At 38.6% G+C, this 46294-nt stretch carries 51 protein-coding genes and 1 pseudogene; 39 read left to right on the forward strand and 13 right to left on the reverse strand.

Annotation, left to right across the window (positions count from 1 at the left end; translation table 11 throughout):
* The 26 genes from ACFXN8_RS14880 to ACFXN8_RS15005 form a co-directional block, all read left to right on the forward strand.
* The coding region (locus ACFXN8_RS14880; protein ID WP_386846127.1) for a hypothetical protein at positions 1-280 on the forward strand (280 nt) is incomplete at its 5' end.
* Between the two features lie 139 nt (positions 281-419).
* Entirely contained in the window at positions 420-989 is a 570-nt protein-coding gene (gene folE / locus ACFXN8_RS14885; RefSeq protein ID WP_376076370.1) for a GTP cyclohydrolase I FolE, read from the forward strand.
* A gap of 63 nt (positions 990-1052) precedes the next feature.
* Positions 1053-1271, forward strand: a complete 219-nt coding sequence (mtrB, locus tag ACFXN8_RS14890; protein ID WP_049666799.1) for a trp RNA-binding attenuation protein MtrB — start codon at positions 1053-1055, stop codon at positions 1269-1271.
* Between the two features lie 424 nt (positions 1272-1695).
* Entirely contained in the window at positions 1696-2463 is a 768-nt protein-coding gene (locus ACFXN8_RS14895; protein WP_386846130.1) for a heptaprenyl diphosphate synthase component 1, read from the forward strand.
* Between the two features lie 15 nt (positions 2464-2478).
* Positions 2479-3183: a demethylmenaquinone methyltransferase gene (locus ACFXN8_RS14900; protein ID WP_386846132.1), complete on the forward strand. Its 705-nt coding sequence runs from the start codon at positions 2479-2481 to the stop codon at positions 3181-3183.
* Positions 3184-3202: 19 nt separating this feature from the next.
* Positions 3203-4177 carry a heptaprenyl diphosphate synthase component II gene (gene hepT / locus ACFXN8_RS14905; RefSeq protein WP_376076377.1) on the forward strand — a complete coding sequence of 325 codons (975 nt, stop codon included), beginning with the start codon at positions 3203-3205 and terminating at the stop codon, positions 4175-4177.
* Between the two features lie 86 nt (positions 4178-4263).
* A complete protein-coding gene (gene ndk, locus ACFXN8_RS14910; protein WP_376076379.1) occupies positions 4264-4680 on the forward strand; it encodes a nucleoside-diphosphate kinase in 417 nt (138 codons plus the stop codon).
* Between the two features lie 654 nt (positions 4681-5334).
* A complete protein-coding gene (locus ACFXN8_RS14915) occupies positions 5335-6483 on the forward strand; it encodes a thiolase family protein (RefSeq protein ID WP_376076382.1) in 1149 nt (382 codons plus the stop codon).
* A gap of 15 nt (positions 6484-6498) precedes the next feature.
* Entirely contained in the window at positions 6499-7260 is a 762-nt protein-coding gene (locus ACFXN8_RS14920; RefSeq protein ID WP_386846135.1) for a 3-hydroxyacyl-CoA dehydrogenase, read from the forward strand.
* Between the two features lie 219 nt (positions 7261-7479).
* Positions 7480-9105, forward strand: a complete 1626-nt coding sequence (locus ACFXN8_RS14925) for a long-chain fatty acid--CoA ligase (RefSeq protein WP_386846137.1) — start codon at positions 7480-7482, stop codon at positions 9103-9105.
* A gap of 194 nt (positions 9106-9299) precedes the next feature.
* Positions 9300-9530 (forward strand): hypothetical protein, encoded by a 231-nt coding sequence (locus ACFXN8_RS14930; RefSeq protein ID WP_376076389.1) that lies wholly within the window; start codon positions 9300-9302, stop codon positions 9528-9530.
* Between the two features lie 84 nt (positions 9531-9614).
* Positions 9615-10385: a CheR family methyltransferase gene (locus ACFXN8_RS14935; protein ID WP_386846139.1), complete on the forward strand. Its 771-nt coding sequence runs from the start codon at positions 9615-9617 to the stop codon at positions 10383-10385.
* Positions 10386-10861: 476 nt separating this feature from the next.
* Positions 10862-12043, forward strand: a complete 1182-nt coding sequence (gene aroC, locus ACFXN8_RS14940; RefSeq protein ID WP_386846141.1) for a chorismate synthase — start codon at positions 10862-10864, stop codon at positions 12041-12043.
* A 1-nt stretch (position 12044) separates the two neighbouring features.
* Positions 12045-13136, forward strand: coding sequence for a 3-dehydroquinate synthase (gene aroB, locus ACFXN8_RS14945; protein ID WP_376076398.1), 1092 nt, complete (start codon positions 12045-12047; stop codon positions 13134-13136).
* Positions 13133-13501: a chorismate mutase gene (aroH, locus tag ACFXN8_RS14950; RefSeq protein ID WP_386846143.1), complete on the forward strand. Its 369-nt coding sequence runs from the start codon at positions 13133-13135 to the stop codon at positions 13499-13501. Before aroB ends, aroH begins: the two co-directional genes overlap by 4 nt.
* An 18-nt stretch (positions 13502-13519) precedes the next feature.
* On the forward strand, positions 13520-14620 hold the full coding sequence (gene hisC / locus ACFXN8_RS14955) for a histidinol-phosphate transaminase (RefSeq protein WP_386846145.1): 1101 nt from the start codon (positions 13520-13522) through the stop codon (positions 14618-14620).
* Entirely contained in the window at positions 14617-15717 is a 1101-nt protein-coding gene (locus tag ACFXN8_RS14960) for a prephenate dehydrogenase (protein WP_376076403.1), read from the forward strand. Before hisC ends, ACFXN8_RS14960 begins: the two co-directional genes overlap by 4 nt.
* Before the next feature lie 84 nt (positions 15718-15801).
* Complete coding sequence (aroA, locus tag ACFXN8_RS14965) at positions 15802-17088, forward strand: 3-phosphoshikimate 1-carboxyvinyltransferase (protein WP_386846148.1); 1287 nt, start codon at positions 15802-15804, stop codon at positions 17086-17088.
* 96 nt (positions 17089-17184) lie between these two features.
* Positions 17185-18453, forward strand: coding sequence for a tetratricopeptide repeat protein (locus ACFXN8_RS14970; protein WP_386846150.1), 1269 nt, complete (start codon positions 17185-17187; stop codon positions 18451-18453).
* Positions 18454-18467: 14 nt separating this feature from the next.
* Entirely contained in the window at positions 18468-19025 is a 558-nt protein-coding gene (locus ACFXN8_RS14975) for a ReoY family proteolytic degradation factor (RefSeq protein ID WP_053593562.1), read from the forward strand.
* Positions 19026-19312: 287 nt separating this feature from the next.
* Positions 19313-19762 (forward strand): DUF2487 family protein, encoded by a 450-nt coding sequence (locus ACFXN8_RS14980; RefSeq protein ID WP_386846152.1) that lies wholly within the window; start codon positions 19313-19315, stop codon positions 19760-19762.
* A gap of 154 nt (positions 19763-19916) precedes the next feature.
* The gene (locus ACFXN8_RS14985; RefSeq protein WP_376076412.1) at positions 19917-20423 is read left to right on the forward strand and encodes a Rieske (2Fe-2S) protein; all 507 of its coding nucleotides are present in this window, start codon (positions 19917-19919) and stop codon (positions 20421-20423) included.
* A gap of 14 nt (positions 20424-20437) precedes the next feature.
* The gene (gene qcrB, locus ACFXN8_RS14990; protein ID WP_049666761.1) at positions 20438-21112 is read left to right on the forward strand and encodes a menaquinol-cytochrome c reductase cytochrome b subunit; all 675 of its coding nucleotides are present in this window, start codon (positions 20438-20440) and stop codon (positions 21110-21112) included.
* 42 nt (positions 21113-21154) lie between these two features.
* A complete protein-coding gene (locus ACFXN8_RS14995; RefSeq protein ID WP_376076414.1) occupies positions 21155-21949 on the forward strand; it encodes a menaquinol-cytochrome c reductase cytochrome b/c subunit in 795 nt (264 codons plus the stop codon).
* A gap of 449 nt (positions 21950-22398) precedes the next feature.
* Complete coding sequence (lhaT, locus tag ACFXN8_RS15000; protein WP_376076420.1) at positions 22399-22995, forward strand: lipoprotein heptaprenylglyceryl N-acetyltransferase LhaT; 597 nt, start codon at positions 22399-22401, stop codon at positions 22993-22995.
* A gap of 60 nt (positions 22996-23055) precedes the next feature.
* Entirely contained in the window at positions 23056-23730 is a 675-nt protein-coding gene (locus ACFXN8_RS15005) for a zinc metallopeptidase (protein WP_053593597.1), read from the forward strand.
* 122 nt (positions 23731-23852) lie between these two features.
* Here ACFXN8_RS15005 and ACFXN8_RS15010 read toward each other — a convergent pair whose 3' ends face one another.
* Positions 23853-24722, reverse strand: coding sequence for a YitT family protein (locus ACFXN8_RS15010; protein WP_386846156.1), 870 nt, complete (start codon positions 24720-24722; stop codon positions 23853-23855).
* Between the two features lie 115 nt (positions 24723-24837).
* On the opposite strand from ACFXN8_RS15010, the gene ACFXN8_RS15015 reads away from it, so the two are divergent.
* From ACFXN8_RS15015 to ACFXN8_RS15040, 6 genes are all read left to right on the forward strand, one after another.
* Complete coding sequence (locus ACFXN8_RS15015; RefSeq protein WP_376076427.1) at positions 24838-25173, forward strand: nucleotide pyrophosphohydrolase; 336 nt, start codon at positions 24838-24840, stop codon at positions 25171-25173.
* Positions 25173-25970 carry a 4-hydroxy-tetrahydrodipicolinate reductase gene (gene dapB, locus ACFXN8_RS15020; RefSeq protein WP_386846158.1) on the forward strand — a complete coding sequence of 266 codons (798 nt, stop codon included), beginning with the start codon at positions 25173-25175 and terminating at the stop codon, positions 25968-25970. Before ACFXN8_RS15015 ends, dapB begins: the two co-directional genes overlap by 1 nt.
* A gap of 19 nt (positions 25971-25989) precedes the next feature.
* Entirely contained in the window at positions 25990-26394 is a 405-nt protein-coding gene (mgsA, locus tag ACFXN8_RS15025; protein WP_079559933.1) for a methylglyoxal synthase, read from the forward strand.
* A 33-nt stretch (positions 26395-26427) separates the two neighbouring features.
* Positions 26428-27573, forward strand: coding sequence for an N-acetyl-alpha-D-glucosaminyl L-malate synthase BshA (gene bshA, locus ACFXN8_RS15030; RefSeq protein ID WP_376076432.1), 1146 nt, complete (start codon positions 26428-26430; stop codon positions 27571-27573).
* Positions 27560-28741, forward strand: coding sequence for a CCA tRNA nucleotidyltransferase (locus ACFXN8_RS15035; protein ID WP_386846161.1), 1182 nt, complete (start codon positions 27560-27562; stop codon positions 28739-28741). Before bshA ends, ACFXN8_RS15035 begins: the two co-directional genes overlap by 14 nt.
* Before the next feature lie 416 nt (positions 28742-29157).
* Complete coding sequence (locus ACFXN8_RS15040) at positions 29158-30141, forward strand: biotin--[acetyl-CoA-carboxylase] ligase (RefSeq protein WP_386846163.1); 984 nt, start codon at positions 29158-29160, stop codon at positions 30139-30141.
* A gap of 136 nt (positions 30142-30277) precedes the next feature.
* Here ACFXN8_RS15040 and ACFXN8_RS15045 read toward each other — a convergent pair whose 3' ends face one another.
* From ACFXN8_RS15045 to ACFXN8_RS15060, 4 genes are all read right to left on the reverse strand, one after another.
* Positions 30278-30802 carry a GNAT family N-acetyltransferase gene (locus ACFXN8_RS15045; protein WP_386846165.1) on the reverse strand — a complete coding sequence of 175 codons (525 nt, stop codon included), beginning with the start codon at positions 30800-30802 and terminating at the stop codon, positions 30278-30280.
* 276 nt (positions 30803-31078) lie between these two features.
* The gene (locus ACFXN8_RS15050) at positions 31079-31912 is read right to left on the reverse strand and encodes a DUF4097 family beta strand repeat-containing protein (protein ID WP_386846167.1); all 834 of its coding nucleotides are present in this window, start codon (positions 31910-31912) and stop codon (positions 31079-31081) included.
* Positions 31912-32517 carry a DUF1700 domain-containing protein gene (locus tag ACFXN8_RS15055; RefSeq protein ID WP_386846169.1) on the reverse strand — a complete coding sequence of 202 codons (606 nt, stop codon included), beginning with the start codon at positions 32515-32517 and terminating at the stop codon, positions 31912-31914. Before ACFXN8_RS15055 ends, ACFXN8_RS15050 begins: the two co-directional genes overlap by 1 nt.
* On the reverse strand, positions 32510-32830 hold the full coding sequence (locus tag ACFXN8_RS15060) for a PadR family transcriptional regulator (RefSeq protein WP_386846171.1): 321 nt from the start codon (positions 32828-32830) through the stop codon (positions 32510-32512). Before ACFXN8_RS15060 ends, ACFXN8_RS15055 begins: the two co-directional genes overlap by 8 nt.
* Positions 32831-33251: 421 nt before the next feature.
* Here ACFXN8_RS15060 and ACFXN8_RS15065 point away from each other — a divergent pair, with 421 nt between their 5' ends.
* The 5 genes and pseudogenes from ACFXN8_RS15065 (at position 33252) to ACFXN8_RS15085 (ending at position 37118) form a co-directional block, all read left to right on the forward strand.
* Positions 33252-33923, forward strand: a complete 672-nt coding sequence (locus ACFXN8_RS15065; protein ID WP_386846173.1) for a TetR/AcrR family transcriptional regulator — start codon at positions 33252-33254, stop codon at positions 33921-33923.
* Positions 33924-34575: 652 nt separating this feature from the next.
* Positions 34576-34707, forward strand: a pseudogene (locus ACFXN8_RS15070) (MerR family DNA-binding transcriptional regulator); the annotation flags it as partial.
* Between the two features lie 268 nt (positions 34708-34975).
* Entirely contained in the window at positions 34976-35590 is a 615-nt protein-coding gene (locus tag ACFXN8_RS15075) for an EAL domain-containing protein (protein ID WP_386846175.1), read from the forward strand.
* A gap of 105 nt (positions 35591-35695) precedes the next feature.
* Positions 35696-36253, forward strand: coding sequence for a hypothetical protein (locus ACFXN8_RS15080; RefSeq protein ID WP_376074549.1), 558 nt, complete (start codon positions 35696-35698; stop codon positions 36251-36253).
* A 211-nt stretch (positions 36254-36464) separates the two neighbouring features.
* Complete coding sequence (locus ACFXN8_RS15085; protein ID WP_386846177.1) at positions 36465-37118, forward strand: alpha/beta hydrolase; 654 nt, start codon at positions 36465-36467, stop codon at positions 37116-37118.
* 283 nt (positions 37119-37401) lie between these two features.
* Here the strand turns inward: ACFXN8_RS15085 and proC are convergent, their stop codons facing one another.
* The gene (proC, locus tag ACFXN8_RS15090) at positions 37402-38202 is read right to left on the reverse strand and encodes a pyrroline-5-carboxylate reductase (RefSeq protein ID WP_386846179.1); all 801 of its coding nucleotides are present in this window, start codon (positions 38200-38202) and stop codon (positions 37402-37404) included.
* Between the two features lie 642 nt (positions 38203-38844).
* Here proC and cyoE point away from each other — a divergent pair.
* Positions 38845-39795 carry a heme o synthase gene (gene cyoE, locus ACFXN8_RS15095; RefSeq protein WP_376074544.1) on the forward strand — a complete coding sequence of 317 codons (951 nt, stop codon included), beginning with the start codon at positions 38845-38847 and terminating at the stop codon, positions 39793-39795.
* Positions 39796-39830: 35 nt separating this feature from the next.
* Here the strand turns inward: cyoE and ACFXN8_RS15100 are convergent, their stop codons facing one another.
* The 7 genes from ACFXN8_RS15100 to ACFXN8_RS15130 all read right to left on the reverse strand — a co-directional run bounded on the left by ACFXN8_RS15100 (position 39831) and on the right by ACFXN8_RS15130 (position 45427).
* Positions 39831-40565: a metallophosphoesterase gene (locus tag ACFXN8_RS15100; RefSeq protein WP_386846182.1), complete on the reverse strand. Its 735-nt coding sequence runs from the start codon at positions 40563-40565 to the stop codon at positions 39831-39833.
* Positions 40566-41045: 480 nt separating this feature from the next.
* Positions 41046-41495, reverse strand: a complete 450-nt coding sequence (locus ACFXN8_RS15105) for a helix-turn-helix transcriptional regulator (RefSeq protein WP_376074542.1) — start codon at positions 41493-41495, stop codon at positions 41046-41048.
* Between the two features lie 249 nt (positions 41496-41744).
* The gene (locus ACFXN8_RS15110; protein ID WP_386846184.1) at positions 41745-42041 is read right to left on the reverse strand and encodes a hypothetical protein; all 297 of its coding nucleotides are present in this window, start codon (positions 42039-42041) and stop codon (positions 41745-41747) included.
* Between the two features lie 205 nt (positions 42042-42246).
* Positions 42247-42651 (reverse strand): hypothetical protein, encoded by a 405-nt coding sequence (locus tag ACFXN8_RS15115; protein ID WP_386846186.1) that lies wholly within the window; start codon positions 42649-42651, stop codon positions 42247-42249.
* Positions 42652-42805: 154 nt separating this feature from the next.
* Entirely contained in the window at positions 42806-44134 is a 1329-nt protein-coding gene (locus ACFXN8_RS15120) for a hemolysin family protein (protein WP_386846188.1), read from the reverse strand.
* A 32-nt stretch (positions 44135-44166) separates the two neighbouring features.
* A complete protein-coding gene (locus ACFXN8_RS15125) occupies positions 44167-44571 on the reverse strand; it encodes a MerR family transcriptional regulator (RefSeq protein WP_386846207.1) in 405 nt (134 codons plus the stop codon).
* A 370-nt stretch (positions 44572-44941) separates the two neighbouring features.
* Positions 44942-45427: a hypothetical protein gene (locus tag ACFXN8_RS15130; protein ID WP_376074590.1), complete on the reverse strand. Its 486-nt coding sequence runs from the start codon at positions 45425-45427 to the stop codon at positions 44942-44944.
* 545 nt (positions 45428-45972) lie between these two features.
* Here ACFXN8_RS15130 and ACFXN8_RS15135 point away from each other — a divergent pair.
* A complete protein-coding gene (locus ACFXN8_RS15135; RefSeq protein WP_386846210.1) occupies positions 45973-46104 on the forward strand; it encodes a hypothetical protein in 132 nt (43 codons plus the stop codon).
* The last annotated feature ends 190 nt before the right edge of the window (positions 46105-46294 follow it).

Consider the following 46294-nt stretch of genomic DNA (forward strand, 5'->3'; position numbering starts at 1 on the left):
CTACGCTTTCGCACAGAATGAAACCCTTTTGCTGCCGCTTCGCTTTCGCGCAAAAAAAATCTGTTGGCCCGAGACCCTGGAGCGCAGCGGATGTTTTCTGTGCGAAAGCGTAGCGACCGCAACAATTGTTTTATCTGTGAGAAAGCGAAGCATCAGCAACAAATGTTTTATCTGTGCGAAAGCGAAGCGTCAGCAACAACAACAAAGCGCCCAGTCGGAACGGAAATCAACCACACGTTATGGTGGTGAGTCAAAATTTATAAAATATACTCCAAATTAGAAAGCATTAAGTGGCAATTTTTCTCATATAGCGTTGAATTTCTTTTGAATCAAGTAAGTCGTTTTGCGCTTACCTTTTGGATATGCTACGATGCATAAGGAAATGTGTAATGTATTGATACGCAGGAGGGTTTTTACGGATGTCGAATGTTGATTTATTGAAAATAGAAGAAGCAGTAAAAATGATATTAGAAGCGGTAGGCGAAGATGTAAATCGTGAAGGTTTACTCGATACACCAAAACGTGTAGCAAAAATGTACGCAGAAATGTTTAGTGGCTTACATGAAGACGCAAAAGATTATTTTAAAACAGTGTTTCATGAAGACCATGAGGAATTAGTGCTTGTAAAGGACATTCCGTTTTATTCGATGTGTGAGCATCATCTAGTGCCTTTTTACGGAAAAGCTCATGTCGCATACATACCAAACGATGGCATTGTTGCTGGACTAAGTAAATTAGGACGTGCAGTAGAAGCAATTGCTCGTCGTCCGCAATTACAAGAACGTATTACTTCTTCAGTGGCAGAGACAATTATGGAAATGCTCTCTCCGAAAGGTGTTTATGTAGTGATTGAGGCGGAGCATATGTGTATGACTATGCGAGGGCTTAAGAAGCCAGGATCTAAAACTGTGACATCGGTTGCACGTGGTATTTACGAAGAAGATGAAGTAAAACGTAGAGAAGTTTTATCATTTATTCAAATGTCTTAAATTGCATGTCTAATTATGTTATGATGGACTAAGAATTTGTCGGATTTAAGGAGTGTACAGACAATGGCACAAGATTATATTGTTATTCAAGCAGAGGAAGATGGAGTGCATGTAATTGGTTTAACACGAGGTACAGATACAAAGTTCCATCATTCTGAAAAATTAGATGCAGGCGAAGTGATGATTGCTCAATTTACCGAACATACATCTGCCATGAAAATTCGTGGGAAAGCACAGATTCATACAGCTCATGGTGTTATAAATAGCGAAGCGAAAAAGTAATAAAGAGCAATTACATTCAGAGGTGCTTTAAGAATAGTTTAGTGATGACACATATAAATCGATTAAATGTGTAAAACTGTTTTTTAACTACTTTCAACGGATGTCCCCGCTGAAATAGAGGAACTCAGTCTAAGAACGCCACGTCCTGTGGCAATTTAACTGTGCGAAAGCGAAGCGACAGCAACTACAACTACAACTACAACTACAACAATACACGACTGAGCGACCAACATCACGTTGGCCCAAAGCCTCCGGACGCAATTATGCCGAGACATAATTGATTGGGGAAGCTCTACTGCATATCATGTTGAATAAAGCAAAAATTTTTTATTCCGAATCGTCGCGTGTGCTATAATGACTCAGTAAGCAAGCGTTAGATCCATGAAGTGGCTAACGTATTTGAAAGTGAAATGGAGTAAGGTCTATGAATGCAACATACATTCAAAATTCAATTGCACAATTAAAAACAGAGATTTTCATGGATGTTCGTCATAGAACTTTGCAAAAATACACAGGGGTGCCTGTGCTCGATGAAAATCAATTATTTTACTTGTTAGTTCCCTTTTTGAATGGTGAGGAGTGGCAGCGAGAGGAAAGAGAAGCTGCAATCACTGTTGGAATTGTGTACGCAGCTTTAGCGGCGCACGATCATATAAAAGAATTAGATGCCACATCAAAAGAACAGCAGCTAACCGTTTTAGCTGGAGACTTTTATAGTGGCCGTTATTATGAGATTTTAGCGATGTCGGGAAATGTCGCATTGATTAGAAGTTTGTCGCAAGGGATTGTGGAACGTTGTGAACACCAAATTAAAGTTTATGAGGCTGAAAAACGATCAGTCGAACAATGGTATGCCTCAATAAGTAACATTGAATCGGGATTAATCTCAAAATTTTTTGAGCTCTATTCGTTTGGTAACTATATTTCAATTGTGGAGAAGAGCTTATTAATCTTGCGTTTAGAAAGAGAATGGGCGACATATCAACGTGGTCAAGTAACTTTAATGAGTAAGGTTCTTGAAGAAAGTGCGAGATCTGCTGGAGCGACATATGGCAACGTCATACAGGACAAAATTGTGCAATTAAAAACAGAGCTGTTACAGGTGATAGAAGATGCATCGTTTTTACAAGGTGATGTGAAACAAGCTCTACAAGCACGTGTAGAGGCATCCATTGCTTCTACTAATGGATAAGAGAGGTTTTTCAAAATGGCTAAAACGAAAGAAGAACACGTGCACGAAGTATTTGAAAGTATTTCGGAAAACTATGACAAAATGAATGGTGTTATTAGTTTCCAAATGCATGTTGGCTGGCGCAATGATACGATGAAGCACATGGCAGTAAAACCTGGAGCGAAGGCACTAGATGTTTGCTGTGGTACGGCAGATTGGACAATTGCATTAGCCGAGGCAGTTGGTGAAGGCGGAGAAGTAAAAGGGCTAGACTTCAGTAAAAACATGCTGAAGGTTGGCGAGGAAAAGGTAAAGCCATACCCACAAATTGAACTAATACATGGAAATGCTATGGAGTTACCTTTCCCAGACAATACTTTTGATTATGCAACAATTGGTTTTGGGCTTCGCAATGTACCAGATTATTTACAAGTTTTAAAGGAAATGAATCGTGTTGTAAAACCTGGGGGAGTGGTTGTTTGTTTAGAAACATCTCAATCTGAAATTCCCGGGTATCGACAACTATTCCGTTTCTATTTTAAATATATAATGCCGGTATTTGGTAAAATATTTGCGAAAAGCTTTAAAGAATATTCTTGGTTACAGGAATCAGCAAATGATTTCCCAGGTATGAAAAAGTTAGCGGCAATGTTTGAACAGGCAGGTTTAGAAAAAGTAACGTACAAAGCATACAGTGGCGGTGCTGCGGCAATGCATATGGGCTTTAAAAAGGTACGTTAACGGGGGAAGGTTTTCACAAGTGGAAAAGATGAAGTTAAAACTACTCTATTCCGATTTGAAATCAGATATCGATATCATTGAAAAAGAATTAGAAAAAGCAGTGTACTCTTCTTCAGGTTTGATCAATGATGCTTCTCTCCATTTATTGCAAGCTGGTGGCAAACGGATACGACCAATTTTTGTGTTGCTTGGCGCGAAATTTGGCGACTATGATATCGAAAAGATGAAGGATGTAGCCGTGCCAGTAGAGCTTATTCATATGGCATCACTTGTGCATGATGATGTAATTGATGATTCCAATATGCGAAGAGGACGCCCGACTGTCAAATCACAATGGAATAATAGAGTTGCAATGTACACGGGCGATTTTATTTTTGCACGTGCACTTGAATATATTACAAAGCTTGAAGACCCATTAGTTCATCAAATTTTAGCACGTACAATGGTGGAAATTTGTAACGGTGAAGTCATTCAAATCGAAGATAAATTTAGACTAGATCAAGGATTAAAGGATTATTTTAGACGAATCAAACGAAAGACGGCATTACTGATTTCTTCTAGTTGTGAACTTGGTGCAGTAGCAGCAGGTGTTGATCCCAAAACAGTGAGACATTTGAAACGCTTCGGCTATTTTGTAGGCATGAGCTTCCAAATTATCGATGATGTTTTAGACATAATGGCAACAGATAAAGAATTAGGAAAGCCAGCAGGTAGTGATTTATTGCAGGGCAATATTACATTACCGATTCTTCTGTTAAAAGATGATCCTGAGATGCAACCTTACTTGGCAAAAGTATTTGCAGGTACGTTGACAGAAGTAGAACGTCAAAATATGCTGCAGTATGTGCGTAAATCTGACGCGATTGAGCAAGCTAATAAAATGAGTGATAAATATTTGAAAAAGGCATTACAGGAAATAGATGCATTACCAAAACATCCTGTCAAGAAAAAACTACGTGATGTCGCTTTGTTTATGGGTAAGCGTAAATTCTAGCTTTTTGTTGTACAAAGGCTCATTTTTTGTTAATATTTATCGGTAGGTGTAAAACCTGTTATACGAATTTAAGGAGTGTTTTAAACATGGCAATCGAACAAACTTTTTTAATGGTTAAGCCTGACGGCGTTGAACGTCAAGTAGTAGGAGATATCGTAGATCGTTTTGAACGTCGCGGTTTTGTATTGAAAGGTGCTAAATTAATGGTAATTCCTACAGAATTAGCAGAAAAGCACTATGCAGAGCATGCAGAGCGTCCATTCTTTGGTGAATTAGTTGATTTCATCACTTCTGGTCCTGTATTCGCTATGGTATGGGAAGGCGAAAACGTAATTAAGCTTGCTCGTACAATGATGGGAGCAACTAAACCTGAAGAATCTAACCCAGGTACAATCCGTGGTGACTATGCAACAACTGTTTCTCACAACATCATTCACGGTTCTGACTCTCTTGCTTCTGCTGAGCGTGAAATCGGCTTATTCTTCGGTGAAGATTTAGCTTAATTATTTGTGAATAGATTAAGCAATCTCAATTCAATTTGAGATTGCTTTTTTTATGCTCTGAAAAAGGCTTTATTAAAGCGACAGATAGAAGCCAAAACTAAAAAATGGAACCTATTAAAACAGTTGAATAGAATTTTCTAGATACATATAGAATTGTTAAATACTTCTTAGTCATGTAAAATTAAAGATACAATATTCTGATAATTAAGGTTTTTAACTTCTTTCAGCAGAAATCTCCTACCTATATAGGCGGTTAGATGAATGCGGTTTTAAGCCGCTTTTCAGGGGGTGTCCAAACATCTGTACCTGTCGCTACGCTTTCGGTACAAAAAACATCCGCTGTAAGAAGTTAAAGCCTCCGGCGGATGTCACGGAATCGGAAGGGAGTTCACATAGGATGTTAGCCTAAGATCATCGCATCCATGCGATAACGGCTAACTGACCTGCATCGGTAAAAACGCCACGTCCTGTGGCATTACCGAAATGACCGACATCGTGTCGGCCCTCGTGCAGGCCTAAGCACAAAGCCGATTCCGGACGCAATTATGCCAAGGCATAATTGATATAGCTTAATAATCAAGAATATATTTCATAGCATCTAAATACATTGGATGATAGGAAATGAGAGAATCGACAGTGCAAAGGGGTTTTTTTATGAGAGAAGTGGTAATTGTATCAGCTGTTCGTACAGCAGTTGGCAGAAGTAAAGGGGCATTAAGCAACGTTCGAGCAGATGACTTAGCGGCAGATGTACTGCAAGAAGTGGTACAACGAGCAGGTATCCATAAGGATCAAGTGGAGGATGTTATTTTTGGCTGTGTGACGCAAACTGCTGAACAGGGAGCAAATATAGCCCGTACAGCCCTATTAATGGCAGGTTTTCCGGAGAGTGTCCCAGGTGTGACAATTGATCGTCAATGTGGATCAAGTCAGCAGGCTGTTCATTTCGCGGCACAGGCTATTTTAGCAGGCGATATGGACATTGTTATTGCTGGTGGAGTTGAAAGTATGACGAGGGTGTCAATGGGTTCTAACATGAAGGGAGCCCACGCGGGTAAACGATTACAAGACAACTATACAATTATACATCAAGGGTTATCAGCCGAGAAAATAGCGGAAAAATGGAACTTGTCAAAGGAACAGCTCAATAACTATGCTTACAATAGTCATAGACGAGCATTAGCGGCAATTGAGGCGGGCCGTTTTAAAAAGGAAATATTGCCTGTCCAATTTACGCAAGAAGACGGCACAGTGACAACGTTTTTTGTTGATGAAGGGCCACGTGCAGAAACGACAGTTGATAAATTAAATGGACTAAAAACCGTTTTCCAGGAAGATGGTGCGATAACAGCCGGTAATGCAAGTCAAATGAGTGATGGTGCCTCAGCTGTAGTTATTATGTCTTTAGAAAAGGCGCAGGAACTTGGCATCCGACCACTTGCTAAAATTGTTACACGAGTTGTCGTTGGTTCAGATCCGACGTTAATGCTAACTGGTCCAATTGAGGCAACTAGACAAGCGCTGGAACGTTCAGGTCTTACGATTGAGGAAATTGATACGTATGAAGTGAATGAAGCTTTTGCGCCAGTACCACTTGTTTGGTTGCGCGAAATTGGAGCAGATCCCGATAAATTGAATCCGGATGGAGGAGCAATTGCATTAGGACATCCATTAGGAGCGACGGGTACAAAACTGTTAACAACGATGCTGTATAGAATGGAACGAGAAAATTTAAGATATGGTTTACTTGCAATTTGTGAAGGTATGGGAATGGCGAATGCTACTATCATTGAAAAAATGTAAAAGGGGTTGTGTTTGATGAAGGAAGTAATAGCAGTTGTAACAGGGGGAGCATCTGGTTTAGGAGAGGCTACTGTTCGCAAAGTTGTTGCAGAAGGTGGCAAAGCAGTCATTTTTGATCTTAATGACGAGCGAGGACACACACTAGTAGAGGAGTTAGGGGAGAATGTCCAATATGCACGTGTTGATGTTACCAAAGAAGCTGATGTAGCGGCAGGGCTTGAACAAGCAGTAGCGACATTTGGGTCCATTAACGTCACAGTGAATTGTGCTGGAATTGCTGATGCAAGTAAAGTACTTTCTAAGCGTGGTGTACATGCTCTTGGTTTATTTGAAAAGGTGATTTCTGTCAATTTAATTGGGACTTTCAATGTGATTCGCCTAGCAGCCGAGAAGATGCAACATAATGAGCCGAACGAGGATGGTCAGCGTGGCGTTATTATTAATACTGCATCTGTGGCAGCATTTGATGGGCAAATAGGACAAGCGGCATATAGTGCGTCAAAAGGTGGTGTGGCGGCGATGACGTTGCCGATTGCAAGAGAGCTTGCTGAAATTGGTGTACGTGTTATGACGATTGCTCCAGGATTAGTAGAAACACCAATGTTTGCATCGCTACCAGAGCCAGCAAGAACAGCGCTTGCCCAAATGACTCCATTCCCTAAACGACTTGGGAAACCATCAGAATATGCGCTATTGGTCGAAAGTATTATCAAAAATGGTTTATTAAATGGTGAAGTAATTCGCTTGGACGGCGCGATTCGTATGCAGCCGAAGTAGGGATAACTTGAAGGTGCTCGACTCCTGCAAAAAAAGCTGACAGAATGACCGAAGGCTAAAACCACCTTCCCGTGATTACGCTTTCGTGAAGCTCTGAAGTGAAAAGTGCTTGTCTGCGGATAGCGAGCCGAAAAAGTTAGCTTGTTTCGTATGTAATTATTGGTAGTAGCAGTCAGCCTTGGACGATTCAAAAATTTATGAACAAAGGGGAGCGTTTTTATGCATATGATGGATACACCTTTATTATTAACAAGTTTTTTGGATCGAGCAGAACGATTTTTCCATGCGAAAAAAATATATTCGCGGACAAGCCCTACAACAATTCACGAGTTTACTTATAAAGAATATGTAAAACGAACTCGTAAACTAGCAGATGCCCTTACAAAGCTAGGGATGGAGAGAGGTATGAAAGTAGGTACCTTTGCTTGGAATCACCATCGCCATTTAGAAGCATATTTTGCAGTCCCATGCGCAGGTGCTGTCTTGCATATGATTAATATTCGATTAGCGCCTGAGCATATTGCTTATGTTATTAATCATGCAGAAGATGAAATATTACTAATTGATGATAACTTAGTTCCGCTTATTGCACCGATTGTCTCACAGCTTAAATCGGTTAAGCATTTTATCGTAATGGGAGATGCTGTCGAGCTAGAAAACATCCCATTACCGAATGTTCTTTCTTATGAGGCATTACTCGAAGAGGCGAATGATAATTTTAGATTCCCAGATGATTTAGATGAAAACACACCTGCTGGCATGTGTTACACAAGTGCAACTACAGGAATGCCAAAGGGTGTAGTATATACTCATCGTAGTATTGTCCTCCATACTATGGCAGCAGGAATCTCCGATAGTATTGCAATAGGCGAGGCAGATGTTTTACTACCTGTAGTACCAATGTTTCATGCGAATGCGTGGGGATTTCCGTTTGCTGGTGTATTATTTGGTGCTACACAGGTGCTCCCTGGGCCAATGTTTACACCGCAGCTACTACTTGATTTATTTGAAACATACAAGGTAACGTTGACTGCAGGAGTACCTACAATTTGGCTTGGGGTATTACAGGAGCAACGCAAAAATCCTCGTGATTTGTCTTCGATACGATTGATTGTATGTGGTGGTTCAGCATCACCGCTCGGTCTAACTCGTGGCTTTGAGGAGGAGCTTAAAATTCCTTACATGACGGGCTACGGTATGACCGAGACATCGCCACTTGTTAGCATATCGACGTATTTAACACATATGCAAGATTATACGATGGATGAAAAAATGGATGTTCGTATTACGCAGGGAATAACAGTGCCGCTCATTGAAACGCGTGTAGTCAATGAAAACGGTGAAGTACCTTGGGATGGCAAAACAATGGGCGAATTGACAATTAGAGGCCCGTGGATTGCTGCCGAGTATTATAACGATGAACGAACAGCAGAAGCCTTTAAAGATGGCTGGCTCTACACTGGTGATATTGCTGTAGTGACAGTAGATGGTTATATCAAAATTACAGATCGGACAAAAGATTTAATTAAAAGCGGTGGAGAATGGATTTCTTCAGTAGAGCTTGAAAATGCTTTAATGTCACATCCTAAAGTGTTTGAGGCTGCTGTTATAGCCATTCCCCACGAAAAATGGATTGAACGACCTCTAGCGTGTGTTGTACCAAATCCTGAATTTAAGGATGCCATTACGAAATCAGAGCTACTAGAAGATTTACGATCGCAATTCCATAAAACATGGATTCCTGATGATGTTGTATTTTTAAATGAAATACCGAAAACCTCTGTAGGAAAATTCATGAAGGTAAAATTGCGAGAAGAATTAAAGGATTATAGAGTAGAGGTTTAGGAGACAAAAAAATTTGAAGGTGGTGACTAACTACCTTCATTTTTTACGTAAAAATTTAGGGGATATAGGCTCATCACGTTTAATACATATCAATGAGAATATTTTAGCTAATTTAATGAAAGAATGAAAAGAAAAGTGAAACTATTTTTTCCATTTTACCGTATAATCATTATTAACGAGAGGATGTGGAAGTATTGTCAATTGCAATAGTTGCTATTATTGGTGGAGTAGTTATTAGTTTAGCAGGGATTTTTACTGATGCCCATACAAGAAAGCAAAAAATTAAATTAAAGGCTATTGAGAAAGAAACGGAGTTAGAAAAGCTCAGGTTAGAAACGTATACGATGGAAACAGAAAAATTACGTCTAGAATTAGAGCAATCCAAAGTGTTATTATTAGAGGAAAAACAAAACTCAACTAAGTAACTTGGATTACATGTGAAAGACTATTTCAGGAATGGCACTTTTCCGCTATAATGGAAATACGACGCTAGAGGGGAAGAAGACCGCATGTCTGATTATGAACAGTTTATAGCAGGTATAAAGCGCAAAACAGGAATTGATTTAGCGCTATATAAAGAAGCGCAAATGAAAAGAAGATTAACATCTCTGTATGAGAAAAAGGGATATCGTAATTTTGTGGACTTTCTAAAGGCACTTGAACAAGATCGTGACTTAATGAATGAGTTTTTAGATCGCATGACCATTAATGTTTCCGAATTTTATCGCAATGGGAAGCGTTGGGAAGTGTTGCAGAAAAAAATATTTCCGAAATTACTGCAATCTAATAAGCGTTTAAAAATTTGGAGTGCTGCTTGTTCAACGGGTGAAGAACCTTATTCTTTAGTCATGGTATTATCTCAATTAGTGCCATTATCTCAAATTCAGATCATTGCTACTGATCTAGATGAAAATGTCATTCAAAAGGCGAAATTAGGTGTGTATCCAGAGCGCTCATTAGCAGAAGTGCCGAGTGATATTAAAGCTAAGTATTTTGAGCAAGAAGGTTCCTTTTATAGGGTCAAGGATGAGATTAAACGTTGTGTGACGTTTAAGAAACAGAATTTACTTAAAGACCATTACGATTCTAATTATGATTTAATTGTTTGCCGCAATGTGATGATTTATTTTACTGAAGAAGCGAAAGATCAGATTTATACGAATTTTAGTAAAGCATTGCGTAAGGATGGCGTTTTATTTGTTGGATCTACAGAGCAAATTTTTAATCCATCTCGTTATGAGTTTGAAGTTGAGGATACATTCTTCTATAGACGAAAATAGTTAATAATATGAGAAAAGCATTCGTACACTAGACAAATATGAATGTCATGTACATAATTTAAGGCTTGAGACATAGATGAATCGTGCGCTTTTCGCTTGGTATAAGCAAAAAGCGTATTTTTTATTAGTTATCTCGCATCAATGGGCGGTAAGACACCAACATCAAAATTTAGCGAATGAAAATAAGTAGGAGATTAACTACCGGTAAAAGCATGATTGGTGAAAGCTAATGATTAGTGAAAATGAAGAAAATATCTTTTTTTAAGTAAATCGTTCAGAATATTCGAATTTAACGAGGTGCTCTAAATTACCTTTAAAGGTACTTTTAAAAATAATTGAAGTCGCGAGAGCAATTCGGAATTTACAAATAATTAAAACAAGTCTTTGAAAGACATTTGCAAAAGGACTGTTTTTTTAGAGAATATATGTTATAGTGAAAAATACATACTTTAGCGAGTTGAAGGGAGAAAGTGTTTATGCGTTACTTAACAGCGGGAGAGTCACATGGCCCCCAATTAACAACAATTATTGAGGGCTTACCGTCGCTCTTACCCATTACAGCAGAAAAAATTAACCACGATTTAAAACGTCGTCAAGGAGGGCATGGGCGAGGCCGCCGTATGCAAATCGAAACGGATACAGTGGACATCGTCGCTGGTGTTCGTCATGGACAAACACTTGGTTCTCCCGTAGCGCTCGTAGTCACAAATGATGACTGGAAGCACTGGACAAAAATTATGGGAGCAGAACCATTAGCAGAAGATGTGAATCCTGAAGATATCAAACGCCAAATTTCACGTCCTCGTCCAGGACATGCAGATTTAGTAGGAGGCATGAAGTACGGACACCGTGATTTACGTAATGTATTAGAGCGTTCTTCAGCGCGCGAGACAACTGTCCGTGTAGCTGTAGGTTCTGTTGCAAAAGCGCTTTTAAATGAATTAGGCATTTCCATCGTCGCACATGTAACAGAAATCGTTGGTATTAAGGCAGACACTTCCTTAGTAGAAGGAAAATCTGCGGATGAAATTCGTGCCATTGTTGAAGCAGACCCTTGCTATTGCGTTGACCCAGAGGCTTCTGCAAAAATGGTGGAAGCAATTGATGAAGCGAAAAAAGCGGGCGACTCCATTGGTGGTGTTGTTGAAGTCATTGTAGAAGGAATGCCAGCCGGTGTCGGATCGTATGTTCATTATGACCGTAAGCTAGATTCGAAATTAGCAGCTGCCATGTTATCTATCAATGCATTTAAAGGTGTTGAATTTGGAATCGGATTTGAAATGGCACGCCGTAAAGGTTCTGAAGTACATGATGAAATTATTTGGTCAGAGGAAGAAGGCTATACACGTGCAACAAATCGACTTGGTGGTTTAGAAGGTGGAATGTCTACTGGAATGCCAATTGTCGTACGCGGTGTAATGAAACCAATTCCTACATTATATAAACCGTTGCAAAGTGTTGATATTGAAACGAAAGAGCCATTTAAAGCTAGTGTAGAGCGCTCGGATAGCTGTGCAGTACCAGCAGCATCAGTTGTTGCTGAGCACGTTATTGCCTGGGAAATAGCGAATGCAATATTGGAACAATTCCATAGCGATCAATTACCTCAACTAAAAGCTCAAATCGACGAACACCGTCATTATACAAAGGGGTTCTAATATGCGAGTACCAGTAGCAACGAAATCGCACCAATATGAGGTTGTCCTTGGTCATAAATTTTTAGCAGAGGCAGTAAAAGCATTTGATGATAAGCTTCAAAAAGCGGATAAGCTCATTGTTTTTACGGATGCTAATGTATGGGCAGCGCAAGGAGATTATTTCAAGGCTAATTTCCCTTATCATTTTGAGGTCTTTGTCTTACCAGGTGGTGAGGCATGTAAAACTTTCGAACAATACTATGCAGCCCAAACATTTTTACTTGAACAAAAATGCTCACGTAAATCATTTATTTTTGCATTTGGTGGGGGAGCTGTAGGTGATTTAACAGGCTTTGTGGCAGCTACTTATATGCGTGGGGTGCCGTTTATTCAAATCCCAACGACAATTTTAGCACATGACTCAGCAGTAGGCGGTAAAACAGCTATTAACCATCCACTAGGTAAGAATATGATTGGTGCGTTTTATCAACCTGAGGGAGTTATTTACGATACTGTATTTATCGAAAGTTTACCTGAGCGCGAGGTACGTTCAGGAACAGCAGAAGTGATCAAGCATGCGATGATTTCTAATGCAGCGTGGTTAGAGGAATTAATGGCAGCAGAGACAGTTATTCATTTCAACACAGAAGAATTAGCGAAGCAGCTTAGAAAAGGAATTGAAGTAAAAGCGCAAATAGTAGCAGAGGACGAAACCGAGCAATCCGTGCGGAAATTTTTAAACTTAGGTCATACTTATGGTCATGCCATTGAAGCGGCCGCTGGTTATGGAAAAGTAGCGCATGGCGAGGCTGTAATGATTGGACTCGTGTATTGTTTATTATTAAGTGAACGATACGGTGAATTAGACCGTAACTTCACTACAGCATTTTTACAATTTGCAGTGAAAAATGGCTATCCATTTGAATCTGTGAAAATGTATTCTTTTAATCAGTTAACAGAGTATTTAATGAAAGATAAAAAAGCGGAGTATGGTGTTTTACAATTTGTGTTACTGGGTAAAATTGGTAAACCTTTCGTTCAACCAATTGATTTAGCAGAGTGCAGAGAAGTAGACACGGAATTCCGACAGCTATTAGCGGAGGTGCTTGTATGATTCGTGGACTTAGAGGAGCGATTACAATTGAATCTGACAAGCCGGAGCTTGTATGGGATGAAACAGCAAGATTAGTGCGTGAAGTAGTAACAGCAAATAATGTGGAAGTAGATGATATTGCTTCCATACTTATATCCACAACGCCTGATATTACATCAGCATTTCCAGCACGTGCTGTACGGTTAATGGACGGGTGGCAATATGTACCTGTCATGTGTATGCATGAAATGGACGTGCCGAACGCATTGCCACTTTGTATTCGTATATTAATACATGCGAATGTGGATATGGCACAAAAGGATGTAAAACACTTGTATCTCAATGATGCAGTGAAATTAAGACCAGATTTAGCCCAAGCTAAATAATTAGAGGAGATGTTTGAGATGAAATGGAAACAACAATTGGACGGTATGCAAGCATATAAGCCTGGTAAACCAATTGAAGAAGTACAACGTGAATATGGCTTACAAGAAGTCGTAAAATTAGCATCTAATGAAAACCCATTTGGGTGCTCACCTAAGGTAACTGCTTATTTACAAAATAATTCAGTAAATCATGCTATCTATCCAGACGGCTATGCGCAAAATTTACGTACAGCTGTTGCGCATCATCTAGATGTCAAAGAATCACAGCTTCTGTTTGGTAACGGCTCCGACGATATCATTGCCATTATTACTCGTGCATTGTTGTATCCAGGTGTAAACACAGTCATGGCAGACCCTTCCTTCTCTCAATACTGGCACAATGCAGCAATAGAAGGAGCAGAGGTACGCAAAGTTCCTTGCATAGAAGGTGCACATAATCTAGATGCAATGGTAGCGGCAATAGATACTAACACATCAATCGTTTGGGTTTGTAGTCCAAATAATCCAACGGGCGTGGTGATACCTGATGTTGAATTGCGTGCATTTTTAACTAAGGTACCTAGTGATGTGCTAGTAGTATTAGATGAGGCCTATATCGAATACGTAATGCATCCTGGTCACAAAGATACTCTTCCTTTAATTAATGAGTTTCCAAATGTACTATTAATGCGTACTTTCTCAAAAGCATATGGTCTAGCTTCTTTCCGAGTGGGCTATGCAATTGGGCAACCAGACGTAATTGCTAAGCTTGATCCAGTAAGAGCGCCATTTAATAACACCATTTTAAGTCAAGCGGTCGCGGCAATCGCTTTAAGTGATCAAGAATATATAAATGCTTGCCGTGAAGCAAATGAAAAAGGTAAAAAACAATATATTGAATTTTGTGAAAAACATAATTTGCAATACTTCCCTTCTGATACGAACTTTATTTTCTTTAATACGAACGCTGATAGTGATGTTGTTTTCGATGAGCTAATGAAACGAGGCTTTATAATCCGTAGTGGCAATGCGTTAGGATTACCCGGGTTTATCCGTGTGACAATCGGAACAGAGGCTCAAAATGAAGCGTTGTTAGGTCACCTTGAAAACGTCCTAAAAGAGCAAGGAGTTTTTGCATGACGACACGCAAAGTGCTCGTTATTGGGCTTGGCCTAATTGGAGGCTCGATTGCCTTGGCATTACAAAAGGCACCAGAAACAAAGATTATTGGCTATGATATGGATGCGAAAACACGCGAACATGCGAAAACATTAAATATTGTTCATGATATTGTGGCGGATCCAAAAGAAGTTGCGGAAGACGTGGATGTAATCATTTTTGGAACACCCGTCAACGCAACGCTTGAATGGATGGAACAATTAAAAACATGGCCGTTAAAAAATAAAGTAATCGTAACAGATACAGGCAGTACAAAAAAGATGATTATGCAAAAGGCTGGGGAGCTACGTGAGTTAGGCATTACCTTTATTGGAGGACATCCAATGGCAGGCTCACATAAAAGCGGTGTTTTAGCTGCAAAGGCTCACCTTTTTGAAAATGCGTATTATATGCTAACGCCGCTTGCCGGTGAAGAAATTGTCCATATGGCACAGCTTGAAAGTCTATTAAAATTTACACATGCAAAGGTTGTTAGTGTATCTGCTCGTGAGCATGATCATATGACAGCTGTAGTTAGTCACTTCCCACATGTCGTTGCAGCATCTCTTGTGCATCAGTTGGGCGGAGAAAATGGGGAGTATCCGATGACACGCTCACTTGCTGCAGGGGGCTTTCGCGATGTAACGCGTATTGCGTCATCCAATCCGATTTTATGGCGAGATATTACATTACAAAATCGAGATGAGCTTATTGCACAGCTAGAAGGCTGGGAAAAGGAAATGAGTCGTGTTAAGGAACTGCTTTTAAATGGTGGCTCGGAGGACATTGAACAATACTTTGCGATTGCCAAAGAGCTAAGGGATGAATTACCGATTAGTGCAGGAGCTATGTTCACATCATTTGACTTATATGTTGATGTTCCTGACTATCCGGGGGTTATTTCTGAGGTGACAGGCTTACTTGCAGACGAAGCGATTAGTATTACGAATTTACGTATCGTAGAGTCACGTGAGGACGTTTTCGGGATTCTTGTTATTAGCTTACAAAGCGAAAGTGACCGTGAACGTGCAGCAGCGTGTATACAAAAACGTGCTAATTATGAAACATATATTTCATAGGCAAACTAGAAAAACTTAATTGGAAATGCCTGAAAGCGTCGGAATTACGGCGCTTTCTATCTTCATATGGGGGGGAAGAAAACGATGAGTGAAAAAGTATTACAATATGATAAACCTTCCTTACAAGGGACGTTAACGATTCCAGGTGATAAATCTGTTTCTCACCGTTCCGTTATGTTTGGAGCTATCGCAACGGGTAAAACGACAGTGGACGGTTTTTTATTAGGTGAGGATTGTTTGAGTACAATAGACTGCTTCCGCAAGCTCGGTGTGAAAATTGACGTGGAAGGAACAAATGTATCCATCGACAGTCCAGGTATAGATGGGTGGCAAGAGCCTACAGAGGTACTATACACAGGAAACTCTGGTACGACGACACGCTTAATGCTAGGGATTCTAGCTGGATCTAATGTACATTCAGTGATGACAGGGGATGCGTCCATTGGAAAGCGACCGATGCGCCGTGTTATTGATCCGTTACGTCAAATGGGTGCACACTTTACTGGGAGGGCAGATGGACAATATACGCCATTAGCCATTCAAGGTACAGCATTACAAGCTATTGATTATCATATGCCTGTTGCGAGTGCACAGGTGAAGTCAGCTATTTTACTTGCGGGTTTACGTGCTGAAGGTACTACAATTGTGCGAGAAACTGAAGTATCTCGAGATCATACTGAGAGAATGCTACGTCAATTTGGTGCGCAGGTTGACGAGGTGGATGGTGTTATTTCATTACAAGGAGGGCAAACGCTAACAGGGACGCATGTTTCTGTGCCAGGTGATATTTCATCAGCAGCCTTTTTCTTAGTAGCAGGAGCTATTTGTGAAGGTAGTAAAATAACGCTAGAAAATGTCGGAGTTAATCCAACACGAGATGGTATCATCGAAGTGCTTCAACATATGGGCGCATCTATAACACTTATGCCGAATGAAGATAGCCAATCAGAGCCGACTGCAACAATTACAATTGAAACGTCAGCTTTAAAAGGAACTACAATTGAGGGAGATATTATTCCTCGTCTTATCGATGAAATCCCGATTCTTGCTTTATTAGCAACGCAGGCAAATGGCAGAACTATTATTAAGGATGCCGAGGAGTTAAAAGTGAAGGAAACAGACCGGATAACGGCTGTAGTGGATGAATTGAAAAAACTAGGCGCTACTATTGAAGCGACTGAGGATGGAATGATTATTGAAGGACCAACTCCATTACGTGGTGCTCGCCTTAACACTTATGGTGATCATCGTATAGGAATGATGGGCGCTGTTGCAGCACTAATAACAGATGAGGCTGTAACTTTAGATGATGCAGAATGTATTGCGGTTTCTTATCCATCGTTTTTCGAGCATATAGAGGAAGTAAGGTAACGTCAATGTTTGACTCTCCAAGGAATTTGGGGAGTTTTTTCTTGTTTCGAAGGAAAATGTTTTGTAGCATAAAGGTATTAATGAAAGAATAGGTGAATGACTGTGAACAATGCGATGACTGAAATGATGCAAGCACTTGAACAAGGAGACTTAGCATTAATTGAACAGCTACTTGAATCATTTTTAACGAAAGAGCTACCAGAGGAAATTTATACGCTAGCTGAAGTGTTTATGCAGTATGGGTATATGAAGGAAGCAGACCGTGTACTGGAGCATTTACAATTTTTATTCCCAGAAGAGGCACAGTTAAAAATTGATCGTGCAAACGTCTTGATGGAACTTGGTGCTGAAGATGAAGCGCTAGATTTTTTATTAGAAGTAGAGGAGACATCTCCGGAATACCCGCAAGCATTATTAGTATTAGCAGATTATTATCAAATGCAAGGATTATTTGAAGTAGCAGAAATGCGCATCAATGAGGCACTATCTATATTACCAGAGGAGCCATTATTACAATTTGCTAAAGCGGAGCTGTTATTTGAAACGGGTCGTTTTTTAGAGGCTGCAAGACTATATGAAGAATTATATGAACAGCAAGTTGAATTTGCTGGGGTAAGTCTTGTTGAACGACTTGCTGAGGTGTATCGTGCAGGAGCTGCCTATGAAACGGCCTTAGATTACTATTTAAAAGCACTTGATGATGAAGTAAAGCCAGATGTTTTATTTGGTGCAGCGTATTCAGCCTTTCAATCACAAAAATATGAAATGGCCATTAAACAATTAGAGGAATTAAAAGAATTAGACCCTGATTATTTTTCTGCCTATTTATTGCTTGCTGAAAGCTATGCTATGACGGAGGATAATACAAAAGCTTACGCTGCCATTCAGGAAGGATTAAAGCGTGACGAATATGATAAGACCTTATTTTTATTCGCAGGTAAAATGGCTTTAAAAACTGGTTTGCCAGCTGAGGGTGAGCAGCATTTACGTGAAGCTATTGCCCTAGATCCTGAATACATGGAAGCAGTATTAGTATTAATCTCTGTGTTGGCACAGCAAGAGCGACATGAGGATGTCATAGAATTATTTGAAACGTTGCAAAAAAATGATTTTGAATGGAGCACCTTATACCCATTTGCTGCGGTTGCATATGAAAATTTAGAATTGTACGACCGTGCATACGAATTTTACCATTTGGCATATAATGATTTTAAGGAAGACGCAGCATTTTTAGAAAAATATGTTTATTTCTTATTAGAAGAAGGAAAGCGTTCAGAAGCTAAAGAAGTACTCGGTCAATTAATAACTGTTCAGCCTGGTGAACTAGAATGGCAAGAGAAGTTAGAAACCTTAGAATTTGAGTAAAGGAGGGAGTGGGTATGACTGCTTCTGTATCAGTTGTCGATAAAAAAGCATTTGTTAGATGGTTTTTAAAAAATTATCAATTGAAACGTCGTGAATGTGTATGGATTTTGAATTACTTATTAAGCAATGATGAGTTATTAAAACGAATTCGATTTGTTGAAGAAGCTCACTATTGCCCTAGAGCAATGGTAATGTCAACGGTTGACTCAACAGGTGTGCCATTTCGTTTTTACAAAGGCAATGTAATGACAGCAGATGCCGAGAAATCTTTCCATGATCTACGCTTACATGAACATGAAGATATGTATATACAATTGAATTTTCCTAATGTACCACCAAGTGCACAATACTTAGCAGTTCTTGAAGAAAACCCTTATATGCCGGAAGCACTGATTGTCAGTGAAAAAGATCGTTTACTGGCAGAAGAGCTGCTTTCCAACAGCTTACTCGTATTCCAAGAAGAAAAATTACTCGCGCAAATAGATGAAGCTCTCGATCAGGGAGATGAAGAGCGGTTTTATGAATTGTCTAATTTGTTACAAGCTCTAAAGGAAACAGCTAATTTACGTTAGTTATAGGCAAAAATTGAATGTCCTTTATCTACCTCAATATGATAACATAACAAGTGAATGATTGTTTTCACTTTTTATTGGCTATCCTATTGAAGAGTGGAGAAGGGCATTTTTTTATCTTCTTTCAGTGGGTGTATCAAGCATCTACTGAAAAAGAGGGAACTTGCTACGTTCGGTGGTTTACCAAAATGACCGACATCGTGTCGGCCCTCGGGCACGCCTGGGCACAATTTACGCAATTACGCCAAGGCAAAAATTGATTTATGCAACATAAGGAGGTTTGTGAGATGTATTTTAATGCAAGTGATGTGACATCGTTCATGGCACAGAAGGAATTTATCGATACAGCAATTGTTCCACTCGTAACCGTCGATTTATCTCCTGAAAAAATGAAACAGAGTGGTACAGAGGCGGATTTTTTGTTATCGCTTACATCTTTTATCGAACAACAGTTTAAAGGTCGTCTTTTACTGATGCCACCATTTTCGTATAGTGAAACATTAAAAAACGAAGATATGCCGAAGCAATTAGAGGCACAATTACATAATGCTGGTTTTAAGCATGTGTTCTTCATTACTTGTGACCATTTTTGGACAAATATTGGAGAGGGAATAAATGTTGTATGGCTACCAGCGATTCCGTTAGAAAGTATGGATAAAGGTGTGAAAAGCTCTATTCTCGAAGATCAATTGCGACAAGTGATTCCGATGCTTTCGACCAAATGGGCACAGATTTAACAATTTGTTTCAATAAATGTTCACATTCTCCAGCTTTCCTCAGAATGCTATATTGACCAAGCTATGGAGTTGATATATCATAGATATGTCCTAGTATTACTATTTGTAAATGAATGTCCGTTGGACTTACCTTTAAGTTAGAGGGGGGAAAAAAATGAGTAATAATCGAGTTTCACGTCGTCAATTCCTAAGCTATACACTAACTGGTGTAGGTGGCTTTATGGCGGCAGGTATGCTGATGCCGATGGTTCGCTTTGCAATTGACCCATTATTACAAAACCATGATGGTGGGAATTTTATAAAGACAGAGCATAAAATCGCTGATATTACTGACAAACCAGTTAAAGTTGACTTAAAATTTGAACAAGTTGACGCATGGTACAAATCAGAAGTAACAAACGTTGCTTGGGTTTACAAAGATGGCGATCAAATCGTTGCATTATCTCCTGTTTGTAAGCATTTAGGATGTATGGTTGGCTGGGAAGAAGATTCAAAACATCCAAATCAATTCTTCTGTCCTTGTCACGCTGGACGTTACGAGAAAAATGGTAAAAACGTACCAGGTACACCGCCTACAGGTCCGTTGGATGAATACGAAGTTAAAGAAGAAGATGGTTACTTATCGCTTGGTCCAACTAAAGCAAATACTCTAGTTAAGTAAGGGGGTACAAAACAGTGCTAAATAAAATTTATGATTGGGTCGACGAACGCTTAGATATTACACCTATTTGGCGTGATATTGCCGACCACGAAGTGCCAGAGCACGTGAACCCTGCACATCATTTTTCAGCATTCGTTTACTGTTTCGGAGGATTAACTTTCTTCATCACAGTTATTCAAATACTATCAGGTATGTTCTTAACAATGTACTATGTACCAGACGTAGTGAATGCTTGGAAATCAGTTTATTATTTACAAAACGAAGTAGCATTTGGTGAAATCGTACGCGGTATGCACCACTGGGGGGCTTCATTAGTAATCGTAATGATGTTCTTACATACTCTTCGTGTATTCTTCACAGGTTCTTATAAGAAACCTCGTGAATTAAACTGGATGGTTGGTGTAGGTATTTTTGGTGTAATGATGGGTCTTGGTTTTACAGGATACTTATTACCATGGGATATGAAAGCATTATTCGCTACAAAAGTAGGTATCGAAATTGCTGCATCTGTACCGTTTATCGGTGAATGGATTAAAATCTTATTAGCGGGTGACTCAACTATTCTTGGTGCTCAAACGTTAACACGATTCTTTGCGATTCATGTATTCTTCTTACCTGCAGTATTGTTTGGGTTACTTGCAGCACACTTTATCATGATTCGTCGTCAAGGAATTTCAGGGCCGTTGTAATAGTTCTTGACGGTTCGATGATTTTTTAAAGGAGGGGACATAATGCATCGCGGAAAAGGAATGAAATTTGTTGGTGATTCTCGTATTAAAGCGAATCACAAAATGCCGAACGTTCCAAAGGATTATTCCGAATATCCAGGTAAGACGGAAGCTTTCTGGCCGAACTTCTTACTAAAAGAATGGATGGTTGGTGCTGTATTTTTAATAGCTTATTTAATATTAACAGTTGCACATCCATCACCTCTTGAAGGACCAGCTGATCCAACAAGAGCATACGTGCCATTACCAGACTGGTACTTCTTATTCATGTATCAATTATTAAAATACTCATATGCTTCAGGTCCATATAATGTTATTGGAGCAATTGTAATTCCAGGTCTTGCATTTGGAGCGCTATTATTAATGCCATTTTTAGATAAAAGTCCAGAGCGTCGTCCATCTAAACGCCCATTACCAACAGCGTTTATGTTATTAACTTTGGCTGCTATGTTCTACTTAACATGGGAGTCAGTTGTTAACCATGACTGGGAAGCTCAAAAAGCAATGGGTGCAATTGTAGAAGAAGTTGATGTTGATATTGATGAATCACTACCAGGTTTTGCAATTTGGAATGGTGACTCAGGTGATCAAGCTAAAACTTGTATCGGTTGTCATGCTGCTGATTTAAACGGTGGCCCAGCTGCTCCAAAATTACTTGGTAATACACTAACGGCTGAGGAAATTGAAGATATTATTCATAATGGTCGTGGTGGAATGCCAGCTGGTCAATTCCACGGTACAGATGAAGAAGCGAAGCAATTAGCAGAATTTATTGCGAGCTTAAAGGCTAAGGAATAAGATTTGTATTAAAAGAGTCAGGAAACTGGCTCTTTTTTTCTGCTAGTCTACTAATGTGACTGTTACAACTTTAAAAAAGTTCCCGCAAAATATATTTTAGTTCTATAATATTTATGAGGATATACATACTATTTAAGATAGAGACAAATGTCCAGTCACTCCTGCGAAAAACTGGCCAGTCAAGACTGTTTGTGTGAACAAACCGAGGAGGCTAGGCGGTAAGTTGTCGAAAATGCCGGGGAAGTCACCAGAATTTATGTAGTGCTTCACAGTGTGCAACACCCCAACATTTGATGTAGCCTTTTAAGGGAATGTTAGAAAAAAAGCTCATCTACAAAAGTAAGGGATGACATTGGTCAATAGAATGTGGCAAATTAAAGACTAACATATACATAATAACAGTTAAAAAAGGCATCTTAGTAAAGACAGAAGATAAAGGAGTTTTAATTATGCAAATTACACGTGCAAATGTCTGGTATCTCCTTACGCATAAGTCATTTTTAATACTTTTACTTATTATCAATCTATTAGGAACTATTTACGGGTATTATTGGTACGGATGGCAGCTTGCCATCACGAAGCCTATTTTTTATATTTTTGTGCCGGATAGCCCGACAGCCAGCTTATTCTTTTGCTTTGTATTGTTAGCTTGGATTATGGGTAAAAAATGGCCGCTAATGGAAGTGCTAGCCCTTATTACATTAGTGAAATATGGAATCTGGGCTGATGTGATGAATATTTGGACGTTGGTTGAAACGGGATCTATTGGTTGGCAAGGATGGATGCTTGTAGGCTCGCATTTTATGATGGCCTTTCAAGCAATTCTGTATCTTGGTAAATATGTTTTTTCATATTGGCATATTGCCGTGGCAGCCGTATGGACATTGCATAATGATGTAATTGATTATGTATTTGGCCAAATGCCGATGTACCGAGATTTAGCAGATTATACAAGTTATATTGGTTATTTTACTTTTTGGTTATCCATTACATGCATTTTTCTAGCCATCTTCTCAATTAGGTGGCGCAAATATTTGCCGAATTAGGTAATTGATTATAGAATTATAGTATTGAGATAGAAAGGGGTTAAAAAATTGTCAACAAGTATGTATATTGTTTATTTTGCAATCATAATGCTACTGCCGCTTTACGCACAGATGAAAGTAAAGGGCACGTATAATAAGTTTGCAAAAGAACGTACAATGAAGGGACAAACAGGTGCAGAGGTAGCGCGTGCGATTTTAGATGCAAACGGCTTATATGATGTACGAGTTGTTCCAACACAAGGTGTGTTGTCTGATCACTATAATCCGGCGACAAAAACAGTTGCTTTATCGGAAAGTAACTTTTATGAGGCGAGTATTGCTGGAGCTGCAGTTGCTGCCCATGAGGTTGGCCATGCCATCCAGCATAAAGAAGCTTATTCAATGCTGACATTACGTAGTAAGCTAGTGCCAGTTGCAAATATTTCATCAAATATGTCTTGGATATTTGTCATGATTGGTATTTTTGCAACTAATCCAAAATTTTTACTTTTAGGTATCGTATTGTTAGCAGCAGGTGTGGTTTTCCAATTAGTAACGTTACCAGTAGAGTTTGATGCATCAAAGCGTGCGTTAGTGCAAATGAATTCTCTAGGTATTATTACAAATGAAGAAGAGCGCCCAGCACGCAAAGTGTTAAGTGCTGCAGCATTAACATATGTTGCCGCGGCAGCAGTAGCTGTATTAGAATTATTACGTTTAGTATTAATCTTTACAAATATGCGAAGTGACGACTAATTAAAAAACTTGTTGTAGTGATATTTCACTATAGCAAGTTTTTTAATCCGTTAAACTATATTATGTAGAAAAAGCCTACCTCAACGAATGTTTTATTCGAAAGAGCAGGCAAAGTGTTCGTTTTAATGGAGTGGTTGTTTTTGGTCGTCTAGCGTGAAGCCTTCTCCTACAACATCTCGTACTTCTATTATCGATACGAAAGCGTGAGGATCAACGTCATAAACAATAGATTTTAAACGTACAACTTCATTGCGACCAATGACACAATAAATAACTTCTTTTTGTTGCTTCGTAAAATGGCCATGACCTTCAAGTATCGTAATGCCGCGTTCCATTCGCAATGCAATCATCTCAGCAATGGCGCTAGATTTTTCAGATATAATAAGTGCGCCACGAGCTGCATATGCTCCTTCTTGAACAAAATCAATGACGCGCGCGCCAACAAATACCGCGACGAGGGTATACATCATAGAGCGTGCATCTAAAAACGTTAGCCATGACAGTGTAATGACAATTGCGTCAAAGATGAACATTGTTTTACCCATACTCCAGCCAAAATATTTATGCCCAAGGCGAGCTAAAATATCTACACCGCCAGTTGTACCACCGAAGCGAAAGACGATACCGAGCCCTAGTCCAACAAAAACCCCTGCAAAAAGAGCAACAAGTAGCAAATCATCCTCTAAATGAATAGTAAATTGATACTTTTGGAAAACTTTAAGGAAAACTGAAACAGATAAAGTTCCAACGAGCGTATAAATAAATGATTTTTTCCCAAGTAAACGATAACCAATAATAAACATAGGAATGTTTAATAATAAATTCATGAAGGCAGGGTCCCAGCCTAGTGTAAAATAAAGTATGAGTGTAATCCCACTTAGGCCACCTTCACCAAGTTGATTTTGCATATTGAAGTGGACGAATCCGAAGCTGAAAATTGCAGCTCCGAGCATTATTGCGATGATATTGCTAACTTTGATCTGTTTTAGCATATGACCTCCTGTAGTCTCAAACAAATGAAGTAGTGCTATCTATTATCTGACATTTTATTGTTTTTGACAACAATGGTGTAAATTTTATACGATGGTAAGTAGGAGTGTGATTTAAATGACTGAACAAGTGACAATGCAAGCTTTACAACAGCGTGTGGATGATTATATAGGACAATTTAAGGAAGGTTATTTCCCACCATTTGAGTTATTGGCTCGTCTAACTGAGGAGCTTGGTGAATTGTCTCGCGAGGTGCAGGACGTTTACGGGCAAAAAAAGAAAAAGAGTACAGAGGAAGCAAACAGTATTGAAGAAGAATTAGGTGACTTTTTCTTTGTTTTAGTGTGCTTTGCAAATGCACAAGGCATTAAATTAGATGAAGCACTTTTACGCGTTATACATAAATTTGAAACAAGGGATAAAGATCGCTGGACTAGAAAGGATGAAGAATAATGTCAATTCGTGTAGCAATAGCAGGACCTAGGGGAAAGATGGGGGCTGAGGCTGTACATACAGTAATGAAGCATGACAAAATGGAATTAGTAGCTGTACTAGATTATAAGGAAGTAGGAAAAACATTAGCTGATTTGGAGATGTTTCCGGCAAGTTATACGGCTCCAATCTTTACAGATATGTCAGACCTTGTGGAGGCAACTGCACCAGACGTATTAGTTGATTTAACAAACCCGCATGCAGTATATAAACATACTAAAGAAGCCTTGAATTTAAATGTACGACCTGTAATTGGTACAACGGGCTTTACAGATGCACAACTAGAGGAATTATCAGCAATGGCTAAAGAAAAAGAGCTAGGCTGCATTATTGCTCCAAACTTTGCGATAGGGGCAATCCTTATGATGAAGTTTGCTAAGGAAGCGGCAAAATATTTACCTGATGTTGAAATTATTGAAATGCACCACGATCAAAAGCTAGATGCACCATCTGGAACAGCTGTTAAAACAGCACAATTGATTCAAGAGGTGCGTGCACAAAAAATGCAAGGACATCCAGAGGAGAAAGAAACACTTGAGGGTGCAAGAGGGGCAGAATTGGATGGCATGCGTCTTCATTCTGTTCGTTTACCAGGTTTAGTGGCACACCAGCAAGTGTTATTTGGTGGAGACGGACAGCTTTTAACAATTCGTCATGATTCGTTAAACCGTAATTCTTTTATGTCTGGTGTAGCATTTTGCATAGAAGAAGTCATGAAAATGGATCAACTTGTATATGGTTTAGAAAACATCATCTAAAGATTGGGATGGAAGCTTTATGAAAATCGCATTAATTGCACATGATCGCAAAAAAGATAATTTAGTACAGTTTGCTATTGCTTACCGAAATATTTTAAATGAGCATACGTTGTTTGCTACAGGTACAACAGGACAGCGTGTTATTGAAGCTACTGGCTTAGAGGTAACACGTTTCCGTTCTGGACCACTCGGTGGCGATCAACAAATTGGCGCAATGATTGCCAATAATGATATGGACATGGTCATTTTTTTCCGTGATCCTTTAACAGCACAACCACATGAGCCAGATGTTTCTGCACTTATTCGTCTTTGTGATGTTTACCAAGTGCCACTGGCCACAAATATGGGAACTGCAGAAATATTACTAAAAGGCCTACAAGAAGGCTTTGTGGATTGGAGACTGATTCAAGAAAGACGAAATTAAAAAAAGACGTGATTTAGAAAGGATGATAATCGAATGAAAAAGCTAAAAATTGGCATTACCTGTTATCCAACTGTTGGAGGCTCTGGTGTTATTGCAACAGAATTAGGAAAAATGCTTGCAGAGAGAGGACACGAGATTCATTTCATCACCTCAAGCGTACCATTTCGATTGAATAAAATTTATCCAACCGTCTTTTTCCATGAAGTAGAAGTTAATAATTATTCAGTATTTCAATATTCGCCATATGATATAGCATTAGCGAGTAAAATGGCGGACGTGATTAAGGATGAAGAACTAGATGTGCTTCATGTGCATTATGCAATACCACATGCGGTCTGTGCTGTCTTAGCACGTGAAATGAGTGGTCGTGACATAGGGATTGTCACAACGCTACATGGTACAGATATTTCAGTGCTTGGGCAGGATTCCACCCTTTCACAGGCAATTAAGTATGGCATAAACAAATCTGATATTGTTACGACAGTGTCAGAGGCCTTAAAGCAACAAACCTATGAGCTTATTGATACAGTAAAGCCGATTAACACGATTTACAACTTTGTTGATGAACGTGAATACTTCCCGCGCAATTCAGGAACACTGAAGGAACAATTTGGAATTCAAGAGGATGAAAAAGTGATTATTCACGTATCTAACTTCCGTAAAATAAAGAATCTTCCTCATATTATAGACGCTTTTATGAAGATTCGTGCCAACATGAAGGCAAAGCTGTTGCTAGTAGGAGATGGCCCAGAAAAGCACCGTGTAATGGATCAAGTAAAGGAAAGTTCTTATATGGAGGACGTTCTATTTTTAGGCAAACAAGAAAATTTGGCTGAATTATATGCGATCAGTGACCTTAAATTATTACTATCACAGCAGGAATCATTCGGGTTAGTCTTACTTGAAGCAATGGCTTGTGGTGTACCTTGTATTGGATCAGCTGTAGGCGGTATTCCAGAAGTCATTGAGCATGGTGTAGATGGCTATATAGTAGAATTAGGTGATACGGACGCAGTAGCAGAATATGCCGTGAACCTATTTAATGATGAAGAGAAATTACAACGTTTCCGCGAAGCAGCTATCCGTGCTGTTGATGAAAAATTCCATTCATCTAAAATTGTAGAACAATATGAAAAATTGTATGAAAAGGTTGCTGAAAGAAATCATGCAAAACAATAAAGAATGGCAAGCAGCCTATTCAGTTATTGAACAACTAGAACACGCAGGCTTTGAAGCAGTGATCGTTGGTGGTGCGGTACGAGATGCAATACTTGGTCGTCCTGCCCACGATGTAGATGTTGCAACAAATGCCATGCCAGACGAAGTAAAGTCTGTCTTTAATCACACGGTTGATATAGGGATTCAGCATGGGACGGTACTTGTTATCGTGCCAGCTGGATCGGTGGAGGTAACAACATATCGCACAGATGGTGAATATACGGATCACCGTAGACCAGAGGAAGTGCAATTTGTACGTTCGCTAAAAGAAGATCTACAGCGCCGAGACTTTACGATGAATGCCATTGCGATGCGTCGTGATGGCTCTTATGTTGATTTTTACGGAGGACGCCAAGATATTGAAGCTGGTGTCATTCGAGCTGTTGGTGACGCGCAGAAACGCTTTTCGGAAGATGCATTACGAATGCTGCGAGCCGTGCGTTTTTCGGCTCAGCTTGGTTTTCTAATCGAATCAGAAACCTTGAAAGCAATGAAGCACAAGGCTGATAATATTTCTTGGATTGCGAGGGAGCGCATAAAGGCAGAGCTCGATAAGCTATGGGTAGGGAAAGATGTTTTTAACGGTATAAGAAAGCTTGAGGAAAGTAGCTTAGTGAATTATTTGAATGGTACTTTTCAAGCTGATGACTGGTATGAATTTAACACGCAGGACAAGCTATTAGGCTGGGCATATTTTGCGGTTTTACAGGGTGATCATTGGCGAGAAGTGCTAGGTGACTATCGTTTATCGAATAAGGAGATGGCATTTGTAAAAGCTGTGTTAGAAGCTTTGAAAGCTTTAAAAAATGGCTGGACGAAAATGGATTACTTTTTATATACACAACAGGAACTAGAGACAGCTTGTTATTTTGCGAAGCTGAGACAGCTTGACGTTCAAATGCCACAGCAAAGTATTCATGAAATACAGACGAAGCTTCCTATTAGACACAAGCGAGAGCTCGTTGTAAGCGGTACAGATTTAATAAAATGGTCTGGAAAAAAAGGTGGACCATGGGTAAAAGAAGTGTTGCAGGCGATGCTTGAAGCGGTTGTCAATGGCGAGCTTCAAAATGACCGACAGCAGATAAAGCTTTGGATAGAACACGATTATTTCAACAAAGAATATTAAACATAGATTTAAAAACAGGGAGCCGGTCTCAAAAAATGAATGAGACGGCTCTTTATGTGCTCTATTTTTTTGATGATCACCACAAGTTGGAGGTTACATTTGTTAAAAAGCATACCATGTGTATAAGTTGATTGGAGTGAAGGTTAGGCGACTCCTAGATGAGACTCTGGAGCGAGCTGCACGAGTGGAGCGGCTATTCGGATGCCGCCAGGAAAGCGCCCAGCCGGAACGGAAATCAACCATTCGTTATGACGGTGATCCAACGATAGTTAAAAATAACGAATAACTAGTGTGTAAAAGATATTTGATGATAGAATGTGGTCAATTGTCATAATTTACAGTATGATTAATACAATTGAATCAATATTATGTAAGCAAATAAAAATATAGCAGAGTTTAATAAAGGATTGATTAGCATGAGTATTTCTATGAAGGATGAAATTTTAAAAAGAATATTAGCTGCTAATGGTGAAGCGGTTTCGGGTCAGGAGCTTGCAGATTCCCTTGGAGTATCCCGTACAGCTGTATGGAAACATATGCAGTCGCTTCAGGAGGAAGGCTATACATTTGAAACGGTAAAGAAAAAGGGCTATGTACTGACTGGCGTGCCAAATAGCTTAAGTCCAACACAAATTGAACTATTTTTAAATACGGAACGTTTTGGACGTGAAATTCATTATTTTGATGTTGTAGATTCAACACAAACAATCGCACATAAGCTTGCACAGGAAGGCGCTCCGCATGGCACGATTATAATCGGGGAGGAGCAAACTGCTGGTCGTGGTCGTATGGCGCGTCCATGGGAATCTGCAAATGGTACAGGTATTTGGATGACCGTTATTGTGAGACCGGATGTTACTCCTCAGCAAGCTTCATCATATACGCTTGTCGTAGCAGTTGCGGTTACGATGGCTATCAAAACATTATATAAACATATTGAACCAGCCATTAAATGGCCAAATGATTTACTCATTAACGGTAAAAAGTGTACAGGTATATTAACAGAAATGCAGGCTGAGGCAGACCGTGTACAAGCACTACTGGTAGGTATAGGTATTAATGCAAACCAAGTCGAATCAGATTTCTCACCAGAAATTGCTGATATTGCTACATCTTTACGTTTAGAAGCGGGTGAGGAAATTAATCGTGCAGCCCTTGTTGCATCAATTTTACAATACTTAGAACAATTCACGGAATTATACGTGAAAGAGGGCTTTGCTAGCATTAAAAAGCTATGGGAACAAATGTCATGTACCATTGGACAACGTATTGAAGTAACGACTTTACGTGGGCGCTTTGAAGGCATTGCCAGTGGGATTACCGATGAAGGTGTACTACAGCTAACAGAGGATGATGGCACTGTCCGAACAATTTATGCCGGAGATATAAAGATTTTATAGATTATACTACAAGCATACTCTGTAAATAGTAGTTGAGTACTTGCTTAACTGTTTTAACTAAACAAGAACGTATATTATCGATCTGAGAATATACGTTCTTTTATATTTTTCAAGAAAAAAATATTTAAATAGCTCTCTATTTTATTTTTTCTGTAACTTTATTAACATCATTCCATACGTAAATAAGCTCTTCTACTATTTTCCCACCAATTTTTATTTCTATGTTATTGACATATTGTGCACCATAATATTCATAGAAATCACGTGTTTTATTTTCTGCTAATACTTCAACAAATACTTTTTTGTATCCTTTTTGTTTAAAATAGGCGAATATTTCTTTGAGTAGTTGCTTCCCGATTCCCAGTCCTTGATATTCTTCTAAAAGATAGATAGAAGTTAAATCAGTTGCATTCGGTACTGAATTCGTTTTTCGTGTGCCACCAGTTGCAAAGCCGATTATTTCATCTTGTTCATTTTCAGCCACCAGTACATAATTCGAAGCATCTGAAATATTCTTCTTCCAAAGCTCTGTTCGCTGCTCGTAAGATAACTTATTCAAAAAATCATCTGGAAGAATGCCTTTATAAGTTGTTCGCCAACTATCAACATGTACTTTTCCGATACCTTGAGCATCTTGAATATTTGCTTTTCTAATTTTCATATTGATCACCTCATAAATCGTATTTTATCTCTAAGATGACGCCGTAACTGACTTGATTCACCTCAGATTCTGCCTTAACTTACAAGAACCGATTGCTCTGATGAAAATCCCTTACTAATACATTCATATGGGTATGGAAATATTATATAATAAATAGAAAATTATTACTATCGCTCAAAGGAAGGAACTTAATATATGAAAATCTTACTAAAAAGACAGAATCACAAAAATGTGATTCTGCCTTATCAGTGAAGAAAATTGAATCAGTTACTCACTTTATTTAAACCTTAACTGTAAGTCACCGTGTGAAACTGTTACTTTTAGCTGGTTATCACCCTTATATAATTGTGATACTTTGTCGTTTTGATCTTTCTTATCAATTGTAAGATCCCCGAAGTCAGTTTGTAATTCAAAACCAAGTTCACTTTTTTTATTTTGTAAGTGGAGTGTAGCATCTCCAAAGCTAGACGTAATAGTGGATTGACCATTTAATGTTCCATCAATGTTAATATCACCATGTTCACTTTCGGCAACGAAGCTATTACTTGAAAATTGTTGTAGCTTCATATCACCAAATGATTGTGTGATCTCTGTTTTATCACCAGTAGTGTCTTTCAATAGTATGTCTCCAAAATCTTCAATTAGATTTAACTCCTGATATTTCAAACCACTAATGGTTGTATCTCCAAAATTACTATCAAGGACAACGGTTTTCAATTTTACATCTGAAGGAACATAGATTTTGATAGAAGGAGTTCTGAAGTTGAAAAATCCGAATTCTAAACCATTCTTCTTCTTACTCTTTGTTTCAACAGTTAATGTCTTATCTTTAATACTGTACGTCACATCATCATCATTAATAACATTTGTTTCTAATGCATAACGATCACTAGTAACAATTTCAACATCTCCATAGTGATTGATAATATTGAGATTAGTGAAATCATCTAGTTTATAGGAATTGTTTACTAGTTTATTGTTCTCTGGCAATTGGATTCCTTCATCAGTTAACACAAAATTCGATTTCCCACCAGAGAAATAACCAACTAGAGCTAACAGTATGCCGAATGCAATCATAGTAATGGCGATATGGGTATGTCGGGACGTCATTAGTATCCCTCCTTCCGCTTCTTCATTATTTTATGGAATAGTTTACCTAACGCTTCAACACAAACAACAACGATTGTTTTGATCAAACGAGCAACGATTGGGAAAAGCAGGATGCCAAGACCCGTTACAATAAAGCCAACGCCCATAAAGAGTAATGCTGTCTGCCAGTGCTGAGTTAAAATGAAGAAGCCTGAAATAAGTGCAACAATTCCACCGAAAAAGATACCAAGCATAGTTGCGGTAATCGCAATTATAACGCTGAATATTACTGCTCCAAATGAAAAAATAAGTGCTATAGCAACAACAAGTAACGGTAATGAAAGTGGAGCAGTTATGATTGCTAGAATGATAAGCCAAATCGCAGACATATTCTTCTTAGTCGAAGTTGAATTTGAAGTTGATTCTAAATCCTTTAATGCATAGTCCGCCATTATTTGTGATGCAACATGAGAAGGAGAACCTAGCTGTTGAATGACTCGCTGTTCGTTTTCCTCTCCTGCTTCATCGAAATATTCCTCATAATAGGCAAGCGCAGCATCAATCTCATGCGCTGGAAGACGTTGTAATTTCCCCCGTAGCTTTTTCAAATAGCTTGCTCTATTCATCCTTTTTCCCTCCTATAAGTACACAATCGACCATTTCTTTATACTTTTGCCATTCTTTTAATAGCTCAAGTAAACGTATTCGACCTTGATCAGTAATTTGGTAATAGCGTCTATTTCTGCCTTGGTAAGGCTGATCGTAGGTTGTTAAGCAATTTGCTTTTTGTAAACGACGTAATACTGGGTACAGCGTAGATTCTGATATATCCATCACGGATTGTATTTGCTGTGTTAATGAGTAACCATAAGCATCCTCTTTATCGACGATGGCAAGTACACAAGCGTCAAGTAAAGCTGAGCCAAGTTGAAATGTCATCTTCTCTCACCTCACAATGTAATACCTATACAAGGTTTTATATTATATGTCGTATAGTATGGTGGAAGTATATTACATATCACATTGAATTGTCAAATTTTAATCAATTATGCCTCGGCATAATTGCGTCCGAAATCGGCTTTGTGCTTAGGCCTGCGTGATGCAAGTCAGTTAGCCGTTATCGCATGGATGCGATGGTTTTAGGCTAACATCCCCAAAGAACTCCTTTCCGATTTCCGTGACATCCGCCGGAGGCTTTAACTTCTTTCAGCGGATGTTTGTACACTTGCTGAAAGAAGTTAAAAAGTTCAAACGGAAATTAAAAATGATAGTAGTGTCATTTTTAAATTGACAATAAAAGGTATATGAATTACGATAAAAATGACAATGGTGTCATTTTAAATGTTTGGAGGTAGAAATAATGCCAAAGGTAAGCCATGAATATGTACAGGAAAAGAAAAACAGCATTTTAGAAGCAGCTATAACAGTATGTAAAGTTAAGCCACTTTATGACATTTCGATGAGAGATATTATTAAAGCATCAGGAGTAAGTCAGGGTGGGATTTATCGTTATTATTCAGATTTGGATGAAATACTTATTGAGGTAATTAATCAAGTAAATGTTAATGCAGGCTATAAACATATTATCGATGGAATTACGGATACGAGTAATTCTCCTACAAAAACAATCATTAAATTATTTAATTTTCTTGGAGAGTACATGAAGGAAAACGTATCAACAGTTGGTAAAATCCAATTTGAACTTACGATATTATGTGCTAACAATCCAGAAAGAGAAAAGAAAATTTTATCGAACATTATGGAGAATGAAAGTGGGCAATATTTGATGCAACAAATTTTTCATTCAATCCATAAGGGTATTTCTTCAGGATGCTTTAAGCCTGAGATTTCGATAGAGGATTTATCTACCTTTATGATGACATCCATTGATGGCATTGTGAGAGACGTTGTCTTGCAAAAATGTTACGGAATGTTCTCAAATGATCAAGTGCAGTTTGATGAGATTCGATTGATGAATACACTTTGCAAATCCGTATTATTACTATTGGGTACGAAAGAAGGAGAGGATTAAAGTTGGGAATAGAGGTAAGAAGATTTCTATTTTATACCTTTGCAACGTCTTGGATAATATGGGTAACTAAACTGTTACAACAAACCTATACAAACCTATACAAACCTATACAAACCTGTAGAGAAGCATAGATTTTTAACAGAATACCCTTCGTATCAAGCGATTGGTGCGAACTCCACGTTAATTGCTTTTAACTCCTAAAGCCTTGTGACCAAAGCGGAGCTGGAAACGGCAGACGTAACGGTGCGAAAGCAGAAAAAACAACAAGGATGGCATAAGCTGAAAAAAATTACTCAGTGTCCGTAAAGGATCGTCGTGACAACGGAAAACGGTAGCGCTAAGTGCTTTGGCAATGGATGTTTAGCAGCGAACTCCTAAATCTCTCATGAGACAAGGAAGACGTTCAACGACTATCTCCTTGAGGGAGAGTAAAACCGCAAGCGAATGGCGGAAGAAAAATGTGGCTCTTATCAGAAGATAAGATGAAGATATAGTCTGCGCTTATGTGAAAGCATAAGAGGTCTACTCGTGAGAGAAAGACTGCATGAAGGGTTGCGCCTTCGTGTGAACAAGAAAAATAGATACAAATTTTAAAAATGTTAACAACCTCTCTAAATATCATAGTGAAAGAGAGGTGGTACGCATGGAATGAATGTCCATTGGGAAATTTGCTAAACGTGTTGGTGTAAATGTTGTAACGCTGAGAAGAATGGAAACAAAGGGCGAGTTTATGCCTACCCATGTATCTTCTGGCGGTACGAGATATGACTCTGTTGAACAATTAAATATCTGCTCTTGCGGATTAAAGTTGGATAGAGATTTGAATGCAAGCATTAACTTAGCAAATTGCCCAATCTAAGGAATTTAACTAGACACTAAGCCTTAGATGTGTACGCAACGATACTGCGGAATTTAAGCCTTTGGAGAGTCATACTAAATGGCAGTAGCTTTTTGCGAAACCAGACTCAGAGAAGAAGGAAGACACAAATACGAAAGTCGGAAGATATAAGTTGTGTCACAGTAGAGATGTCTACATTTTTTAAGAAATGTATATGTTTTTCGTATCGGTACTAGAAACAGCCTGTAAACAAGTAAAGAGTTGGGAAGCAGCTGGATTGCCACCAATTAAAGTAGCGGTCAATCTGTCATTAGGCCAACTTTTTCAGCAAAATTTAGTTGAAATAATACACAATGTTCTTGAGAAAACACAATTAGAGCCAAAATATTTGCAGCTAGAAATAACGGAAAGTATGACAATCAATATCGATCATATGACGACGATCTTACACAAATTGAAGGCACTTGGGGTTACAATCGCGGTAGATGATTTTGGGACGGGCTATTCATCATTATCTTATTTAAAGGATTTCCCGATAGATTGCTTAAAAATTGATCGGTCTTTCGTTCAGAAAATACAATCGAACTCTACAGATAAGGCATTAGTTGACATGATTCTCTCAATGGCAAAGCATCTACAATTAAAGGTAGTCGCAGAAGGAATAGAAGAGATAGAACAGCTATCATATCTAGTAGCAAGCCAATGTGATACTATACAGGGTTTCTTATTTAGTAAACCAATATCTCCAAGAACATTACAGGAAAACTACCAAACGCTTCACAATGATGCAAAGTATATTTTAGATTCAATTACTGTGTCTAAAGTATAAGGTGAGCCTACATTGCAGACCTAAACGCTCCCCGTTTCTTTCTATTCTACAATCATGGTATGATAGTGAGGAAATGATTTGTAGATATAAAGGACGGGTTTTTTCATGGCACAAGAAGCGGCAAATAAATTTATTGAAAATGTATGTAATCATTTAGTGCGCAATATGAATATTACGAAAGTTGAAGGGCACTTTAAAGAGGCGATAGAGATGCAGCGTAAATCAGCACAATCTCAAATTGATTTTTGGGATATGTTAATGATGAATATGCTGTATTTTACTGAAAATGAGCAAGTTTGGGAAAAAGAATTTTTGAAGATGCTCGAAAAGAAAGAGTGGTTAAAGACCACTGTACTTGAGGAAGAGCTATTGATGCATCAAATGCGTATTCGTCAGCAAGTCGCGGAACAAATGGATGCCGCTAAAGAATTGTTTCATAAGCAGTATGTGACAGACAATGTGACGGAGGAAGATATTGTTTACGATTATGCGTATAGCTCTGCTGGACATTCCATGCGCGTAGATTTATTAACAGTACTTGTCTCAACACCAGAGCAATCAAAAGTGCTATTTAACGCAGATCCTCAAGAAACGATTCGCATAATTAACGGCTATATTGCTTATCACACTGATGGTCTTATTAATAAGACAAAATTAATATAGATTGGCTCATTAATAAAAATTGAGGTGACATTATGTCATGGATATAAGTTGATTGTAGTGGAGACTGGGCGACTCCTTGGGGATTAGCGGCTCATCGGACGCCCCGAGGAAAGCGACCAGTCGGAACGGAAATCAACCCATAATATGGCGAAGGGCCTATAGTTTATTAATAATGATAGCTATACTAAGTTGACCTGAAAGGAATTTTACAATGAATACACCATTTACATTTAAACATACACAACCAACGAATATGGACCCAAATAAAAAATACCCAGCGATTTTTTTATTACATGGAATGGGTAGCAATGAAGACGATTTACCACAATTAGTGCAGGACTTTAAAGAGCAATGCCATGTTTTTAGCTTACGTGGTCCTATTACGCAAAAGCCCGGCTATTCTTTTTTCACAATCCAGGAGGTTGGTAAACCAGACCGCGAAATTTTTGATAAAGTATTAGTTGCTCTACAACGATTTGTTTTAGAGGCTATTGATGAATATCAAATTGATCCACATAAAGTGTACGTACTTGGATTCAGTCAAGGGGCAGTTTTGGCACAGTCACTTGCTTTTGCAATGGGGAATTTAATTACAGGAATTGTAGCATTAAGCGGCTACACGCCAAAATTCGTAACAGAGGAATTTGCTATTCGTCCAGTCAATCATTTACATGCATTTATTTCACATGGTGATTATGATTATGTCATCCCGTCACAATGGGGCGTTGAAAGTAAAGAAAAATTTGAGCAATTTGGTGCTACTGTGACATTTAAACAATATCCAGATGGTCATGGTGTGACACCAGAAAATTTACGTGATCTAACTGCATTTTTAGCACAGGAATTACAAGATAATATTCAATGAAAAACAGGATGGTCAAGGAAATCCTTTAAAATGAGTTGATTCGTTCAAGGCTATTCTCCTATGGGGATATGTTGAGTCGTTCCTACGCTTATGTTATTGCTGACGCTACGCTTTCGCACAGAACTACAAAGCGCACAGTCGGAACGGAAATCATTCCCTCACTTTGCCGAAGAGCTATACTTTACCCTTAATTCCATTGATATAATTAGTTTTTCAACAAAATGAAAACCGAGACATTTAGGATGTCTCGGTTTCGTTTTATTTTTAGTGTATCAATCAAGAGTTATTTTGATAAACTTCGATCCTTGTCAGTCACGGCAGTTACTGCATCGTGAATCGTTGTTTCAAAATGATTGCTTTGTAATGAGGATACACCTTGGATAGTTGTCCCACCTGGAGAGCATACTTGATCTACAAGTGCCCAAGGATGTTCTTGTGATTGTAAAATCATTTTTGCACTGCCGAGTACTGCATTTGCCGCAATATCAAGCGCCATGTTTTTTGGCATGCCTTCACGTACAGCAGCACGTGCTAAAGCGTCAATATACATATAGGTGAATGCTGGTGAAGCACCACCAATCGTTGTAAATATAGAAAATAAGTGTTCAGGCACCTCGACAATCGTGCCAACTGTTTCAAATAGTGAATTGACAAGCTGAAGCTGAACATCTGATACTTGTTCACTCGCTGTAAAGCAGCTTGTAGAGGCACCGATAAGCGCATTAATATTTGGCATTACACGAATAATAGGGGTAACTTCAGATAGGTAACCTTGTAAATATGTTATATTTTTACCTGCCGCGATCGAAACAATAACATGGTTATCTTGTAAATGATTTTTCACCTCTGGTAAAACATCTGGTAACATTTGGGGTTTGACGCCGAGGATAATGACGTCACATTTTGACATAATATCTTCAATAGAGCTTGCGGCTTGAATACCGTAAGAGGCTGTTAATTTTGTTGTTTTTGCTTTGGTACGATTATAGCCATAAATCAAAGTAGGATCAAAATTTCCGCTTTTACACATTCCTTTAATAATAGCTGTTGTCATATTTCCAAGGCCGATAAATCCGTATTTCACGTGTTAGACACTCCTTCATATAGTTAAAACATACACCTTAGTATAGAGTAGATTGTTTTACTTGAATAGTAATATGCAAAGAATCAAGCCAATAAGGTTCAAATTCATGTCAGTCGGTGGTATCATAGAAGATGTTGTGAATGAACGTGTATCTCTATTTTAACTTCTTTTAGCGGGTGTCCAAACACCCGCTGAAATAGAGGAACTCAGTCTAAGAACGCCACGTCCTGTGTCAACGACTGAGTGACCAACATCACGTTGGCCCAAAGCCTCCGGCGGATGTCACGGAATCGGAATGGAGTTCTTAGGGGATGTTAGCCTAAAACCATCGCATCCATGCGATAACGGCTAACTGACCTGCATCGGTAAAAACGCCACGTCCTGTGGCATTACCGAAATGACCGACATCGTGTCGGCCCTCGTGCAGGCCTAAGCACAAAGCTGATTCCGGACGCAATTATGCCGAGGCATAATTGATTTAGGTAGAATATAAAGAGTAAAGAAATCATGTACTTTATGTGAACATTGAGACAGACTCTATCTAAAAGAGGTAGAATAATAATTTGATATGTCTATTGCAAAATTTGTCACTTTTTAATGATAAAGCGTGTAGAAATTAAGAGAGAAAAGGAATTAAGATGAATGGAACAAAATCTAAAAACGGAGCAGAAACTACAATCTTCCGAGCAGTCATTGGAGAAGTCCTCACGCTCTTCTATTTTAGCCCAGACAGTAAAAACAGGAATCATTAAATCCAATTTAATTCCTATGTGGGCTGGTTTAACGTTAGGTATGTACAAAAATAAAATGACTTTTGTAGAGAATATACCTGAAATTGTTTTCGCAACGATTGGCTCTGCACTTGTTATTGGTGCTGCTGGAGCATTTAATAATGTGTATGATCGCGACATTGATGCTGTAATGCCTCGTACGCAAAGTCGACCAACTGTAACAGGTGAAATGTCAGCTAAATCAGCGTTAATTTTAGCTTTTGCCATGCTTATTATCGGGGCATCTGTGTTGGCACTTGCTTCACCACTAGCTGCAGCATTTGGTCTCTTAGGGGTGTTTTTATATGTAGTACCCTATACTATGTGGACAAAACGACATACGATTTATAACACGGAAGTTGGGAGTATAGGAGGGGCGATTCCAGCGTACATTGGCTGGGGGGCTGTTTCTTCTGATATTACACATCCTGCGATACTTGGCCTATTTTTAGTTATGGTCATTTGGCAGATGCCGCATTTCTATGCCATTGCTATTCGTAAGCACGCTGATTACGAAGCGGCCAACGTTCCAATGCTTCCAGTTGTAAAAGGGATGCGACGTACTTATTATCAAACGAACTTTTATTTAATCTTATTAATATTATCAAGCTTTTTATTTGGCACTTTAAGTGTTGGTATTATGCTTGTTGCTCTATTGCTAAGCATTGCATGGCTTGTGATGAGTATTTACGGTTATCATAGTAATAAAGATCAAATAAAGTGGGCAACCAAAATGTTTGTTTTCTCACTTATCCATATGACAATTTTATTTACAACGGTTATTGTGTACTCTTTAGTAGGTGTTATTTTTAAATTGTATTAAAGTTTTTATCTTCATCAGCACGAAAAGCCAACAGGTTATTCTACACTTGTTGGCTTTTCCTTTTCCACCGAGATTATTTGACGACTTGGCCATTCTAATGCGTGTAACTGGCCTCCAAAAACAGCTCCACCATCAATACCAATAATATTATTTTCACCAAAATAGACACTGTAATCTGTTGGATTTTGGTGAAGTCTGTAGGTAGGTGTATGACCAAAGATTACAGTTTTCTCGTCTTGATAGCCTACATGAAATTCTTCACGAATCCATAAAAATTGTATGGGATCTGTCTCTGCTAAAGCTACTCCAGGAACAACACCGCCATGTACAAAAATGGCATCCTCTAATTCGATGTAAATATCAAAGGTTTCGATAAGTTGTAAATGTTCTTCGAGCTTTGGTAAGGTTTGAATAAAGCAAGGTAATGTCTCGTTTTCAATGGCATCCTTAAAATCGTCTAATTGATAACCGTAGCTTGCGAGTGTTGTATCGCCACCGCAAAGTCCCACCCAATGATTCCACGGCTTAGGATGGCCAGAACGACAGGCTTTTAGCATAATGGCTTCATGATTTCCTAATAGAACACGTGCACCTTTTGCCTGTAATTCCGCCACTAAGTTTAAAACGCCACAAGATGCAGGTCCTCGGTCAATATAGTCGCCAAGTAAAAATAACCGATCGTGCATAGTATCATAATTAGCTTTCAATAATAATTCTTCAAACAGTTCTAATTCCCCATGTATATCACTAATTGCTAGTATTCGATCCATAAAAAAGCATCCTTTCCAGTATTAGAGAAGTTATTATTAAGTATAGAGAATAGTTTTACAAATTTCGACTAATGTAACTTTTAACCAAAAGGTTGATTGTAAAGATATTACTTAATACGCTCGTTTTCTAGTTTCCTTTTATCATATGACGAAGTGATTCCATTATCTTATTCATTTGTCTATAGTGTTGGAATAGCGAGGGGGAGTATTGGTTACAGTCAGTTCAATACGTTTATGAAAGATATAGGGCTGTCAATTTCAAGTGCATTTATTTTGTATCAACAGCGCCAGAAGAGGTGAGGGGAAGCCATTAAAGAAAGTGATACAATAAATGCAAGAGGAAAATACAAATGAAGAAAAAGAGCAATGGAGAAGGTTAGTAGCGCAAGTACAGCAACATATACACTTGGTCTGCAACCTTTATACTCCTCGCGCATAACGTAGGTGTATTTGGGATGTATGCGCGAGTATAGTATTTAATTATTCTTGAAGCTTTTCCCATGCTTGCTTGGCTATTGACTCGTCGAATGTTGATAGTAATCGATAGTTGTCTGTATTTAAAATTCGAAAATGCTGACTAATGACGTTTTGTTGTAGGTAAAAACCATTGTACTCGCTAAGATTTTTCCACCATATGTATCCCCCCATTGTTTTCTCCTTAGGTTGTAAGGTTCCATTATTGGCGATTAAATCGACAACTTCAAGTGGATCTCCGCCAAGCTCATGCTGTAAAATCGTGCTATCTCGGCATAATGCACAAACCGCAATCGTTGTAGTCCAGCCAGTTTGAATACGGCCTTTTTCAATTTGAACAAGTGTTTTTTTAGAAAGTCCTAGTAAATCACTCATCTGATCTTGTGTTAAATCTTTTTCGGTACGGATTAATTTCAGTTTTTCTGAAATAAGTGTGATTAATTGTTCACGATTCAAATCCAAAACACCCTTTCTTTCAGATAGTGTTAAATACTATTATACATGAAAGTGGTCAGTGGTGTTTTCTGTTTGCTAGTAATTGTAGTTAAATCGCGGCTCATCACCAAAAGTTGTGGATGATATTTGTTAAAACGTATGCCATTTATCTACATTCAGTAGAAGACTCCCACCTTTGAAGGTGTTGAGATGAATGCGGATGAGGCTCCCTTTCAGTGGGTGTCCAAACACCTACTGAAATAGAATAACTCAGTTTAAGAACGCCACGTCCTGTGGCAATTTATCTGTGCGAAAGCGAAGCGACAGCAACACGGTTTTAACTGTGCGAAAGCGAAGCGTCAGCAACACGGTTTTAACTGTGCGAAAGCGAAGCGTCAGCAACATGGTTTTAACTGTGCGAAAGCGAAGCGACAGCAACACGGTTTTAACTGTGCGAAAGCGAAGCGTCAGCAACAACACACGGCTGGGTGACCAAAATCGTGCTGTTATTGCTGCCGCTACGTTGGCACTACGCTTTCGGACAGATAACGTTTTGCTTTCGCGCAAAAAACATCCTGTTGCCCCGATGCTCCCAGGAAAGCGCTCAGTCGGAACGGAAATCAACCGCACGTTATGGTGAGAGCCTAAATCACAGCTGTTTAGGGGATTTTTGGTGTGTTTTTTCTGATGAATCACGAGTGTTTTGATTCGTTTTGCAACATAAAAAAACAGACTGCCCAGCAATCTAGGTATTGGACAGTCTGTAAAATAGTTAAATCTCGTATTTTTTTGTATCGGAAATAACGCGGAAATGAATTCCTTTAATTTGAGCGCTTACTTTATGACGTAGTGTATCAATATCTACTAATTCCTCATTATCATTGACACATTCTGCAATCTCTTGTAATAGCTTCGTAAATGCCTCTTTGAAGAGTGCACGCATATTATCAAAATCAAGGCTACGGAAGCTTCCGTCAATATCAAATGCCTCCACAGAATTTAATTGCTTTGAAGCACCAGCAAAGCGATCATCGTACACTGTGTAGTTTTCATCTGTTACTACGATAATATATAATACTTCCCCTGTAATTGTTTTTAATTCAATGTTCGTTTTGTGTTTTTTGACGTCGGTAATGATATGAATACCGTCCGAATGATATAGTTTAAACAATTTCATTTGTGATGCCCCCTGAAAATAGAATCATATACATAATTTCATTATATATTGATATACCTAATAATGGAATAAGGCGAAAGTATTTGAAAAACTAGAAAAACGCTAGTTGAATGAATATTGTTAAGCTAAAACTGCGAAAATTGTACTGGTTGTATTATGCTTCTGCTATAGCAGGTATAGTTTTGCGAAGAGGGCGAACCTCGATGTAATGAATCTGATGGCCTTGCTGCTCATAGATGCTAAATATATAGGGCGCTAGCTCAATGTTTTTTGTTGCTTTAATACCATTATTCACTGTAAGGAACCAACCGCCTAGTGTTTCGACTTCCTCTACATCAAGTGTTATATTTAATAGATTTTCAACATCTTCAATGAGCATTTTTGCATTTAAAATATAATGATCGTCACTTACTTTTCGGATTTCTGCAATTTCATCATCGTCGAATTCATCGCGAATCTCACCTACAATTTCTTCTAAAATATCCTCGACTGTTACAAGCCCTGATGTCCCGCCATATTCATCCATTAAAATGGCCATATGAATGCGCTCTTTTTGCATACGCACAAGTAATTCTTGAATTGGAATCGTTTCAATTACTCGAATGACAGGATTTATAAAATCTTCAAGGACTAAAGAATCGTCTGTGAGTTGCTCAAGTAAACCATGTGTAAACAATTCCTTGGCGTTGATGAAGCCTAAAATATTATCACGATCACCATTATAAACAGGGTAACGAGTATATTTTTCAGCAGCGATAAAATGAATCATTTTTGTAAAAGATTCATTTTTTTCAATTCCAATAATTTCTGTTCGAGGAACCATAATTTCTCGAGCAATACGTTCATCGAATTCAAAGACATTATTCACAAACTTTAGCTCTGTTTTATTGATTTCACCACTTTTGAAGCTTTCTGATAGCAGTAATCGTAATTCTTCCTCTGTATGTGATAACTCATGCTCAGAAGCAGGTTTCATACCGAACATGCCAACTAATACTCGAGCTGAGCCGTTCAAGAACCAAATAAATGGATACATCACTTTATAGAACAACATAATAGGTTTGGCAAAACGAAGTGTAATTACTTCAGCCTTTTGAATCGCAGCGGTTTTGGGTGCTAACTCACCAACAACAACGTGTAAAAATGTTGCAATGGCAAAAGCGCTACCAATTGTGAAAAACGTCATATATTTATCTGAAATGCCGATGAAATCAAAAAGTGGGAGTAGCATAAATTCAAAGGTTTTTTCACCAACCATCCCGATTCCAAGTGCTGTAACAGTAATACCAAGCTGACAGGCAGATAGGTATTCGTCTAAATGATTGACAACATGCTTTGCAGAAATGGCTCTTTTATTGCCCTCCACAACCAATTGGTCGAGTCTTGAGGAACGTACTTTTACAATGGCAAATTCTGTTGCCACGAAAAAGCCAGTTAAAGCTAATAAAATGATAAAAATTGATAAGTTGAGTATGGTCTCCAAATAGTCGTTCTGAATGAACAGAACGTCACCTCCTAATTATGAATAAGTAAAAGTAAAGATTGCATGAGTGCAACACTTTCGGGTGAAACATTTTTTTTTATCTTTTCAATCTTTTTATGGTCTTGTTTGTTCATTTGTTCAAGTAGGGAAGTTACATCCTGCTCTAAGTCTTGCATTTTTACACGTAGCATTTGTACATCGATTTCTTCATACGGAGTGATGTTTAGTTCATGCTGTATTTCTATGAGTGAAAGCCCCTCCTGTTTACGTCGCTCAATAAACTGAAGTCGTTCAATCATTGTAAGGGCATAGTAGCGATAATTGGATGCAGAACGTTCTGCTTCTAATAGGCCAATGTTTGTATAATAATCGATTGTTCTTTTTGTAATGCCTGTTTTTTCTGCAAGCTCGCCAATTTTTAATCTCTCTGTCCCAATGCAAACACCTCCGAACCATCACGTGATACTTTGATTATAACGTCCTGGTTTTATAGTATTCAAGTAATAGGTCGCAATATTTCAAAAATGTAAGATTTCTTTTGATGGTTGGGCTAATATGCTGAATGAACATAAAAATAGCTTTTCTAACAACTTAATGTTAGAAAAGCTATATGTTTTTGAAAAACTCAATGAAATTGTCATGTTAAACAAAATACGGCTCTTCAGCAGTACGAGGGTTGATTTCCGTTCCAGGCTACTCGCTTTCCTGTGGGCGAGCGCCGAGCCGCTTCCTCTGCTTTGTTGCCCCCTCATTTTGCAGAAGAGCCATACTATCTATAAATTTTTTATAATAGAAAAGCTACAAAGTTTATTTCTGTAAATATGTATCATATAGGTGATGAAGTGCATCTTCACCAGTCATTTCTAAAATTATTTCGTTATTAAAAATAAGTGTTACATTTGTGAGAGCGCCATCAATTTTATCATTCTTAATAGTGCATGTAACCTTTACTACACCTGTTTCTGCTAGTTGTTTTTTCAGCGTATCATCCCACGGTTGCTCAGAAAATAGTGGTGCTTGCCAAGTCCCTCTCACATGAAGCTCACTTTTTTCAGCGTCATAATCCCAGCGTACGTCACGTAAAATAGTTTTAAATAGGTCATTAACTGTAAAGGATGTATCTTTATAGTCAATGGCAATTGCTCGTATAGCATGTACATCACGACCAACTGCACTGGCTGCAGTGTCTGCTGCTGAATTTATGCCTGAAACCGCTTCTTTAATTTCAGATAATCGATCACCACAGCCAGCTAGCAGCGCGCAAAGACATGTTATACAAGTTAGTTTTGTCATCCATCTCACAAGTAGTCCCTCCAGTATTGCAAGTTGATACTACTATATTAACGAAAAGAAAACTATGAAAAAAGGGCATGAGAGCGGTAGATTGTGACGGTTTTGCAACGATGCTACCTCCACTAGATTGTTCGAGAAATTGGAAGTTTAAATGTCTGAAAATTTAGTGAATTTATCTTCATTCAGCAAATGTTTTTGTAGCGAAAGCGAAGCGTCAGGTACAAAAAACTCTCACCTCAGAGGTTGGTTAGATGAATGATGGTGTGGGTTCTTTTCCTTGAATGTCCAAGCACCAGCTGAAATAGAGGAACTCAGTCTAAGAACGCCACATCCTGTGGCAACGACTGAGTAACCAACATCATGTTGGCCCAAAGCCTCCGGCGGATGTCACGGATTTTCAAAGGAATGAGCATAAGGATGTTAGCCTAAAACCTTCGCATCCTGCGAAAACGGCTAACTGACCTGCATCGTGCAGGCCTGAGCACAATTCAAAATCCGGACGCAATTACGCCAAGACGAAATTGATAAAAGAAAGGGAGCGGTTTGTGATGAAGATTAATGATGAGTTACTTGAGCGATTAGGAACTTATTTCGTGTACCATGCTATTTATGAAAATTATGGCATTACCTTTGAAAATTTTGTGGAGCGTTGGTTACGGGGGATACTTGAAATATAAAAGAAGAAGAGTCGTGGTGATGTTTTTTAAACGACTCATTTTTTTTTTTTAAATATTTTTTGTTTTAATAAAATTTTTTATTGAACAATTGTTTCATTGACCAAAATTTTACAAAAAAGCGCCACTATCCATGAAAATAACGCCAATATCACACTGTTGATTAATAGGCTCAACTAGAATAGATCCAAAC

Origin of the sequence: Lysinibacillus sp. NPDC059133 (genome assembly GCF_042755925.1) — a bacterium.
Classification (GTDB): Bacteria; Bacillota; Bacilli; order Bacillales_A; family Planococcaceae; genus Lysinibacillus.

What these genes read in the sequence shown, in the direction of transcription:
- ACFXN8_RS14980 (WP_386846152.1), top strand. Translation starts at nt 19,313, where the DNA reads ATGTATTTTAATGCAAGTGATGTGACATCGTTCATGGCACAGAAGGAA.
- bshA (WP_376076432.1), top strand. Translation starts at nt 26,428, where the DNA reads ATGAAAAAGCTAAAAATTGGCATTACCTGTTATCCAACTGTTGGAGGC.
- ACFXN8_RS14895 (WP_386846130.1), top strand. Translation starts at nt 1,696, where the DNA reads ATGAATGCAACATACATTCAAAATTCAATTGCACAATTAAAAACAGAG.
- ACFXN8_RS14935 (WP_386846139.1), top strand. Translation starts at nt 9,615, where the DNA reads ATGTCTGATTATGAACAGTTTATAGCAGGTATAAAGCGCAAAACAGGA.
- ACFXN8_RS15085 (WP_386846177.1), top strand. Translation starts at nt 36,465, where the DNA reads ATGAATACACCATTTACATTTAAACATACACAACCAACGAATATGGAC.
- ACFXN8_RS15080 (WP_376074549.1), top strand. Translation starts at nt 35,696, where the DNA reads ATGGCACAAGAAGCGGCAAATAAATTTATTGAAAATGTATGTAATCAT.
- ACFXN8_RS15010 (WP_386846156.1), bottom strand. Translation starts at nt 24,722, where the DNA reads ATGCTAAAACAGATCAAAGTTAGCAATATCATCGCAATAATGCTCGGA.
- ACFXN8_RS15035 (WP_386846161.1), top strand. Translation starts at nt 27,560, where the DNA reads ATGCAAAACAATAAAGAATGGCAAGCAGCCTATTCAGTTATTGAACAA.
- ACFXN8_RS14970 (WP_386846150.1), top strand. Translation starts at nt 17,185, where the DNA reads ATGACTGTGAACAATGCGATGACTGAAATGATGCAAGCACTTGAACAA.
- mgsA (WP_079559933.1), top strand. Translation starts at nt 25,990, where the DNA reads ATGAAAATCGCATTAATTGCACATGATCGCAAAAAAGATAATTTAGTA.
- folE (WP_376076370.1), top strand. Translation starts at nt 420, where the DNA reads ATGTCGAATGTTGATTTATTGAAAATAGAAGAAGCAGTAAAAATGATA.
- ACFXN8_RS15005 (WP_053593597.1), top strand. Translation starts at nt 23,056, where the DNA reads ATGTATATTGTTTATTTTGCAATCATAATGCTACTGCCGCTTTACGCA.
- ACFXN8_RS14975 (WP_053593562.1), top strand. Translation starts at nt 18,468, where the DNA reads ATGACTGCTTCTGTATCAGTTGTCGATAAAAAAGCATTTGTTAGATGG.
- ACFXN8_RS15055 (WP_386846169.1), bottom strand. Translation starts at nt 32,517, where the DNA reads ATGAATAGAGCAAGCTATTTGAAAAAGCTACGGGGGAAATTACAACGT.
- aroC (WP_386846141.1), top strand. Translation starts at nt 10,862, where the DNA reads ATGCGTTACTTAACAGCGGGAGAGTCACATGGCCCCCAATTAACAACA.
- ACFXN8_RS14915 (WP_376076382.1), top strand. Translation starts at nt 5,335, where the DNA reads ATGAGAGAAGTGGTAATTGTATCAGCTGTTCGTACAGCAGTTGGCAGA.
- lhaT (WP_376076420.1), top strand. Translation starts at nt 22,399, where the DNA reads ATGCAAATTACACGTGCAAATGTCTGGTATCTCCTTACGCATAAGTCA.
- ACFXN8_RS15130 (WP_376074590.1), bottom strand. Translation starts at nt 45,427, where the DNA reads ATGACAAAACTAACTTGTATAACATGTCTTTGCGCGCTGCTAGCTGGC.
- ndk (WP_376076379.1), top strand. Translation starts at nt 4,264, where the DNA reads ATGGCAATCGAACAAACTTTTTTAATGGTTAAGCCTGACGGCGTTGAA.
- aroA (WP_386846148.1), top strand. Translation starts at nt 15,802, where the DNA reads ATGAGTGAAAAAGTATTACAATATGATAAACCTTCCTTACAAGGGACG.
- ACFXN8_RS14925 (WP_386846137.1), top strand. Translation starts at nt 7,480, where the DNA reads ATGCATATGATGGATACACCTTTATTATTAACAAGTTTTTTGGATCGA.
- ACFXN8_RS15045 (WP_386846165.1), bottom strand. Translation starts at nt 30,802, where the DNA reads ATGAAAATTAGAAAAGCAAATATTCAAGATGCTCAAGGTATCGGAAAA.
- ACFXN8_RS15060 (WP_386846171.1), bottom strand. Translation starts at nt 32,830, where the DNA reads ATGACATTTCAACTTGGCTCAGCTTTACTTGACGCTTGTGTACTTGCC.
- ACFXN8_RS14985 (WP_376076412.1), top strand. Translation starts at nt 19,917, where the DNA reads ATGAGTAATAATCGAGTTTCACGTCGTCAATTCCTAAGCTATACACTA.
- aroB (WP_376076398.1), top strand. Translation starts at nt 12,045, where the DNA reads ATGCGAGTACCAGTAGCAACGAAATCGCACCAATATGAGGTTGTCCTT.
- ACFXN8_RS14920 (WP_386846135.1), top strand. Translation starts at nt 6,499, where the DNA reads ATGAAGGAAGTAATAGCAGTTGTAACAGGGGGAGCATCTGGTTTAGGA.
- ACFXN8_RS15075 (WP_386846175.1), top strand. Translation starts at nt 34,976, where the DNA reads ATGTTTTTCGTATCGGTACTAGAAACAGCCTGTAAACAAGTAAAGAGT.
- ACFXN8_RS14995 (WP_376076414.1), top strand. Translation starts at nt 21,155, where the DNA reads ATGCATCGCGGAAAAGGAATGAAATTTGTTGGTGATTCTCGTATTAAA.
- cyoE (WP_376074544.1), top strand. Translation starts at nt 38,845, where the DNA reads ATGGAACAAAATCTAAAAACGGAGCAGAAACTACAATCTTCCGAGCAG.
- mtrB (WP_049666799.1), top strand. Translation starts at nt 1,053, where the DNA reads ATGGCACAAGATTATATTGTTATTCAAGCAGAGGAAGATGGAGTGCAT.
- ACFXN8_RS15040 (WP_386846163.1), top strand. Translation starts at nt 29,158, where the DNA reads ATGAGTATTTCTATGAAGGATGAAATTTTAAAAAGAATATTAGCTGCT.
- ACFXN8_RS15050 (WP_386846167.1), bottom strand. Translation starts at nt 31,912, where the DNA reads ATGACGTCCCGACATACCCATATCGCCATTACTATGATTGCATTCGGC.
- aroH (WP_386846143.1), top strand. Translation starts at nt 13,133, where the DNA reads ATGATTCGTGGACTTAGAGGAGCGATTACAATTGAATCTGACAAGCCG.
- ACFXN8_RS15100 (WP_386846182.1), bottom strand. Translation starts at nt 40,565, where the DNA reads ATGGATCGAATACTAGCAATTAGTGATATACATGGGGAATTAGAACTG.
- ACFXN8_RS15115 (WP_386846186.1), bottom strand. Translation starts at nt 42,651, where the DNA reads ATGAAATTGTTTAAACTATATCATTCGGACGGTATTCATATCATTACC.
- hisC (WP_386846145.1), top strand. Translation starts at nt 13,520, where the DNA reads ATGAAATGGAAACAACAATTGGACGGTATGCAAGCATATAAGCCTGGT.
- ACFXN8_RS14960 (WP_376076403.1), top strand. Translation starts at nt 14,617, where the DNA reads ATGACGACACGCAAAGTGCTCGTTATTGGGCTTGGCCTAATTGGAGGC.
- ACFXN8_RS14900 (WP_386846132.1), top strand. Translation starts at nt 2,479, where the DNA reads ATGGCTAAAACGAAAGAAGAACACGTGCACGAAGTATTTGAAAGTATT.
- dapB (WP_386846158.1), top strand. Translation starts at nt 25,173, where the DNA reads ATGTCAATTCGTGTAGCAATAGCAGGACCTAGGGGAAAGATGGGGGCT.
- ACFXN8_RS15065 (WP_386846173.1), top strand. Translation starts at nt 33,252, where the DNA reads ATGCCAAAGGTAAGCCATGAATATGTACAGGAAAAGAAAAACAGCATT.
- ACFXN8_RS15015 (WP_376076427.1), top strand. Translation starts at nt 24,838, where the DNA reads ATGACTGAACAAGTGACAATGCAAGCTTTACAACAGCGTGTGGATGAT.